The following is a 57,671-nucleotide window of genomic DNA, read 5'->3' as shown; positions in this document are numbered from 1 at the left end:
TCGCCAGGACGGCGCTCCGCGTGCCATTAACGTCCTTGATGCGCAGGAACGTGAACGCGACGGTGAGGGCACGATCGTGGCCGATTCGGGAGACGGCGGTCACCAACTGGCTCGCTACCTGATGGAGGAGTGCTGATTATGGCAGAAACACTTGACCAGCCGTTGCTGGTGATGACCGACCACACGGGTGACGACGCGCAGGGATACACGCTGACCCCGGCATCGCACCAGCTCCTCACACTGGCACGCTCACTGACCACCGGGCCGATTACAGCGATCGCTCTGAACAGTGCGCCGGACATGGAGGCGTTGGGAGCGCAGGGCGTGGCGCACGTCCTGAGCCCGGACCTTGCCGGCCATTCGCCGCGCATCAGTGCTGTTGTGGCGGACGCGGTTCGAGCCTGCTTCGACCGCGTTCCAGATGCTGCCGCCATTTTGTGTGTGGCGAATTACCGAGGGCGAGAGGTTGCCGCTCGGCTGGCTGTCCAGCTCGACTCGGGTGCGGCTGTTGACGTGTCAGATGTGCATATCAGCGGCGGCGTTCTCCACGCAGCCAAGACAGTTCTGGCCGGAACATGGGAAACGACAATGGAAATCACTCGCGGCACGCCGATTATCGGTCTGCGGCCCTCGTCTGTTCAGGCCAAGGACGCAGAGACGGCGACCACGCCTGACGTGACCACCGTGCCCGTGAAGTTCAGTGCAGAAGCCGACGCCGTTCTGGTCCCACAATCCGTTCACGCCGCGGGTGACGGACGCGTGTCACTGACCGACGCAGACGTCGTCGTGGTCGGCGGGCGCGGCACCGGCGGAGACTTCTCACTGGTCGAACAGCTGGCTGACGAACTTGGAGGTGCGGTGGGTGCAACCCGCGTTGCCTCAGATGAAGGGTGGGTACCGCGTTCCATCCAGATCGGCCAGACCGGCGTGTCAGTGGCACCGTCGGTGTACATCGGCCTGGGCGTGTCCGGCGCAATCCACCACACTGTTGGTATGCAAGCCTCCGACACGATCATTGCCGTGTGCGATGACCCGGATGCTCCGATCTTTGAGATCGCTGACTTTGGCATCGTTGGCGACATCTTTGAGGTCGTTCCGCAGGCTCTGGAGGATCTGCGGGCGCGAAAGGACCAATGACCACGCCCACGCACTATCTGGATTTTGCGGCGACCACGCCGCTTCGGCCCGTTGCCCGGGAAGCGTGGCTGAAAGCCCAACATGACTTGACGGCCACCCCCGGCAACCCGTCCTCCCTGCATGCGGGTGGGCGTGCTGCCCGCCGGATGCTGGACGATGCGCGCGAACAGATCGCAGACCTGCTGGGTGTGAACCTGCACGAAGTGCTCTTCACGTCCGGCGCCACTGAATCTGACGCCCTCGCCGTGGCGGGGACAGCTCGGGCGGTGCGGGCTGTCAACCCTGCACGCAGCGTTGTGGCAGTGTCCGCCCTCGAACATGACGCAGTGGCACATCAGCGCGAGGTCCTTGAACCTGCCGGATTCACGTGGCAGGTACTGCCTTCCAGCGCTCAGGGCATCACATTCATTGGCGAGCTCGACGCTGCACACCTCAGTGAGCACTTGGCGGTGGTGTCGGTGTGCACGGTGTGCTCGGAAGTGGGAACCATTCAGCCGGTTGCCCAGCTTGCCGACATGTTCGGCGCTGCCGGTAATGATCCGGTAAGAGCTGCGCGTGGTCAGCGCCCCATCATTCACACGGATGCGGCTCAGGCCTTTTCATGCCTGCCGATCAGCATGGACACCCTCGGCGCTGACCTGCTGAGCATCGGGGGACATAAAGTGGGTGCGCCTGTGGGGACGGGCATCCTGGTTGCGCGGCGCGGCATCCCGTTGACAACGGACCGACCCGGTGGGGGGCATGAGCGCGGAATCCGTTCGGGAACACCGGACGTGGCGGGCGCGGTTGCCCTGGCTGCCGCGATGGTCGAATGTGTTTCCGAGCGGGATCAGATGCATCGGCACTGCTCGCAGATGCGTCGCGAGATCCTTGACCACCTGCCTGAGGGTGTGTCAGCGACGGTGGGGGATGCGCCCACCGTTCCCTCGATCATTCACCTGTCGATGCCGACCGCACATCCCGAAGTGGTGCTCATGGCGATGGACCGAGCCGGTGTGATGGTGTCAGCAGGCTCTGCTTGCCATGCTGGTGTGACACGCCCGTCTGAGGTGGTCACGGCAATGGGCAGATCGGAACGTGAAGCACTGGGCGTGCTACGTGTGTGCGTCTCCACATCAACAACCCTCGACGATGTGCGCGCACTGTGTCAGGCTCTACCTGACGCGCTTTCGCAGGCGCAGGCAATGGACGGATTCGATGAACGGGGACATGTTGTGAAGGAGGACAGATGAGGGTACTGGCTGCACTATCAGGGGGAGTGGACTCTGCTGTGGCGTGTGCGCTCGCTGTCGAAGCAGGCCACGATGTGGTTGCCGTTCACATGGCGCTGACCAGCCAGCCTCAGGAATGCCGCATCGGTTCACGCGGATGCTGCTCGGTGGAGGACGCAGGGGACGCCGCCCGCGCGGCGCAGACACTGGGCGTGCCGTTCTACGTGTGGGACCTGGCAGAGGAGTTTGAACGAACTGTCGTCACCGACTTTGTCGATCAATATCGCCAGGGGCATACTCCCAACCCGTGTGTGCGATGCAACGAATTCGTGAAATTCCGTGAACTGGCCGATCGCGCCCGCACCCTCGGTTTCGATGCCGTGTGCACCGGGCACTACGCGCGCGTTATCGACGGTCCGGATGGTCCCGAGCTGCATCGCGCCCGCGACGAAGCAAAAGACCAGTCTTATGTGCTGGCCATCATGGGGCGCGAGGAGCTTTCTCGTGTTATCACACCGCTAGGCGATGCGCCCGATAAAGCGTGGGTGCGTGCCGAGGCGGATCGGCGCGGACTGGGCGTGTCCAACAAACCCGATTCCTACGACATCTGCTTTATCCCTGACGGCGATACGCAGGGCTTCCTGCAGCGCGCCCTTGGCAAGGACATGGGTGAGATCGTGGATGCCGACGGCAACATCGTGGGTGAACACGGTGGATACTGGAACTTCACGGTGGGGCAGCGCCGCGGACTGCGTTTGGAACGACCGGCCGCTGACGGCAAGCCGCGCTACGTTCTGCGCACCAACCCGCAATCCAATCAGGTGATCGTCGGGCCTGCTGAATTGCTGAGCGTGGATCACATTTCGACCACCGACGTGGTGTGGATGGCGCCGCGCTCCCTCGCCACTGTTGATCAGGAGGCGACCGTCGCGTTCGGGCCTGCGTTGGCCGGACGGATGCTGGCAGATGTCCCCGAGGATGTCCTGACCGTGCAGGTGCGCGCTCACGGAACGCCCTCCGTTGTCGCCGGGGTTCATATTGACGAGGGCGACGCTGCGCCTGCACTGAGTGTGGATCTGGCTGATCCGATCCGCGGCGTGGCTCCGGGCCAGTCGCTGGTGCTGTACCGAGGCACGCAGGTGATCGCTGAAGCAACGATCGAGTCGACCGCTCGAGTGGGGAGTGTGTCCGGTGTCTCGCGAGGCGTGAGCCATGAGGGAGCCCGTGCCAGCTAGAAACCGTTAGAATAGATGCCGCGTAAGATAAAAGGCGCGCGCGAGTGGCGGAATTGGCAGACGCGCTGGATTTAGGTTCCAGTGTCTTTGACGTGGGGGTTCAAGTCCCCCCTCGCGCACTCTTGTGATGTATCGGGACTTCGTGGACATTGTATTGGCGGTGTCCCGGCTTTTTTGTGTGTGGCGGTGGCCCGATCCGGGGTTAATGCCCGAAATATGTGTATGGGGTGGGCGTGTCCGGTCCTTCATAAACTTCCTAATGCACTGACGCTACTGCTCTGCCAGTGCCCGGTGTGCACAAGCCCCTAAAAAGTAGCGTGAAAGTGCACATTCCCCTAGATTTAATCGGTCGGCATGCACATACCCCTAAATCTTCGGCCTTCCCGTGCACATACCCCTAAAAAGTAGCGCGAAAGTGCACATTCCCCTAAATCTTCGTGATCCGGTTTCCGCGCTATTTCTATAACCGCTGGTCAGAGCCTTGTTCCTTGTTGGCCTACCCGGCAGCACGGAGTTTAGCTAGGGGAATGTGCAAAATTCGCTTTAAATCTAGGGGTATGTGCACCGTTGCGCGGCAGTTTTAGGGGTATGTGCACAATTTGTCTTGAATCTAGGGGAATGTGCACTGAACGATCGCGCCGCCTCGGCCGGCCCCTCTGTACGAAAGGTCGCGGGCGGAGGTTTTCGGAATGCTGTCATACTTGATCATGCTACATAAGAAGTCGGCTATGCTGTGAGTGCAGTGATACGCGCGAATCGTGTGAGTGGCGTTCGTGTGTGTCATGTGGAGTGTTCTCGTCCCACAACTCGGGTGAATCCGTAAAACACCCGAGTAAAAGAAAGGTCACGTGAGGGCAATGAGTACGAGTGGTGGAGTTCAAGAAAACGGCGTGTTTTCGTGGTTTGTGAAGAATCGCAAGGCTATGGTCGTGGCGGTGTGTGTCGCGGTTGTCGTCGCACTGGTAGTGGCGATTATTGGCGTGAGCGCCTACCGCTCTCATGCGGCACACCAGGCGCGCAGCGAGTTTGACGCGGCGCAGTCTGCTGCCACTGGCGCGTACACGTCCCTGTCGGACGCGATCAGTGAGGGCGAGCAGCTGTATGCCGACTCGGAGGGCAAGGTGGGTGACGATGATTCGAGCCGGGCTGACCTTCGCGCTGCACTGGACGAGGCGAACGCTCTGACCATGCCTGCCGCCCAGTCGGGCACCACGAGCGACATGCGTGATGGTGCGCAGTCATTGAACGATTCGGCTGGAGTGTTCACCAGTGCCGCCCAGAAAATTGACACTGCCAGCACTCAGGTTCGCTCCGCGATGACCTCCCATTCGAAAGACCTGATGGTGGCTGCGCGCGACACTCTCAAGGCGGAAGTAGACAAGGCAATCAAGGTTCTGTCCGACACGACCGGCAAAGTGAGTGACGACGCGACACGCACCACGGCTCAAAAGACTGTGGACGAGGCGACAGCCCTGATCGGTCAAGCTGACGCTCTCAGTGGCGAGTCGGCTGACCCGTTCGACGAGATGAGCGCGAAACTGACTGAGGTGACCGACCAGGTGAAGGCTGCTGCCCAGAAGGTGTCGGATTCTCACGCCGCGTGGAAGAAGGCCGAGGAAGCCAAGGCTGCCGCCAGTGAACCTGCCGCCCCGCAGCCCGACTACTCGCAGGGCTACAGTGAGCCGTCATATTCGGGTGGCGTGTCCGAGCCGTCATATTCGAGTGGCGGATCTGCACCCGCCCCGAGCGCGCCCGCGCCCAGCGGCGGGGACGAATACACGTGGGAGTTGGACGTGAACACTGACGGCGATTTCTGCGGTGAAATGGACACTAAAGGAAACGCGACCGGACGGTATTGCTAACCGTTCGATCTATTCGGGGGTCTGCTGGCTGGAATGCTGGCAGGCCCCTTTTGTGTTACTCGACTCACACAGCGCGGCGTGGGTTTTTTGGTTTGTCGCATTAGCGATAAGTGACGGGGGTTTGACGCTTCCGCCACTCTAGCTAGATGAAGGAGTACCACGATGCAGTCAAGGCTTGGTGAACGCCTGACGACACCCCTGCGTCGCGTGATGGCAGTATGTGTTGCCTTCACGTTAGCTTTCGCAGGAGTAGTCCTGGCGCAAAAGCCGTCCCTTGCGGGCTACCAGCTCGACAAGGGAATGAAGATCCCCACCAGCGTGGGGGCAACCGATTTTGAAGGAGGGGGATTCTGGTTCGGCCCCTACGACTCCCCTAATGGCGTGCCTGGAGAAAACGTCTGGTGCGTCCAGATGTGGAAGTACAACCCTCAACCAGGCCAGAACGCTACGCTATCGAAGATGAGCGGCCCACGCTCTTTCGCCCCAGCCGATCTGAAAGTCACCAACTCTCAGGCAGCTTGGCTGCTCGACAAGTATCAGCCGACCCTGGATAAACGACACGGCGCGGCACTCGGCTTCCTCATCCACCAGAATTTCGATCAGGACAACCCTGGACACAACACCGCCCAGGACGTGAAAACCATGTACAACGATGTCAAGCGCCTCCAGCCTGACATCCTCTCCCTCGCGCAGGCAATGGCCACAGAAGCCCGCAATTTCGGTGGCTTCAACGCGAAAGACGCAACAGTGACCGGTGAAGGTACCCGTGAGGGCGCGATCCTGAACACCGCCATGCAGATCGTGGACGACGACGGTATCGACGCACTGACCATGCGACGGCTCGGACGCGACCTCGGCGTCGATCCGATGATGATTTACCGGCATTTTTCCAACAAAGCGGCGGTGCTTGACGGCCTGATGGAGGTCATGTGGCGCGACGTCACCGTACCGGCAGCCGCCCAGGCAACACCTTCGTGGCGCGAGCACCTGGTCGCTGTGATGCACACTTTGAGGCGCGCATTGCTCAGACACCCTCGTGCCATCTCAATCGTCGGCACACGCCCCGCGACCGGCCCGGAACTATTCGCCCTTATGGAACGCCTGCTGACGTCTCTCGCGGAGGCAGGAATGCCTGTGAACTCCCAGGCCGCCGACCAGTTGAACGCTCTGGTGAACTACACGGTGGGTCATGTCCTCGCAGAGGCGGGGGAGCCAATGGGCGGCGAGGCCGACCAGATGAGCCACCAAACGGTACTTCCAGCCTCGTTTCCGCTCCTGGCGGCCGTCTTCAACAGCGGGTGGCGCTACGATGCAGACCGCCAATACGACTATGCGCTGCGAGCGATGGTGTACGGCTGGAGCGAAGCTACGAGGGAGGCCGACGGCGCACTGACCGAGGGAAAGAGCACGAACGCAAAGGCCGGCGCCGCTTCGCCCTGATCTGGCTGGCGCAGCTGATTGCCAAGACTGGCAACGGCTTGACACCGTTCGCTCTGACCATCTATGCCTACCAGCACATCGGCCTGAGCACGTCGGTCGCGCTGATCACGCTGGCAGGGTTCCTGCCCGCCGTCCTGTTGGCACCGCCCGACGGAGTGCTTGCCGATCGATTTGACCGCACACGCCTGATGGCGATCGGCAATATTATCTGCGCCGTTGCACTTGGTCTGGTGTGGGCAACAATGCGCATGGCCGCAGACAACATGGAAGCGCGCGAACCTGCAGATCACACACAGCAGGCGGGGCGGACGCTGCTGCGCGTGAAGGACCTGACGAAGACCTTCTCGACGACGGAGCCGCCCACGCAGGTGCTGCGAGGCATCGACCTGGAGGTGCCGCGCGGACAGTTCGTGGCCGTGATGGGGGCGTCAGGTTCGGGGAAGTCCACATTGTTGTATTGCATGAGCGGAATGGATCGACCCACCGGCGGTTCCGTCGAACTGGCAGGGCATGAGCTCACCGAGCTGAGCGACTCGCAGATGAGCCACGTGCGCCTGCACGAGATGGGTTTCGTTTTCCAACAGGCGCACTTCCTGAAGAACTTCACGATTCGCGACAACATTGCGCTGCCCGCCTTGAAAGCTGCCGGACGGTCAGGGACGAGGGCGGCCGAGGAACGCGTCGACGCACTGATGGAGCGATTCGACATTGGCGCAGTAGCTGATCATGAGATCACCCAGGTATCCGGGGGACAGCTCCAGCGCGCCACCATCTGTCGCGCACTCGCCACCCAACCATCGATCGTGTTCGCTGACGAGCCAACCGGTGCGCTGAACACCTCCATGACCGGTGAAGTGCTGGAGGCGCTTGAGGAAGCACATCAGGATCGCACGACCATTGTCATGGTGACACATGACCCGGTGTGCGTTGCGCGCGCGGACGGGATCGTCTATCTGCGTGACGGGGTGATCGTGGGTGCCATTGACAGCAGGAAACTCGATAGGAGGCACGAGAGCGACGCGGCTGACCGGGATGATTATCAGGCGGCCAGGACAAGTGAATTGATGAGATGGCTGCAGTCCAAAGGATTCTAGCGTTGCCGTGATGCGGCAGGATGGTTCCTTCATGAGCGCTCGCAGCGGGCGTGACCTACAGTGGTGGATGACGACGGACAAATACGGCGGACACATGAGGAGGCTGCCATGGCTGAACTGAAGGTGGGGGACAAGGCTCCTGAATTCACTTTGGATTCCACGCACGGCACTGTGTCACTGACTGACATGCTGGCTCGTGCTGCACGCGGCGTGGTGGTGTACTTCTACCCGCGTGCGTCCACGCCCGGATGCACCACCGAGGCGTGCGATTTTCGTGACTCGCTGGCCTCGCTGCAGGGCGCAGGATATGAGGTTGTCGGCATCAGCAAGGATGACATGGCGGCGCTGGAAAAGTTCGAGGCAAACCAGTTACTGACATTTCCGCTGCTGTCAGATCCGGAAGGCACCGTGATCGACGCCTATGGGGCCTTTGGCGAAAAAATGAGTTTCGGCCGCAAAATTCTGGGACCAAAACGTTGCACATTTGTCGTCAACCCTGACGGCACAATTGCCCTTGCACAATATGGCGTCAGGGCTTCAGGCCACGTCAAGCGTCTGCGCAGGGAACTCGCCATCGACTGAGTCGTACAGCGACGGTCTGCGCCTGCAGGTTTGGAGGGCAGGTGCCCGTGTCCCAAACGAGGCGCGACAGTTCTATGCGCGTGTCGGCTGAAGGTGTGACGTGTGTTTCATGGACGGGATGCCGTGCAAACTCGTATATACGTTGTGTGGATGAATTTGATGGGGCGCATGATGCGGTTGACTGTCAGGTGGCGGGCGCTGAGCGTCATGCCCAAGCGGCGGTGAATTTTTCAGCGCCAGGCTGAGGATGCGTGTGGGAGTGGTTCGAGCCGTGATCGTATTGTCACGGTGCATGTGGATCACAGTGGTCATCTTGACAGGATTGAGTTCGCCGCCCAGGTGTCGACCTTGTCGAAAAGCCAGTTGACGTCCAGCGTGATGGAGGCGTACAGGGCAGCGTTGAGCGATGTGCGCACCCAGATGGTTGCTGTGGCCTCAGAGATCTTTGGTGCTGATTCGCCGACTGTGCGAAAGCTTGCGGACCAGTGACGGACGATCTGCGTATTAACACTGACCAGCTTGATGAGCACCGGTGTCATGTCGCTCACGTGGGGCAGGGAATTCAGATGGCCCGTGATGCGTCCGTTCAGGTCGGTGTGGGTGATGGCGCGTTCGGCGTGTTGTGTTCGCCTTTTTTGGTCCCGCCCCTGTCGCTCGTGGAAGGTCAGGCGCGTGACGCGCTGTCAAGCGCGTCGAGCGCGTTGGACCGGTTGTGCAGTCAGCTGGGTATTGCTGTGGAGGATTTTACTGCTCACGAAGACGAGCTGACACGCTCCTTCAACAATGAGGTGAGCGTGTGGGGGAAGCGAGGTCGGCGTGGCTAATCCTTTGGTGGCGCAGCGTCAGGACTCGACCAGCCCGCTTGCCGGCACGTTTCTTCTTGAAGACGGCGAGCAGTTGGTTGGCGCGTTCAATTCAGGCAGCTGGGTCAGTGGCGGTATGGCTGCGTTCGCTGCTGTGGGTGATGCGGCCAGTATGATTGCTGACCCGATCGGTTCGCTGATCGCGATGGGTGCCGGATGGGTGCTTGAGCATGTTCACCCTTTGGATCAGTGGCTCGATGAGTTCACTGGCGATGCGGACCAGGTTGCGGCCTATGCTCAGACGTGGGGCAACATTAACACTCAGCTGTCCGCGTGCTCCCAGCAGCTGGCCGGGTATACGCGCTCTGACCTGTCATCTATGAGCGGGCAAACCATCAGCGCGATCACCGCCCTAGAAGTTGACCTGGGCAAGCTGATTGAGCAGGCTGGCAAGTGGGCCAGCGCGATGGGGCAGGCTCTTAACGTTGCTGCCACGCTTGTTCAGATTGTTCACGACCTGGTGCGTGATGCTCTATCTGAAATCATCGGCAAGTTCGCGTCCGCCATTATCGAAGCGGTTGCCACCGCTGGGCTGGGTATTCCCGCAATCGCGGCGCAAATATCCACCAGTGTTGCCACGATGACATCCAGGATCAGCACAACTGTTCACAAGGTCATTGATTCAGTCAAGAATCTCAAGGGGCTGCTCGGCAAGCTCACCGAGTTGTTCAGGAAGTTCTCTGACACCCTCAACAGGCTCCTCCGCAAAGGCGCAGACACACCCTCGACACGCATCAACGCTTCTGCCCCTCACGTAGACCCAGCTCAATATACCGAGTTTTCCTTGCATCGCTCCGACGCAACCCCCCATTGGGACACAAGCCCCGCACCATTTGGGAAGAACGCGCACGGAGAGCCGTATCCGACCTACGACGCGTGGGCTTCAAAGAATTTAAACTCGAGAGGTGTTCCGAATTATAGATTTCAAGATACAAACGGCGCCTTGCCTGACTCAGTTGTGCGCCATAGCAGCCTTCAACAAATCAAGGAAAAGTATGGACGATTCGTCGACCGGATCGGTCATCCAGGGGGACAATTCGTCGCATCGGCACCTGAAGGCCGTCATATTCCATTTGAAAAGCGATCAATGCCGCCTCCGAAAGCTCATGACCGTCTCTACGGTTATCAGCTGGGTGAACTGCCTCGTGGCTACTCTGTTGAAGAGGGTACAATCGCCCCCGCATTAGGATTTGAAGGCGGAGGTAAGCAATTCATCTTCTTAAATGAACGAGGTGAAATGGTGTCAATTGCAGAGTGCATAGAGAAAGGAATTCTCCTCGAATGGGTACACTGAGTTTCGATGAGTTACGGCCTTTAGCTGAATGCCGATGGGCCCGATTTGCACTCAACGAGGTAGCACATGAATCTGTCACGCTGAGCTACGACTATGGCGACCCCGCCCTCCACGTGGTACACCACAACGACGGATCTTTCGCATTCGGTTCAAGCGGTCGAGGTGGTCCTATTTCCTTCTCACTTGTCACTATGGACGCACAGATTGCCCTACGCTGGCTTATCTTAAACGCCAGCTTCCCCTATCGATACGCTCGCGCCTACCTGCAGTTCTCCATTCCTCACCGAACTAGTCAGATACGGGAAGGATATGCTCTCCACCGCTTGACGCGCACACTTTCGACTCTGCGAGCTCCAGATGGCGAACTTCTGCCGATGAAGATGAGCGACGACCTTGTACATGACGTCTCCCAATGCGTGCGCTACTCTCACATTCATGACATAGAGGTACACGACCTGGTCGATTCAGTGACCAACGCAAACGGAGAACCTTCGCTTTCCCAATTCCTCGCCCCTTAGAGCCAACGCAAGAAAACTCTGAGAGCGGAGGTTCCACCCGGAGCTGGATGGCTCTCATATGTTCAGACCGTATAATGAAGGATAAGACTCCGTCACATGTCTTAAGAATAAGGGATGATGCAATATTGACGCTCACGAGTCTTGATGAGCCGTTTTTCGAGGAGCTGAGGCTGCTGGCGGAATGTCGTAATGCTCTTTTTATGCGCAATATTCACTATCCTCGTTCGATCAGTATCAGTCATGCTGGTGACCCGATCTACCACTTGGCTCAACTTGAGGACGGGCAGTTCGCATATGGAGGGAGCTCGCGAAACGGGGATATTCAATTTACGTTTTTTCCCCGGATCTTGACCTGGTGACGCGCTGGTTCATCTACCAGGCGGGCGAATCATTCCGCTGGGCGCAGCGCGGCTACGCGTCCTTGTACTTTCCGTGTTACACCTATGAACAGCGGCCCGGATACGAACTGGTTGAGGTAGAAAAGTACACGTACGCTCTTAAGACGCCAGCTGGCCAAGTCCTGCCTTTCCATATGCATGACTATATCGTCAACGACTATTCAGAGACTGTGCTGTTTTCTTATATCTGTGATATTCCGGTTCGGGATCTTCTTGACTCTTTTCTGGATCCTGATGGTCATCCAGCCCTCGAAGCATTCGTTGTCGAGGAATAGCGTGTGTGCGGGTCGTGTGAGGCTGTGTCGTTGATGAGTCTTGACGAGCCGTTTTTCGAAGAGCTGAGGCCGCTGGCGGAAAGTTCAGACGCTCTTTTCATGCGCAATGTGTTTCATCCGCACTCGATCCAGCGTCAGCCACTCGAATGGGGATCACGACAATCGCCTCGCCGACCTCGATGACGGGGATGCGCATTGAGACGCCAACCATGGCCGACCCTCGGCTCACTCTGCGCAATATCTGTGCAGGCTTTGGTGTCGACCGCCAAGACGTGCACGTGACCGAAGAAGCATGAAGAGGTGACAAATTCTCTCGGAGGAGTGGAGGCATAAAAAGTGCGCCGTGAGGGAATCGAACCCCCAACCCGCTGGTTAAGAGCCAGCTGCTCTGCCAATTGAGCTAACGGCGCATGAGTTACAGGTGGTGCGCCGTGAGGGAATCGAACCCCCAACCCGCTGGTTAAGAGCCAGCTGCTCTGCCAATTGAGCTAACGGCGCTACGTCTCGTAACGAAGTAATACTGTACTCGTGTCAAGGGGCTTCAGACAACTTGAAAAGTAGGCGATAGGACACATCTGCAGGACGCATGCACAGGCGCGCATGGGCATCTACAGTAAGAACCGGAGCGCCAACGCGTCTTTGACACTGACAAACCTGGAGGGCTGATGGAACACCACGACGATCTGCGTGACGTGCCCATCACGCAGATGACGCAGGACTACTTGAAGACCATTTACTCCGCAGGGGAGTGGAGTGGTGCCGGAGTATCGGTGAACGATCTTGCCGCCAGGATGGGCGTTGTTGCATCGACCGCATCTGAAAACGTCAAGCGCCTGACAGAGCAGGGACTGGTTGAGCACGAGCCCTACCATAAGGTTCACCTGACCGAAAAGGGCCGCGCAATAGCAGTAGGTGTGGTGCGTCGCCACCGCCTCCTCGAAACATACCTGTACGAAAAGCTCGACTTTGAGTGGGACGAAGTTCACCGAGAAGCAGAAATCCTTGAACATGCGGTCTCCGAGACGCTGCTTGAGCACCTCGACCGTGCACTTGGTTTCCCGATGCGCGACCCACATGGCGACCCGATTCCGGCTCCTGACGGCACTCGCCTGGCTCCCGGTATGATGCCGCTGTCTGACGTTGTCGAAGGAACTGACACGGTCATCGTGCGAATCTCAGATGGCCATCCGCAGATGCTGCGCGATCTGGCCAGCAGGGGGATCGCCCTGGATGCCCGTATCACGGTGGTGCGCCGCTCACCTGCGCTGGGAACACTCACACTTGACGTGCGCGAATCTGGTGAAGAGCGCGCGCATACCGTCGAAATCGGTGACGTGGCCGCAGATGCCATTTTCGTGGCCACCGACCCGGATGATCTTCACGTTGAACAGTAACCGTCGCAACCGTGCGCCAACCGTCGCAGCCGCACACCCGAGCTAGCTCAGGGAAGCTGACCCCATCGACGGCGGCACGTTCGCCTCGTACCCCAGGCCCACTAGTGCCTCACGCACCCTCGTCGTAGCATCGTCGAGGGCATCATCACTGGCCTGAGCAGCATTGGCGAATGCAATATCTGCTTCCGACTTCATGGGGACTACATGCAGATGGGTGTGAGGTACCTCAAAACCGGCAATGATCAGGCCGGCGCGCTCCACGTCGAAGGCTTCGATCTGTGCTCGCCCAATGATGTGAGCCACGTGCATCAGGTGCTCGGCAACCTCCATCGGCGCGTCCGTCCACGACGGGTAAGGGTGGCGCGGCACCACCAGCATGTGACCAGCGCGGATCGGCTCAATGGTGGCAAAAACAACACAAACGTCGTCAGCCCATGCGAAGCGTCCCGACCATGTTCCATCAATGATGTTCTCAAATGCTGTACTCATGGCTCTATTGTCACCCATCTTGCGCCCGCATGGGCCACCCTCGTCGCGATACCCCTCCGCACCTGCGCCCGATCGTACGCTGAACGAATCCGGTAGCCAGTGGCGCGATGAGATACCCTTAAGTGGTTGGCAACAGGCCAATTTGACGAGCATGACCGAAGAATTCGAGAGGGATCCATCAATGAGCCAGAATCAAGGTTCGGAGCCGGAATTCCGCTACACCGCACAGATGGCCAACGCCATCGAAGACAAGTGGCACAAGCAGTGGGATGACCGTGGCACATTCAATGCCGATAACCCAACCGGAGACCTTGAAGGGCCACTGGCGCAACTGACCCCTTACTTCCTGCTCGACATGTTCCCCTACCCGTCAGGCAAAGGCCTGCACGTTGGACACCCGCTGGGCTATATCGCCACTGACACGATCGCACGTTTCCAGCGCATGCGCGGCTTTAACGTGCTGTACACGATGGGATTCGACGCATTCGGTCTTCCCGCTGAACAGTACGCCATCCAGACCGGCCAACATCCGCGCATCACGACATACGACAACATTGCGAATATGCGTCGCCAACTGGCGCGCCTGGGACTGTCGCACGACAAGCGCCGCTCATTTGCTACAACCGATGACCTGTTTGTGCGTTGGACGCAGTGGATCTTCCTGAAGATCTTCAACGCGTGGTATGACACTGAAGCGACGAACCCGGCCGGCACGAAAGGCTGCGCCCGTCCGATCAGCGAACTGGAAGACGAATTCCGCTCCGGCGCGCGCCCGATCGCCACATCTGAGGGCGAGGAAACATTCGACAAGGCGTGGGACGATCTGACAGCGGTCGAACAGGCCCGCGTGCTCGATTCCTACCGCCTGGCCTATATCAACGAGGCGCCCGTGAACTGGGCTCCCGGCCTGGGCACCGTGCTCGCCAACGAGGAAGTCACCGCCGAGGGACGCTCCGAGCGCGGCAATTTCCCAGTCTTTACCAAGCGCATGCGCCAGTGGATGATGCGAATCACCGCCTACGCTGACCGCCTGGACGCTGACCTGGACACAGTGAACTGGCCGGACAAGGTGCGCTCAATGCAGCATCACTGGATTGGCCGCTCCACCGGCGCGCGCGTCACATTTGACGCTGACGGCACGCGGCTCGATGTGTTCACCACCCGCCCTGACACGCTTTTTGGCGCAACATTCATGGTCGTTGCCCCCGAACACCCCCTGCTCGGGGACGAGGGCGACGCTGCTGACCTGAACGTGCCTGCTGAGTGGCCCGAGGGAACACGCGAAGCGTGGACAGGTGGATACGCTACGCCAGCTACGGCTGTGAAAGCCTACCGTGAACGCGCTGCACGCATGACGGATGCGGAGCGAACCGCCGAAGCAGGGGAGAAGACAGGCGTGTTCTCCGGGCGTTTCGCCACCAACCCTGTTAACGGCACGAGCATCCCGATTTTTGTGGCCGACTATGTCCTGATGGGATACGGCACCGGCGCGATTATGGCTGTGCCCGCGCACGACCAGCGTGACTTTGACTTCGCACGTCGTTTCGACCTGGACATCATCACCACGATCACCCCACCCGAAGACTTCGACCGCGACGAAGCCGCGTGGGTCGGTGACGGTGTCATCACCAACTCGGCCAATGAGGAAGTGGACCTCAACGGTCTGGGCAAGGAAGCGGCCATTGAGCGCATCACACAGTGGCTGGAAGAACGCGGCCTGGGCAAGAAAACCGTGACGTACCGCCTGCGTGACTGGCTGTTCTCACGTCAGCGCTACTGGGGTGAACCGTTCCCCGTGGTGTATTCGGCTGATGGCCGCGTGCACGCGCTGCCTGATGAGATGCTCCCCGTCACCCTGCCGGAAATTGATGACTTTTCGCCGCGCACATTCGATGAGAACGATGCTGCGTCTGAGCCGGAAGCACCGCTGGGTCGGGCAACGGACTGGTTGGACGTTGAACTGGATCTGGGTGAAGGCAAGCAGACGTATCGTCGTGACACGAACACCATGCCGAACTGGGCTGGCTCGTGCGCTTACGAAATCCGTTACGGCGACCCGAATAACACCGAACATTTCGCTGATCCGGTCAATGAGCAGTACTGGATGGGGCCGCGCAACCCGGGCGAATCCGGCGGTGCGGACCTGTATGTCGGTGGCGTCGAACACGCCGTTTTGCACCTGCTGTATGCGCGTTTCTGGCAGAAGATCCTCTTCGACCTGGGATACGTCAGCGCATCTGAGCCGTTCCACCGGCTGTTCAACCAGGGCTACATCCAGGCCTACGCCTACACGGATTCACGCGGCGCATACGTGCCGGCCGATGAAGTGACGGGCGACGAGGAAAGCGGATTCACCTGGAAGGGCGAGCCCGTCACACAGGAATACGGCAAGATGGGCAAGTCCCTGAAGAACGTTGTCACACCTGACGAATTCGCTCAGGACTATGGCGCGGACACGCTGCGAGTGTATGAGATGTCGATGGGACCGCTGGATATTTCCCGCCCGTGGGAGACGCGAGCCGTCGTTGGATCTCAGCGCTTCCTGCAGCGCCTGTGGCGCAATGTCCTCGATGAAGAAACTGGTGAGGTCACTGTCAGTGACGAACCGGCCGACCTGGCCACGCGCAAACTGCTGGCCCGCACGATCGCGGATGTGACGGTTGAGTTCGAGAACCTGCGCATTAACACCGCCATTGCCCGCATGATTGTGTTGAATAACCACATCACGTCGATGGATGCGGTACCGCGCGAAATCATCGAACCCCTGGTGCTGATGGTCAGCCCTGTTGCGCCGCACATCGCTGAAGAACTGTGGCACAAACTGGGGCACGATGAGTCGCTCGCACGTGAACCGTTCCCGGTCGTTGAGGACGAATCACTGCTCGAAGAAGATGCGATTACTGCGATCGTGCAGGTCAACGGCAAGGTTCGTGCCCGCCTCGATGTATCGCCCTCGATTGACGAGGACGATCTGCGCACCCGCGCGCTCGACCTGGAGCCGATCCGCGCCATCCTCGATGGACGTGAGCCGCTGAAAGTTATTGTGCGCGCACCTAAACTGGTGAACCTGGTTCTGCCGAAGAACTAGCCGCGCGCTGTCAAATTGGTAGCGGCGAGAACCTATGCCTGAAGGCGACGTTATTCATGCTCTGGCCCGCACGTTCGACACGCTGTTTGTCGGACGTGCGGTCCGGGTGTCATCGCCGCAGGGACGCTTCGCCGGCGGAGCACGCCTGATCAACGGCAGGATAGTGACGTCGGTTCGTGCGCACGGCAAGCATTTCTTCATGCAGTTGAGCGCGCCCGGACCGGTACGCGAGGGACACCCCGACGGTACGCAGGTGGCATATACCGACGACCTGTGGCTGCATGTCCACCTGGGTCTGTATGGGTCGTGGCGTTTATATGGCAGCGAATCGGTGGAGGTTCCCGTATCGATCGGAGCTCCGCGGCTGGCTGGCGACAGCGGCACAACGCACGAGGACGGCCGATGGACTCCACCCGAGCCGGTTGGCCAGGTCAGGGTCCGCATCGAAACAGATGACGCGGTCGCCGACCTGTCAGGTCCTAATCGCTGCGAAGTCATCACACCTGATGAACAGCGCCAGGCACAGCAGCGTCTGGGTCCCGATCCGCTGTCACCCCACGCGCTGACTCGTCCCGACCTGGAGCGCGCCTTCATCGATGCGATCCGCTCACGATCGCGCACCATCGGCGAACTGGTTATGGATCAGTCTGTGATTGCCGGCGTCGGGAACATTTACCGCGCAGAATCGCTCTTCATTACGGGGATTCATCCCAGACGCCGAGGCAACCGAGTGGCCGAGGCGCGCCTGAGCCTGCTATGGAAAACGATCTGCCCACTCATGACACACGGCCTTGAAGTGGGCAGAATCGAAACAGTGAGCGACGAGGATGCTCCGGAACCACCCCTTGAGGGTGATCCTGAAGCATCACGCTGGTATGTCTATCACCGCACCGGCAGGCCGTGCCTGCGTTGCGGCACTCCCGTTGCGGAGGATCTGATGGCTACGAGACGTCTCTTCTGGTGTCCGGGCTGTCAGCGCTAGGCAAAAGCCCGACGCTGACAGGAAGGCTATGACACTAGGCCAGGTCAGTGGCCGGAGCTGCTCCCAGGTGGACCTCCATGGAATCGTAGGTCGGCGCCTCGGGACGGTTCGTGACCGGACGATCCAGGTAGAACATGGCGGTCGAGGCGATGTCGTCATGCAGCGGCAGGTAGCGGCCACCTGAACGCCAGCCCAAAGCCTGAATGTCGACGCGCGGCAGTCCCTTGGAGAAGTGGATTGCGTCCTGAATATGGAAGCGGTACATTCCGAAACGCTGATTGGCGATATACAGGCCATCGGGGCGGATGACCTGCGGCATTCCCAGGTACGGCGTGGAGAACGTCGTGTATCCGCGGCCGGGGACATCGAAGTTCCAGGCACCACCGAAATAATCCTCAGTGCCGGTGCCACAGATCGTGGGATAGTCAGTGTCGTCGTCCATGTAGAACTTGATTTCGCCTTCGCCCCACCAGCCGTTGTCATTGACTGACCATGCGATGTAGGTGCCCACGTAGTGCCCCAGGCCCTCGATGTTTTCCAGAATCGGGTGTGTGGTGAGCGTCGGCAGGGGGTTGGAGCGGCGCCACTGCGCATGGAAGTAGGCGATATCATCCTTGGCGGCTGCGCCGTCAGCGGCGGATGAGTCACCCTCGTCAATGTCGTAGGTGATCTGGTAGTAGACGCGGGCATCCTCGTCGGAGGTGTTCTCCAGTGTCAGGCGAGCGCCGGACTTGAACGGCATGGGCCAGTAGGAGTTGAAACCACCGTGCGGGTTGGCGGCGATCGGAACAGAATTAACCTGCGAGAACACGGACCAGCCATTGCAGAAGAAGTCGCCGTAGGGCACCTCAACGGCAGGTTCGTCACTGCCGTCCCAGTAGCAGCGGAAGACCAGGCGACGCCACAGTGAGGTGTGAGCGGTCATCCAGATATGAGTGATGCATCCGGTACCTGAGATGTTGGCCAGCTCGAATGTGCCGCGAGCCGGAACGTCAATACTGGGAGAGATCTTCCACGTGGGTCCCAGGTCGCGTGCACATTCCGCACCGGTTCCCTCGGTCGCGCGGCCGCCACCCCCAGGTGTGCCGTCGAAGTTTTCCGGAGAGATGGAGCGAGTGGCTACGTTGCGAATCGTGGTCAGACCTGTCAAGGGGGAGAGCATCGTTGGCCGCCTTTCCTGAGAAAATATCAAAATGTGCGTCGGAATTTCACGATTTGTAATCGATTACTGTATAGTGTAGAGCACCAGGTAGTCAGGGTCAATTAACCATTGGCTTCCAGGTGCCATAATCAGCGAGTTTTCCACTGGTGGAATGCTCAAAGATCATCACAACGCGAGATAGGGCTAACGGACTCAACGTTGAGTCATATCGAAGAGGAGACACCATGAATTCAGGAAAGAGCAGGTGGGCGTGGGCAGGGATTGCGTCGTTCACCTTGGCATCTGTTCTCGTAGGAGGATGTGGCTCGGGAACGCCAGGTGAACCCGCAGGTTCAGAAAGCGGCGCAGCAGCCTCGGGGTCATCATCCGAGGGCGGCACGACCATTGAATTCTGGCACCGCACATTCACCCCCGTGGAAAATGAGTGGTACAAGAACATCGTTCAGAAGTTCAACGAGGCGCAGGACGAGATCACCGTAGTCGACACAGAAGTACCGGCCGACGCGTGGGATCAGAAGATGAAGTCGGCGCAGGCAGCAAACAAGAGTCCCGACATTTACACCTTCGCCGGACCGCTCAATGACGGCGTGAATGCCGCTCAGTTCCACGATCTGGATTCGATCGTGTCCAAGGAAGGCCTGGACAAGATGACCGACCTGGCACGTTCGGTTTCCCAGATTGATGGCACTTACTACGCATACCCGCTGGTTCTGGAGCCGCAGACAGTGCTGTTCTGGAACAAGGAAATGGTCTCCGCTGCCGGCCTTGACGCTGAGCAGGCACCGAAGACGTGGCAGGATCTGCTCGACAACTGCGCGAAGATTCAGCCAACCCTGTCGGATGGTCAGTACTGCATTTCCCCGGCATCTGATGCCGGCACATTCGCCTGGGCATCTGTGGGCCAGCAGTTCAATGCTTCCGGACACAACGCACTGACCGATGACTGGAGCGCACCGAACATCAACGACCAGGGCTACCGTGACCTCATGCAGTTCTACAAGGATCTGTGGGACAACGGCTACATGGCCAAGCAGCCTCTGGGCAGCTACCTGGAAGCCAAGGAATTCGGTGAAAAGAAGGTGGCCTACAAGGTGTCCGGTTCCTGGATGATGTCCGAGGTTGGCTCCGACTACCAGGACATGCTGACGAACACGGGTCTGGGCCTGTTCCCGAGCTCACCGAACGGAGAGGGACGAACCACCACCACACTGGGTGACTTCAAGTGGGTTGTTGACGCAAAGGCCAAGCACCCTGAAGAAGCAGGCAAGTTCCTCGAATGGGTTCTGGCCGGAGACGTTGAGAACCTCGTTCCGTTCTATGTTGCCACCCAGTTCACCAAGATTCCTCCGCGCGACGACGTTCAGGAAGGCGTGGCCGCCACTGAAGAGGCCAAGTCCGCTCCGTGGTCAGACGTCATCATGACTGAGATTGCTCCCGATGCCATTCCAAGCGTTGCCTACCCGTGGGATGTCTCGATGGCAGTCGGCACGGCGATGGAGACCGTGATGAAGGGTGCCGCGACCGCTGACCAGGCGATCGACACTGCTGAGAAGGCGATCCAGACCGTGATCGATCGTGAGAGCCTTCCCGAGAAAGCATCTGCTCCCGGCGATAAGTAATTCAGCCCTGTCATAGGACTGTTCCCAGGCTGAAGAAAGGAATCCCGATGTCCAGTACAAAGGTGCGGAAGGACTCAAAGAAGTTCCGTTTCCGTGATGGACGACTCGCATACCTCTTGATCCTTCCCGCCTTTGTGCTGCTCGGGATCTTCGTGGTGTGGCCAGCAATTTACGCAGCGTACCTGTCATTCCAGGACTGGAGCTTTTACAAGCCCGCAGTATTCGTTGCGTTCAAGAACTACACGGACGTCCTCAAGGACCCGCTGTTTATCGCCGCCATTAAACGCGGTTTCATGTTCGTTCTGTTCACCGTGCCCACCACGTTGGTTCTCGCATTCCTCTTTTCCAGTCTTGTCGTATCTGTGTCGCGCAGATTTGCTGACACGTTGAAGGTCAGCATCTATCTGCCGACCATTATTTCCGGCGTTATTACCTCGATCATCTTCGTGTTGATCTATGACTACTCCGGCGGCATTTTGAACTGGTTCCTCGGGTTCTTCGGAGTTGAACCAATCGCATGGCTGGGTGACCCCCAGTGGGCGCTTCTGGCCATCGCAGTCCCGGCAATCTGGCTGGGAATGGGCCTCACATCCCTGATCATGGTGGCAGCCATGATTGACATCCCCAGCGAGTTCTACGAAGCCGCCTCGCTCGAGGGAGCGAACTGGTGGCAAAAGACCTTCTACATCACATTGCCGCAGATGAAGAATGTGGGGTTGTATCTGCTGGTAACAGGCATTATCGGCGCGATCCAACAGTACGAGCTCCCGCTGGTCATGACCGGCGGCGGGCCGTTGGATTCGACAACCACACCGAACCTGTTCATCTTCAATCACTTCCGCGGAGACATGAACGTGGGCTACTCGATTGCAGCAGCCCTGCTGATGTTCCTGGTTCTGGGAACCCTCTCCGCACTGATCTTCAAATTCGTGAACTCCGAGAAGCTGGTGGATTAATCATGTCAGTAATGTCAACGTCGACGGGTGTCAGCACCGCAATGGAGACATCGGACTCCACGAAGAAAGAACAGGCAGCAGCACCGCAGTTCCACCGGAAACAATGGTGGCCGGTCATCCTGATCAAAGGCCTGTTCGGTGCGATCTTCATCTTCGCTGCACTGTTCCCCCTGCTGTGGATGGTCATCGCAGGATTCAAGGCAAAGACCGAAGTTGTTCAGACTCCCTTCCAGTTCTTCCCCGAAGTGTGGCACTGGGAAAACTACGCGCGCATCGCGCAGGATCCCACGTTCATCCGCGCATTGCTGTGGACGCTTCTGGGTGCGCTGCTCTTCATGACTGCCAGCCTGACCGTCAACTCACTTGCTGCCTATGCGTTCGCACGCCTGGAGTTCCGCTTCAAGAAAATCCTGTGGGTCGTCATGATCACGACGATGTTCATTCCGGGTATGACGATTCTGCTGACCAGCTTCATCGTTGTGACGAAGTTACGCATGCTGGATACTCTGGCCGTTCTGGTTATTCCCGGTGTCGCGAACGCGGGAATGATCTTCTTTATCCGACAGTTCTACCTGTCGATCCCCTCATCCCTCGAAGAGGCAGCCATGCTGGATGGGTGCGGGCGTTTCCAGATTTTCGTGCGTCTGTTCCTGCCCCTGTCGAAGCCTCCGTTCGTCGTCATGGGCATCACGTCCTTCCTGGGATACTGGAATGCATACGTGTGGCCGATTCTGACCATCACGTCCCCGGAGAAGTACCAGCTCCAGCAATACCTTGCGACGTTCCGCTCGGAACGTACCTCTGAACTGGGTCTACTCATGGCGGGCTCTGTCCTGTCAGCGGCGCCAGTGATCATCATCTTCCTTATTTTCCAGCGCCAGATCATTGGCAACATCAAAATGTCCGGTCTGAAGTAGGAGCGTCCTCATCGATGAGGACGACGGTCACGGCCGACACACCCATCCAAGGAAAGGACACGCTATGCGTGAGTCTATCTCACCACCAGGGCGCTGCTTATTCACTCGACGAGGAGCAATCATTGCTGCCTGCGCATGCGCCGGCGCGCTGTGTCTGGCAGGAACAGCGTGCGCTGCCGATCCAGCCGCACCCGAGGCGGAGAAGCCATACGCTCATCCTTCGGCTGCACGCGTTGTCGCTCAGCTGACAGGTGCTAAAGGTTTTACAAACACCGCCCAGACCATGAAAATCCAGGGAACCGACCTTGGAATCATGTGGGATGACGGAGACGGTCATGTGTTATTCGCTGTTGGTGACACCTTCGGCGAATGGAGCGGCAATGGTGGCGGCGGAGAAGACTGGCGTTCGAATGCACTGCTGCGTTCGTCCACCAGGAACTTCGCTGAAGACGGAATCCTGTTCGATTCTGCCGTGGTCGATGAGAACGGAAAAGCGCGGGAGATCATTCCCTCGCTCAAGATCCCTGAAACCGAGCACACCACTATTCCCACCGGCGGCATCGCGGTGGGCGGCCGGCAGTATTTGGCGTTCATGTCCGTCAATAAGTGGGGCGTCCCCGGAGAATGGTTCACGAACTATTCCCGTATCGCGTACTCCGATGACGGGGGAGAAACCTGGAATACGACCGACGGCCCGCAGTGGACCAACGATGACAAGTGGTCCAATAACTTTCAGATGGTGGGCTTTGCTCACGGTCAAGGCGATGGCTTCGTCTACATGATGGGCACGCCGAATGGTCGCTTCGGTGCCATCCGCATCGCCAGGGTTGATGAGAACAAGATCCTCGAAAAGGATGCTTACCAGTACTGGAACGGCAGCGAGTGGGGTGACGACGAGGGTACCGCGGCCGACATCATTGAAGCTCCAACGACGGAACTGTCTTTGCAGTACAACTCATACCTGAACAAGTGGATGCTGATGTACACCACTGATTCAGACGAAGCGGGAATCTTTGACGTGGTGTACCGCCTGGCAGATCGTCCGGAAGGTCCGTGGTCAGACAAGACAGTAGTGGCAACCTCACTGGATTATCCCGGAATGTATGCACCGTACATGCACCCGTGGAATTCAGGTTCAGAAGTGCATTTCGCCATGTCAATCTGGGGCTCCTACAACATTTTCCAGATGGCATTCGAGGTAGATAAGGATGGCAATGTGATCCACCCGAACCTCGTTAAGGACCCCGGTTTTGAGCGCGTAGAGAATGGCGGTATGAGTCCCCATTGGCAATGCCACGGACCTTGCGGTCTTGATGGCAAGCCGGATTGGGCATATGGGTCAGAACACCAGGCATGGATGCGGAACAACCAAGGCACGTTGGAGCTTTCCCAGACAGTAACCGTCACACCCAACACTCACTACAAGATGACAGCGTTCGTGACGACTGGTCCTGACAACCCGCAGCGCACTGACAAGGGAACGGTGGGTGCGCGTCAAACCGGTCCAGGCGGACAGGTTCTTGCCTCTCAGGAATTCACACACTTGGCCGGATACACGCGCTTTGTTGTGGAATTCGACTCGGGAAGCAACAGCCAGATCGATATTTTCGTAGACGCTGCCCCTACTGCTGACCAGTGGGTGCAGATGGATAGCTTGTCTCTGAAGGCCACTGGACCGAGTAAGTCCGACACCAAGCCTGCAGATGGTGATGCAAACGCCGATGCCGATGCGGGTAAAGACGAGGGCGGGAACGCCGATGCCGGTAGTGGAAAGGGCGAGGGCAATCTTGGTGGCGACGTGAACCGGCCAGAAAACGGCAACGGGGGTAAGGCAGGAGCGGCATCCGCTCAAGCCGGCTACAAGGCAACGGTTGCGCGTACCGGCTCCACAGTCGGAAGCCTCGTGCCCGCACTTGTTGGAATCAGCCTGATTGGTGGGCTCTCCTTGGTTGCAGCAAGGCGCCGACAGGCTAGGTAATGTTCAGCTGAATACGACATTGACGAGGGCGACTCACGCACTGGTGGTGTACACCGAACATCGGATGGGTCGCCCTCGTCAATCGTGTTAGGGCGCCTAGGTGCGGTGACCCGCAGTGGTCATGGATGCAAGCCGGAGCTAGCTCGGGCGTACAGGCCCATGCAAAATAGAAGACGGACGAAAGCCGGTAGAGAAACGAAGCAGACAGGCGTCTGCAGCGAGCAGGGGAGGACCTAGGACGCGGAATCGTCCGATTCGGCGTTGACCTCCACAAAACCGAGTGCGTCGTAGAACTTCTGCGCGTCGGGCGCGGATTTCAGATCAAGGCGCAAGGACAAGTCATTTTCACCCCACGACGCGCAACGGCGGGCAAGCTCGGCAATGAGCACCGTTGCAATGCCTTCACGACGACATTCAGGATCAACAATCAAGTCAATGACGAACGGACCGCGCGGAGCATCATCCCACACAACATCGGTGACGCACAGGATCGCTCCCACTAGGCTTCCGTCACGCCACGCGCCGATGAACGAGTCGTCACGAGGCTGACCAAACGCACCTTCAAAATACAGACGCATTTCATCCGTTGATTCCCACAGGTTCTCCGCAGTGGAGGGCGCTCCATAGGCGATGACATGGAGCGATGCCAACGCTGGGATGTCGTACCTCGTGAGGGTGGCAAGCTGGACGCCCTGGGGCTGATCGACATCGGCCAACGTATTCAAAGAAGCTTGCAACGTTCGCTTCGTCATGCCCTTAGCCTACGTGACCTGGCGCACGTTTGTGGGTATTTTGGCAGGTGACGTCACCTCCGGTGTCACACACATTGGCGTGAGCACGTGCAACATGCGGTGTGGGCCGAGGGGGAAGCGCAGCGCAGAGGCCGAGAAACCTTGGTTAAATCAGCAGGGATGGATCCACGTAGGAGTTCGGATCCACAATCAGCTCATCATCGGGCTCTTCCACCGATTCGGGGGAAGGATGCGACCTAGCTGGAACCCCCAAGGCCACCGAACATTCCGGAACATCGCGGGTCACCACGGCGTTCGCCCCCACCTTTGAATTGTCACCGATGGTGATCGGGCCCAGAACTTTTGCGCCCGCACCGATCATGACATGGTGCCCCACTGTGGGGTGACGCTTCCCCGGACTCATCGACACACCGCCCAGCGTGACACCATGGAAGATCACGACGTCGTCGCCCACTTCAGTCGTCTGGCCGATCACGACACCGGTCGCATGGTCAATGAAAACCTGATGGCCGATCTGCGCGGCCGGATGGATATCAACTCCAGTCATGACACGGGCGAAAGAGGAAATCAGGCGAGCCGGTATACGCACATTGCGCTGCCACAGTGCGTGCGCAACACGGTGACTCCACAGGGCGTGCACACCAGGGTAGGTCAACGCCACTTCAGTGCGCGATCGTGCAGCTGGGTCACGTTTGAGCGCAGTGTCGAGGTCCTCTCGCAGAAGCTTAAGCGCACGTGAGGGAGAAAGTGCCATGATGCCTCTTATTCAATCAGTGGCCGAGATCCCCAGTGTGGGTGACAGGAGCACACCGCTCATGCCACCCACACGTGAGACCGATCAGTATCAGTATTACTCGTTGTCGTCGCGCAGATCTTCAAACAGCGCAGTTGACAGGTATCGCTCGCCCGTATCAGGCAACACGACCACGATGTTCTTACCGGCGTTTTCAGCACGCTCAGCAACCTGGGCTGCCGCAGCCAGGGCAGCACCCGAGGAAATGCCGACAAGCAGGCCTTCTTCAGCAGCGGCGCGGCGGGCAAAGGTGAGAGCAGTGGGGGTGTCGATATCTATCACCTCATCGACGACTTGCGCGTTATATGTGTCGGCCACGAAGTTCGGTCCAATTCCCTGGATGCCGTGGGGGCCACTTGCGCCACCGGTCAGCATAGGGGATTCAGCGGGCTGCACGGCGATGATCTGGATATCAGGGTTCTTCTGTTTGAGCGCGTCGCCCACACCTGAGATCGTGCCGCCAGTTCCAACTCCGGCAACGACGATATTCACCGTGCCGTCGGTATCCGCCCAGATTTCTTCCGCGGTTGTGACGCGGTGTATTTGCGGGTTGGCAGGGTTGGTGAACTGTGAGGCGATGATTGAGCCTTCACGTTCGTCACGAATCTTCTCGGCTGCGGCCACGGCACCGTAGATGCCGTCCTTCGGGTCGGTCAGCACCAGTTCAGCGCCGAAGGCTTTCATCAGCAGGCGGCGCTCAATGCTCATCGACGAGGGCATCGCGATGACCACGTGGTAACCACGCGAGGCGCCCACCATTGCCAGTGCGACACCCGTGTTGCCTGAGGTGGCCTCGATGATAGTTCCGCCTTCCTTGAGGGCGCCCGATTCCTCGGCAGCGTCGATGATGGCGGCAGCAATACGGTCCTTGACAGATGACGCAGGGTTGAACGCCTCTACTTTTGCGATGACGTGGGCGTTGTCGCCCGCGAGGCGATTGATAGCGACGAGGGGGGTGCGGCCAATGAGTTCAGTGACGTTTGCGGCGATAGCGGTCATGAAAAATCACTCCATAGAGAAAAAGTCAAGAAGGAAAGAAAAAGAAAAATGGGCTGGTTCAATCACCATGCGGGCGAACAGCAGTACGCATAGACGTACGGAGAAGGCTATTCGCCCTAGAGACACTCCGCCGTGCAGATACAGAAAAAGCACGCAGAAACTGCGTGCACGCAACGCCGCGCGACCTGTGTCGCGTTCATCTGGTTCGTTGCTGTGTGAATCACATGCGACACTGTACGGGTTTTTGTCTCATGCGTCCACTTCTATTCGAGTTCGTCCCGTTATGTGAACGCTGGCCTGCCCGTGGGTCAGAACCATTGCGCGGTCTACCCACTGCTCGATGTCGTCGTCAGTGGCGGCGATGTCGAGGTGGACACGCGCATCCCACGTGCTGCCCACAATCGGCACATTCGCGCTGTGCAGCTCCGACTGGAACTTACCGGCATCATTGGAATCGACAGTGATGCGAGCAATGTTGAGAGTCTTGATGACCACGTGAGGTGCGCGGGCCAGTGCCTCGCTCACCGCTGACGAATACGCGCGGATGAGGCCTCCCGCACCCAGCAGCACTCCGCCGAAATAACGGGTGACGACAGCCGTCACATTCCACGTGTCAGACATTTTGAGGGCTTCAAGCATAGGCGTGCCGGCTGTGCCCGATGGTTCCCCGTCGTCAGAGGAATGCTGGATTGCGTTTCGGCCATCCGCACTGATGAGGTAGGCCGAACAGTTATGTCGTGCCTGTGGGTGCTCCGAACGGACCATGTCGATGAGTGCGCGCGCTTCATCTTCGGTGTCGGCGCGGGCCACAGTGGCGATGAAGCGTGAGCGTTTGATCTCGATTTCATGGGTGATCAGCGTTCCCGCACGAAGCGTTCGGATATCGTTCACGGAATCTGTGTCACCCCTCCGCTTGCTCGTGGTTCCATTGATGATGCTGTCACTCTATCGTGTCGGCACGCAGCTGCGGCGCATGGTCGCCCTCGTCAATTACGAGGGGAGTGAGAGGGCACAAATGTGGGCAAAGTCCTACAAAGAGGGAAGAAAGTCACGCCCCTGGCGTGCTAGAGTTTTTGGGTTGCCGGTACGCGAGTGAAATCACAGCGAAACTGGAGTCAGCAGCTGGCATTTTGTCAGCAGGCATGGCACAGTTATTGCCGGTAGTGATGTCCACGAATGTAGAAAGAGGAGCGGTAGGGCCATGGCAGTTCCCAAACGCAAGATGTCCCGAGCGAACACCCGCACTCGCCGGTCAGCATGGAAGGCTGATCTCACCCAGCTCGACAATCTGAAGGTTGCCGGTCGTGAGATTCGCGTGCCCCGTCGCCTGGCGAAGGCGTACAAGAAGGGCTTGCTCAGCGTCGACGATCTCGACTGAGACATTTTTCTTACGCGTCATTCGATGACGTGAGGACCCGGACACCCGCGAGGTGTTCGGGTCTTTTGTTGTGTGTACGATCGCTGCCGCCGTGGATGATGCAACGCTGCTGATCCATGCGCTGTGCGTGCCCAGAAGGATCAGCCGAACACTCAGACAGGACGTGTCTTTCCGTTAACATAAGAACAGCACGGCAATCCGGTGCCTGTGGCCGCACATCACAGCGGCGGCATGAAGAATCTGAGAGGTGAGGGATGACTCGAGAGCGCTTTATTGTGGGCACGTCAGGCACATATCATCCGGGACGGCGGTGCGACGTTGAATATGGTCCTCTTGCCGCATACGCAGTGGAGCTGGCAGGCGTGGAAGGGCGGGCACCGAAGATCGGCTACCTCGCCACGGCGTGCGGTGACCAGAAAGCGCGAATCGCTGAACGCATGGAGGCGGCACGGTTGCGCGGATGGCAGCTTAACCCGTTGACCTGTTTCATGATGCCGAATGTCGACGACCCACGCGAATACCTCCTGGACCAGGACGTCATCTGGGTTGACGGGGGATCGGTGGTGAACCTGCTGGCAGTGTGGCGCGCACACGGACTGGACGAGGTCATGCGCGAAGCGTGGGAGAAAGGCATTGTTCTGGCTGGCGTGTCCGCCGGATCAATGTGCTGGCACATCGGCGGAGCCACGGATTCATTCGGGCCGGACCTGCGTCCCGTCACTGATGGCCTCGGCTTCCTTCCCTACGGCAACGGCGTGCACTACGGAGTGAACCCGCAGCGTCGTGAACTCCTGCAGCGCATGGTGGCCGAGGGTGACTTCACTGATGCCTACTCGTCAGAAAACGGGATCGGCCTGGTCTACCGCGATAGGGAACTTGTCGAAGTGGTGTCGGATCGGGACGAGGTCTACGGCTGGCACACGTTCAAGGACGGGGATGAGGTTGTCGAAGAACAACTCACGCCTCGCCGTCTTGCTGATTAATTACATCATCATCACAGTTTTGGGTCTGTCCACTGATACAGTGCGACTCGTCCCCACGGCGGCACCGCACGGGTGATGCCGCTTTGGCATGTGAAACATTTCAAAGAAAGGGTCCGCATGATTACTTTCCTCGTGATTGTTATTGCTCTGGCGGGCATTGCTGCGGTCGGATACCTGGTGATCAAGAAGGTACATCCGGCTGCGTCAATTTTCACCGTCGGCATCGTGCTCATGATGATCGCTGCAGCGATGGGCAAGATCGATAACGCAACACGCGAAATTGAAGCCACTGGCAATGCGTTCTACGACGAGCTGCAGATAGTCGAATCGATCTTCGCCAATCGCTTCACCGGAATCGGTATGGCGATCATGGTGCTGTTCGGCTTCGTATCCTACATGCGGTACATCGGCGCAGATGCCAAAGCCGTCGTCATCTTGTCGAAACCCCTCAGGGCTTTGCACGGCTCATATTGGCTGATCCCCATCGGTTTCATCCTGGGCAACATCTTGTCTCTGGTGGTGCCGTCGGCCGCATCCCTGTCGCTGCTGCTCATCGCCACGCTGTTGCCGGCGCTGGTGGCATCAGGATTGACGCCGCTGACGGTGGGCGCAATTGTGGTGACGTCGTCGACCATTGTCCCGACGCCGCTGGAAGCGGGCCTGATCCAGGGCGCTGACCTGGTTGGTATGCCTGTCACGCAGTACGTGTTTGGCCATGTGGCGTTAGCGACGATTCCGACACTGCTGATCACGGCTTTCATTCATATGTGGTGGCAGCGTCGATGCGATCTGGTTGATGCACGCAAACGTGCTGACGTGGCTGCTGGCATTGTCGCAGCGACCGGTGCGACCGGAGCTGAAATGAAGGCTGCGAAGAAGGGTGAGAAATTTGCGTCGGGCGCATCGAACAGTGCCTCAGAAGCAACGATCCAGGATGCCCTCAAGCGTGCAGCCAACTTGCCGTGGTTCTACGCATTGTTGCCGTTGCTGCCACTGCTGCTCATCATCATTTCAGCGGCTCTGAATCGTCTGGGTGTCATCCCGTTTGAGGCTGGCATCCTGCCTGTCACCGTTGTCTCCCTGTTCATTGCGATGATTGTCGAGGCTATCCGCCTGCGTTCACTGAACAAGGCGATCGATGCGGGTAAGAACTTTTTCACCGGTATGGGTGAGGCAGCGGGCGGCGTGGTTGCGCTGCTGGTCGCCGCCGCAATTCTGGTGGAAGGTATCACGCAGCTTGGTGTCATCAAGATGCTGACTGATGCGACGGAAGGTTCAAGCGGCGCTGCGGCATTGATCATCTTGATCTTTGTCGTGTCGGTCGCGCTGCTGTCTACCCTGACGGGGTCTGGTACCGCTCCGTACTTCGCTTTCTCCGAGGTTGTCCCTCACTTGGCCGAAAGCGGTGGTGTGCTGCCCATTCGTATGTTGAACTCGATGTGGGCAACGTCAAACCTGATGCGTCAGGTGTCGCCTGTGTGCGCTGCAGTCCTGATCGTGTCGGGCGCCATTAACGTCAATCCAATTGAACTGGTCAAGCGCACAGCGGTTCCGATGATCGCCGCAACGGTTCTGAACGTGATTTTCTCGTTCCTGTTCATTCACGCATAAGCGGTGAGACTGGCTCACTCAGGGGGCTTGCTCCACGCGGCGGGATTTTGGTAATCCGGCCGCAGAGAGTAGGCCCCCTGTTCGTGTGCTGTCCACGAGCATTGAGCACGCTTTCCGGTACTGCGTGGCTCGTGCCTACTATCGACGTGCTGTCCACGAGCATTGAGCACGCTTAGCGCATGTATGAGAACGCGGCTTATCAAACTGATTGTGGCAGGACTCAACAGGTCGAGGTAGACATCATCGGATCGAGGTAGCAGCGCCCTGGTTACGGTCAGTGAAGCGAGTGCCAGTCAACCGGTCAAGGTAGGAATCAACGGGTCAAGGTCATCGCGCTGTCTGGAATCAACCAGTCAAGGTATGAGCGGACGATTCGGACTGAACACTTATCAGCGACAGTGACTTTCCCGCACTATTATGCGGATCTTGAATAGTGAGACGTGGCAGTAGTGGTCTCTTGCCTTGACCGGTTGACGAAAAGCCCCTTCGTTTACCTTGACCGGTTGACGCACATTGTCTGTTGTGCAACACGCCAGCTGAACTGGTGTCGGCACTACCAGTCGCTTCACGAAATGCGCCCCCGACAGGACTCGAACCTGCAACCTAAGGATTAGAAGGCCTTTGCTCTATCCATTGAGCTACGGGGGCTACTCGCATAAGGATAGCGTGCCTGCACCCTCGGGTGTGAATACAGGCAGGTGAAGTGGTCTCACTTCACACCAGCAGACGGAAAATCTCCGAATCCGGAGCAACTTCTTCGACATGCAGGGGAGAGGCTTCCATCCGTGTGCGCAACCGTTCAATGTCTGCCGGATCGCTCAGATCGATCCCCACCAACGCAGGCCCGGTCTCGCGATTGTTCTTCTTCGTGTACTCGAAATGCACCACGTCATCACCTGGACCCAACACTTCTGACAGGAACAGGCGCAACGCACCCGGCTGCTGCGGGAAGGTCACAACAAAATAGTGCCGCAGCCCCTCATGACGCAGCGAGCGTTCCACCACTTCCGCATAACGGCTCAAGTCATTGTTGCCACCGGACACGACACAGACAATGGATCCCTCATCGCTGCCCGTGAGCTCAGCGCGCCGTTTCGGATCGGTCAGCAACGTGCGAGCAGCCGTGCTGGCCAGCGCCCCCGCAGGCTCAGCAATGATGCCGTCAGTTTGATACAGAGACACCATCTCCGTGCACACGGCCCCTTCGGGCACCGACACAAGAGAGGACACGTTTTCCTGCGCCAGCTGGAACGGCAAGGTTCCCACTGTCCCGACAGCGGTCCCGTCAACAAAGGAATCAACACGATCCAGCGCGGTAGGGCCACCCTCGTCAAAGGCGCGCTGCATCGAGGCAGCGCCGTCCGGCTCCACACCAATGACACGCACGTCAGGACGCAGATGGCTGAGCGCTGTCGCAATCCCCGCGATGAGGCCACCGCCCCCGACAGGCACCAGCACGCAGGACGTGTCAGCAGGGATCTGCTCGGCCAGTTCGACACCGATGGTGCCTCCGCCCGCGATTGTTCCTGGATCATCGTAGGGGTGGACATATTCGCGTCCCGTGACGCGCGCAGCCTCCGTCGCCAAAGCGTTCGCACGGTCAAAACCGCCATCCACGATGACCTGTTCCACCCATTCGCCTCCGATGGCGGCGATACGTTCACGTTTCTGACGCGGCGTGGTCGACGGTAGATAGATGGTGCCGCGTACGTTCAGGTGCGCGCATGCGAACGCCACACCCTGAGCATGGTTACCGGCCGAAGCGCACACCACACCCTGTTGACGCGACTGCGCGCTCAGTGCACTCATCTTCGCGTACGCGCCGCGCACTTTGAATGAGCGGCACACCTGCTGATCCTCACGCTTGAGCAAGACGGGCACGCCCAGTTCCTGCGTCAACCGTTCCGACACATCCAGCGGCGTGTGCTTGACGACGTCTTTCAGGGACAGGCTGGCACGCATAATGTCATTGAGCGTCACTGTCAATGTGTCGTTGAGTTCTGAATGTGGCGGTACGTGCTGAGATGATGCCACGGCAACGCTCCTTCCATCTGCGTGTACAAGTTGTTTGTGGGTTCAGTGTATTCACCTGTGTGCCGATTCGGAGAGGCTGTCCACGTGTACGACACTCCGCAGCAGGTCGCGGCAGTCGCCCTTGTTTGCCTCGACAATCCGGACGGTCCCTGTGGCCCTGAGCGTCCGCTTGACCATCCGCACACCCGAGCTAGTCACCCGCATTCCCGCGCGGGTCACTACACTGGGAGACATGACGAAGCAACTGAAGAATCCACTGGTGTGGATCGACTGCGAAATGACCGGTCTTGACGTGGCGCATGACGCCCTGATCGAAGTGGCGGTCGTGATCACCGACGCGAGCCTGACCGTCGTGGACCCCGGAATCGACATTCTGATCCAGCCCTCTGAGGAGGCGCTGAATCACATGGACGACTATGTGCGCAACATGCACACACAATCCGGCCTGCTTGACGAGCTCAAGGACGGCATCGCGTCGATGGAGGAAGCCGAGAGCATCGTCCTGGACTACATCAAGAAATTCGTCCCTGTGTCGGGTCGCGCCCTGCTGGCCGGGAACACGGTCGGAATGGATCGCCTGTTCCTGAGCGCGAACATGCCACGCGTCATCGACCACCTGCACTACCGCATTATCGACGTGTCCTCCATCAAGGAACTCGCCAAGCGCTGGTACCCGTGCGTTTACGAGTGCTCACCTGAGAAGCATGGGGGCCACCGCGCACTGGCCGACATTCGTGAATCCATCCAGGAACTTGAGTACTACCGTCGCGCACTTTTCCCTTCTGACCAGGGACCCAGTCGTGAAGACGCCCAGAAGATTGCCGGCGAGGTTGCCGCTTTGGGCATTGTCGAGGGTGCCACCCAGCAGAATTGACGAGGGGAACACCCTATCCACAGTTCACTGCCAGCCCGCCGTTGTCCACAGGGATGCGGCGGGCTGAGTGCGTGTCCACAGATTGCCCGCGAAGCCTTTGGACAAGGGCCTGGCGCGGTGAGGATTGTCCTACGGCACAGGGCCGATAACACGAAAGGACAATTCATGAGCGCGAATATGACAGTGACATTACGCGGACGCATCGGAACGGACGTGAAGGAAATCAGGACTGCGACGGGGCGAACGACCACACGTTTCCGGCTTGCCACACCGCGTTGGCGCATCAACGATCGGGGAGAATTCGATGAGCAGGAACCCCAGTGGTACACGATCCGCGCATGGGACAAGCTCGCACACAATATGTCGACCTCATTTGCCAAGGGGCATCCCATCGTGCTGACTGGACGGCCCAGCGTTAATGCGTGGAAAGATGCGGCGGGTGAGGTTAAGAGCGAACTGGTTATTGTGGCGCACAGCGCCGGGCACGACCTGAACTACGGGTGGTCGCACTTCGATAGGCCAAAGGAATCACGGCCAGAGGGAGAAGCAGAACGTGACGACGGAGGCACGGGAAACCTTCAGATCCGGACCTCGCGCGATGATGGCGGCGATGCGGTCACAGCAGATGCTCCAGCGCCCCAGATGGTAACGGCAGCGGTGTAAGGGAGGCGGTGCGAACGGAGCACTGTATGTAGGGAGCTGCGTCAATGCGGCGAATCGGCGGGCAGTGCGCTTGTGGTGAAAATCAGCCATTTCGGGTTATCTCACGTTGACCGTGGGTGGGCTTCGTGCCGTAGCATGGAGTGACACGAAGTTGACGAGTCCCTTCTTGAAATGGAGAACTGTGGCTGAGTACATATACCAAATGATCAAAGCGCGCAAAGCTCATGGCGACAAGATCATTCTTGATGACGTATCCATGTCGTTCTTCCCCGGAGCGAAAATCGGCATGGTTGGTCCTAACGGTGCTGGAAAGTCATCGATCCTCAAGATCATGGCGGGTCTGGATGAGCCAAGCAACGGCGAAGCACGTCTGACACCCGGTTACACAGTGGGCATCCTCGAGCAGGAACCCCAACTCGACGACACGAAAACCGTGTTGGAAAACGTGCAGATGGGTGCCAGGGAAACGTTCGACAAGCTCGCGCGTTTCAACAAGATCTCTGAGGAGATGGCTGACCCGGACGCCGACTTTGATGCGCTCATGGAAGAAATGGGCAAGCTGCAAAGTGAGATCGACGCTGCAAACGCGTGGGATATCGACTCCCAGCTGGAGCAGGCCATGGACGCACTGCGCTGCCCGCCTGCCGATCAGGATGTGAAGGTTCTTTCCGGTGGGGAACGTCGTCGCGTGGCGCTGTGCCGTCTGCTGATCGAAGCTCCTGACCTGCTGCTGCTGGATGAGCCAACGAACCACTTGGATGCCGAGTCCGTGCAGTGGCTGGAAAAGCACCTGTCCACGTATGCCGGCGCGGTGATCGCAGTGACCCACGACCGCTACTTCCTTGACCACGTAGCCGAATGGATCGCTGAAGTGGACCGCGGTCACCTCTACCCCTATGAGGGCAACTACTCCACCTACCTGGAAACGAAGGAAAAACGCCTGAAAGTCCAGGGACAGAAGGATGCGAAACTGGCCAAGCGGCTGCGTGAAGAGCTCGACTGGGTTCGTTCCAATCCCAAGGGACGCCAAGCCAAGTCACGAGCCCGTCTGGAACGCTACGAAGAGATGGCTGCCGAAGCGGAGCGCACACGCAAGCTTGACTTTGAGGAAATTCAGATCCCGCCAGGGCCTCGTTTGGGCTCTATCGTGATCGAGGCAAACAATCTGCACAAGGGCTTCGGTGACCGTGTCCTCATCAATGACCTGTCGTTCTCACTGCCGCGCAACGGAATCGTCGGTGTGATCGGTCCGAACGGTGTGGGCAAGACAACTCTGTTCAAGACCATTGTTGGGCTTGAACCGCTGGACGGGGGAGACCTCAGGATCGGTGAGACCGTCAAGATCTCATACGTCGACCAGAACCGTGCGGGCATCGATCCGGACAAATCAGTGTGGGAGGTTGTCTCAGATGGCCTCGACTTCCTGGAAGTCGGCAACGTTGAAATGCCGTCGCGAGCCTACGTGTCCGCATTCGGATTCAAGGGACCGGACCAGCAGAAGCCGTCAGGCGTGCTTTCCGGTGGTGAACGCAACCGCCTGAACCTGGCGCTCACGCTCAAACAGGGCGGCAACCTGCTCCTGTTGGATGAGCCGACCAACGACCTCGATGTGGAAACACTTGGATCACTGGAAAACGCGCTGCTCGAATTCCCCGGGTGCGCGGTGGTTGTCACCCACGACCGTTGGTTCCTCGACCGCGTTGCCACGCACATCCTCGCGTGGGAAGGCACGGAAGAAAACCCTGCGAAGTGGTACTGGTTCGAAGGAAACTTCGAATCCTACGAGAACAACAAGGTGGAGCGTCTTGGTCTTGACGCAGCCCGCCCGCACCGCGTCACGCACCGTCGTCTCACGCGCGACTGAGGAGAGCGTCAAACTGACACACCTCGTCCCACCTTGTGCACATCGCATGCCAACACGCTTAGGGTAATTCCATGACTACAACGTGGACTGTGAGCGATGTCGTTACTGTGATGGATCGGTGGTATCCACCCGAAACGGCACAAGAGTGGGACAAGGTAGGCCTCATTGTGGGAGATCCCTCACGCGAGGTGCGCCGCATTCTCATTGCCGTTGATCCCGTGGCAGCGGTAATCGACGAAGCTGTGAGCAATGAGGTCGACATGATCATCACACATCATCCGCTGTATCTGCGAGGCGTGTCGTTCCTACCTGAAAGCGACCCGAAAGGGCGCGTCGTCTCCACACTCGTACGTGGCGAGTGCGCACTGTTCAACGCCCACACCAATGCCGACATCGCCTATCGGGGAGTCGCGCATGCTTTGGCAGACCTGCTGGGACTGGAACGCACGCAGCCGCTGGACCCCTCGGGACGTGACCGCGACGGCCGCTCAGTGGGACTGGGGCGCGTCGGAACCATAGAGCCGGTGACCCTACGTGACTTTGCGCAGCGAGTGGCATCTGCATTGCCTGCCGGTCCGCACGGCCTGTTCGTGGGCGGAGACCTGGAATCAACCGTCGCGCGTGTGGCGGTGTCAGGCGGTGCAGGTGATTCCCTGCTTGAGCAGGCACGCGCATCCGGTGCCGACGTGTTCGTCACCGCTGATCTGCGCCACCACCCCTCGTCCGAACACCTCGAAGGCGGAGCGCCTGCACTGATCTCAGGATCCCATTGGGCGACCGAATGGCCGTGGGTTCCGGTGCTCGCGCAACGACTCAGCGAGCAAGCCGAGGCGGACAACGTCTCCGTCGACATTACAGCGTCTACCATAGTGACAGAACCATGGACGGCTCACATGCAGACAACCGGAGGAACTCAGTGAAGGCATCACCTGAAGATCAACGCTCGCTACTCGAGTTGCAGTCATTGGATCGCGCCATCATGAAGATGCGACACCAGCGTGACACACACCCGGCGCACGCCAAGCTGCGTGAACTTGCCGGACGGGCAGAGGACCTCAAGCGTGCTGCGATCAACCAGAGTGCAGTGATAGCCGACACGAAACGTGACGTGGCGCGCATCGAAGCGGACATTGAGCGAGTCAACACACGCAAGAGTGCCCAGGAAGGACGCATCGAACGCAATGAAGTTCCCCTGCGCGACATTAACGCAATGGAACACGAAATCGCCCAGATGCGCACCCGGCTCAACAGCCTCGAAGAAGACCAACTTGAAGTTGAAGAACGCCTCGAAGCTGCCCAAAAAGCACAAGACGACATGATCCGCGAAGCACAGGCGTTGACGCAGGACGTGGAAGCAACCAAGAAACAGTTCGAAGATGATAACGCGCAGTCTGACCTCGAACTGGCTGACCTGGAGTGCAAGAGAGCTGACCTGAATGACTCGCTGCCCTCTGACCTCATCGCCGAATACGACTCGGTCTGGCAGCGGCACAGCCCCTTCGCCATCGTGGAGGTGCGAGGCGGCGTCGTCACAGGAGCCACCGGCGAAATTTCGCCCGCCGAGTTGCAGCAGATAAATGCATTGCCCGCAGACGAGGTGTACTGGTGCGTCGACACCGGCCAGATAGTGGTGCGAACCGACGCCTAAACGTCGCCCCGGCCACGCGCGGTTCTTGCCTGACCGCACGCTATTCCACCCCGCCCCCGCACGATATCACCCGACAGTGCGCCGTCCCCTGAAAATCACACCGATCGAAGTAGGCCCTGGCGCCGCGCGCGTCGTAGACTCGAGGATGCAGATGAGTCGGCCGGGCGGCCGCGGCACCGCGTGATGCGGTGACGAGGAACGTCCGGGCTCCACAGGGCAGGGTGATGGCTAACAGCCACCCGGGGAAACCCGCGGGAAAGTGCCACAGAAACAAGACCGCCGCTGGCGCGAAGAACACTTCGCACCAGCGGTCAGGGTGAAAAGGTGGGGTAAGAGCCCACCAGTAGGCCAGGTGACTGGTCTAGCTAGGTAAACCCCACCCGGAGCAAAACCGAGCAGCAAGTACGAGCGGCCCGCTCCACGCTTGCGGGTAGGTTGCTTGAGGCCAGTGGCAACACTGGTCCTAGAGGAATGGTCGCCGCTGCCGACTTCGGTCAGCAGGACAGAACCCGGCGTACAGGCCGGCTCATCTGCACTCTCACGCGTCCGACGGCAGCGTCAAGATGTCGGCGCCATCTTCGGTCACCACGATCGTGTGCTCGAACTGCGCGGTGCGGGAACGATCGGCCGTGACAACAGTCCAGTCATCATCCCACTGCTCCCATTCGACAGTGCCCAGCGTCAGCATCGGCTCAATGGTGAACACCATGCCCGGCTCCATCACCGTGTCATACAGTGGTGCAGCATCATAGTGCGGAATGATCAAACCCGAGTGAAAGGCTTCACCCACGCCGTGTCCGGTGTAATCGCGCACCACGCCGTAGTCAAAACGCTTCGCATACACCGAAATGACACGTCCGATCACGTTGATCTCACGGCCAGGTTTGACCGCCCGGATCCCACGCATCATCGCTTCGCGTGTCCTCTCACTGAGCAGACGCGACTCCTGATCAACATTTCCCACCTCAAACATGGCGCAGGTGTCACCGTGGACACCCTCGTAAAACGCCGTGATATCGACGTTGACAATGTCGCCATCTTCGAGGGGGCGATCATCAGGAATGCCGTGGCAGATGACCTCGTTGATGGAAGTACACAGCGACTTCGGATACCCCATGTAACCCAGGCATGACGGGTAGGCGCCAGCACCGACAATAAAATCATGTCCGATGCGGTCGAGCTCATCGGTTGTCACACCGGGGCGAACCGCCTCACCCACGACACGAAGCGCATCGGCGGCAATGCGGCCAGCGTGGCGGATCCGTTCCACAGTGTCCGCATCCTTAATATCCGAGGCAGTGACGTTTTCAGGGCCATCGTGGAACATGTACTCGGGGCGTTCAATCGACTCAGGCACCGAGCGCATGGGGGAGATACGTCCGGCAGTCAGATTGCCCAGCGGCGCGCGACGCGCATTGGCAGATGCCGGAATACGACCAGAATTGTCAGAACTACTCATAGCCCTAGCCTAGATCTTTTGCCGACCAGTGCTGGGATGTCACTGCTGGTGATAATTCTCCGGAGCAGGAAATGTGCCATCTTCCACACTTTCCACATACTCGGCAGCAGCCGCCGTGATCTCACGCCCGATCTGCGCGAAACGATGGACGAACGAGGGAACCCATTCCTGCATCCCCACCATGTCCGACCACACCAGTACCTGCCCATCGGTGTGCGGGCCAGCACCGATACCAATAGTGGGAATCTCCAGCGCAGCAGTGACGTCAGTGGCCACGTTGTCAGGCACCATCTCCAACACAACGGCAATCGCACCGGCATCCTGCAAAGCCAGCGCGTCAGCAATCATCGCATCGCGCTGATCGCCACGGCCACGCATACGCGGACCGCCGATCGTGTTCTCTGATTGCGGCGTGTACCCCAGGTGCCCGACGACGGGAATACCGGACTGGCTCAGTAGTCGGACAGCTTCCACACGCGGTCGGCCTCCCTCGAGTTTGACCGCATGGGCACCAGCGCGCATCAATTGGGAAGCCGATTCAAACGCCTGCTGTGCACTGGCCTCGTACGTTGCGAACGGAAGGTCTGCCACAACCAGGGCGCGGCGTGTGGAACGTGCCACTGCTGCGGTCGCTCGAACCATGTCGTCCAACGTGACGCGCAACGTGGAGTCATACCCCAACATCACGTTGCCGTAGGAATCACCCACCAGCAGCATGTCAACACCTGCCGCATCCAGTAGCGGGGCAATAAGCGCATCATAAGCTGTCAACATCGTGAGTTTTCGGCCCTGTTGCTTAGCTTGAGCAAGGTGATGGACGCGAACTTTTTTCGGTTTCGTCGGCGCGGGGACCGTGTCAGCGGCCGCAGCGTCGGAGGGCGCAAGTGAACTCATATCTGTAGCCTAGACGCTTTCGTCAGTGCACCGGGCTTACACGCGATCGCGCTCAGTGAACTGTCCAGCCAATGGCGACGAATGGGCGGACTCGCTTCGACGGCTAATATGGGGGAAGAGGAAACGTGGAGTTTTCCCATATGACCGATTGTCAATTTCGACCGAGGAAGCAGGATATGGCTGACTGTGCTCCTGAGCTCAATCCGCTTGACGGTGAAGCGGTGAGCGCCCTCGTCACTGATGCGCTGGCGCGTATCGGTGAGGCGAGTTCGCTGGCCCAACTCAAGACCGTTCGCACCCAGGTGATGGGTGATCAGGCACCCCTGATCCAGGCTAACCGCACGATCGGGTCACTGGACCCCGCTGACCGTGCGCAGGCAGGCAAGACACTGGGCGGTGCCCGCAAGCAACTCGCCACTGCGCTGTCCGAACGTGAATCAGTGCTGCGCGACGAAGAGGAAGCCCGCGCGCTGGAGACGGAAGCCGTGGACGTAACGGTGCCGACCGGGCGCCAGAGTCTGGGCGCGCGTCACCCTCTGGAAACCTTGATGGAGGAAGTGGCCGACCTGTTTGTGTCGATGGGATGGGACATCGCAGAAGGCCCGGAAATCGAGCACGAATGGTTCAACTTCGATGCGCTGAACTTCGACATTGACCACCCGGCTCGCCAGATGCAGGACACCCTCTATGTCGATGGCCGCTCCGTCGGTGGCGACCACGAGGATGACGGTCACCTGGTGATGCGCACGCACACCTCGCCAGTTCAGGCCCGCTCCATGCTCGCTCGCGGTGTTCCGCTCTACGTCGCATGCCCCGGTAAGGTATTCCGCTCCGACGCGCTCGACGCGACACATACACCTGTTTTCCACCAGGTTGAGGGTCTGGCAGTTGATCGCCACCTGACGATGGCGCACCTGAAGGGAACGCTGGATCACTTTGCGCGCCAGATGTTCGGCCCTGACGCGCGCACGCGGTTGCGCCCCAGCTTCTTCCCTTTCACTGAACCGAGCGCCGAGATGGATCTGTGGTTCCCGCAGAAGAAGGGCGGCCCCGGCTGGATTGAATGGGGTGGCTGCGGCATGGTCAACCCAAACGTGCTGCGCGCCTGCGGCGTCGACCCTGACGAGTATTCCGGTTTCGCATTCGGCATGGGTATTGAACGCACGCTCATGCTGCGTCACGGCATCGCTGACATGCACGACATCGTCGAGGGAGACGTGCGCTTCTCCCAGCAGTTCGGACTCAACGGAAGGGGACACTGAACATGCCTATGGTTCCATTGTCGTGGCTTCGTGACCACGTAGAAATTCCCGCCTCCGTGACGGTTCCGCAACTGGCCGCAGCGCTGGTGAAAGTGGGCCTGGAGGAAGAAACAATTCATCCCGCCCGCGTGACGGGCCCGCTTGTCGTAGGCAAAGTGCTCACACGCGAGCCGAAAGAACAATCCAACGGCAAAGTCATCAACTACTGCCGAGTCGATGTCGGCCAGCACAACGACGAGCCGGGAACTGGGAAAGAGCCATCTGACCTGCCCAGTCGCGGCATCATCTGCGGTGCTCACAATTTTGATGTGGGCGACCTGGTGGTCGTCAGCCTGCCGGGCGCAGTTCTGCCCGGCCCCTTCGAGATCTCTGCCCGCAAAACCTACGGTCACATCTCTGACGGCATGATCTGTTCGGAGCGCGAACTGGGCCTCGGGGAGGACCACAACGGCATCCTCGTTCTGACCGACAAGTTCGATGCCGACCAGATCCCCGCTCCCGGATCAGATGTGATTCCACTGCTGGGACTGGGGGAAGAAGTCCTCGAAATCAATGTCACTCCGGACCGCGGCTACTGCTTCTCCATGCGTGGCGTGGCGCGCGAATACTCCCACTCAACGGGAGCAACCCTGACTGATCCCGGTCTGCCCGATGGCCTTGACCTGCCCGAACACTCCGACTCAGCTTTGAGCGTGGAAGTTGAGGACAAGCGCCCGATCCGCGACCACGTCGGGTGCGACCGCTTCGTTACACGCATCGTGCGCGGCGTCGACACGCACGCTCAGACGCCCAAATGGATGGTGGAGCGCCTGGAGATGGCAGGCATGCGCTCAATCAGCCTGCCCGTCGACGTCACCAACTACATCATGTTGGATCTGGGCCAGCCGATGCACGCTTACGACCTTGGTTCTGTGGCAGCACCCATCGTGGTGCGCAGAGCTGAAAAAGGTGAGCATCTCGTCACCCTCGATGGTGAAGATCGCGCACTGAACGACGAAGACCTGCTTATCACGGATTCTCCGCAAGGCCAGCATGGATCGCGAATTATAGGACTTGCCGGAGTGATGGGTGGCCTCGACTCTGAAATCACTGAGGGGACAACAGACCTGGTCCTCGAAGCTGCGCACTTTGATTCCATTTCAATTGCGCGCACGTCCCGACGCCACTTCCTGGCCTCTGAAGCCTCGAAGCGTTTCGAACGCGGTTCGGACCCGGCGATTCCGCCCGTCGCGATTGCCCAGGCATGCGCGCTGCTTGAAGAATACGGCGGGGGACAGGCTGACCCCTACGTGTTCGAGGTCAATACCGTGCCCGAAGCTCGACCGATCGACATGAAAGTGAGTGAGACGCAGCGCCTGACCGGACTCGAATTGCCTCCGGCACGCATTCGCGAACTGCTGGAAACAATCGGCTGCCAGGTTCATGGCGAGGACAGCGAGGCCCAATGGCAGGTGACACCTCCGAGCTGGCGACCTGACCTGACCGGGCCTGCCGACCTGGTCGAAGAGGTCGCGCGCTTGCACGGATACGATGAGATCCCGTCAATCCTGCCGCAAGCCCCTGCTGGACACGGCTTGACCACGGCGCAGAAGGCTCGCCGTGACGTCGCACGCGTCCTGGCCAATGCTGGACTGACCGAGGTAGAGTCCTACCCCTTCATGTCCACTGCTGCCCATGACCGCCAGCAGCTGGCTGCCGATGACCCGAACCGTCAGGCAGTGCGCCTGCGCAATCCGCTGGCCGACGATGCGCCGCTGCTGCGTACACGCATCCTGGACACGCTGCTCGATGTTGCCGGACGCAACATGTCACGTGGTATGAACCACATCGCGGTCTTTGAGATTGCGAAGGTTGTGCGCCCGGCAGGAACGGTTCCATCCGATCTGCCGTCCGCTGAGCAGCGTCCCTCTGCCGAGGTGGAAGCTCAGCTCCAGGCCGGCGTTCCCTCGCAGCCGTGGCATGTGGGAGCAATCTTGTGCGGAAATGCCACAGGTAACGGGGTGTTCGAGCAGCCCCGCGTCTACGACTGGGCCGATGCCATCGACCTCGTCTGGCGCGTCGCACAGTCACTGGGCGTCAAGGTGGAAACAGCACGCGGCTGGCTTCCTGAATCTACCCCTGTGCACAAGGGGCCGCCGATGCCTCAAGCGAGTAGTGACCCGCACGCAGTGGCACCGTGGCATCCAGGCAGGATGGCGCAGGTTTTCGTCCGCAACGGCAAGATACTGACTGTTGTGGCGCGAGCCGGCGAACTTCACCCGCGTGTATGTGAGGCATTCGGTTTACCCAAGCGCTCATGCGCGCTGGAGCTGGACGTCGACGCGCTGGTGGCGCATATGGCGGAAGAACCAATCCAAGTGAGCGGCGTGTCAACGTTCCCGGTGGCAAAAGAAGACTTCGCACTGGTTGTCGCCAATGATATTCCCGTTGCTCGCGTTGCTCAGGTGATTCGCCAGGCGGCAGGTGCCCTGGCCGAAGAGGTATCCCTCTTTGACATTTACGAGGGCGACCAGGTTCCCGACGGTCACCGCTCGCTGGCCTTCACTGTGAAATTGCGTGCCGATGATCGCACTCTGAGTGCAGATGAGGTTACGCGCACACGCAACGACATCATTTCTCGCACAGGTAAGACGCTCGGGGCGCAACTTCGCGCATAACAAATGCGCGAATCGTGATCAGTGCGGCCGGTGCGTGAAGCGCTGGCCGCACTTGCGCATACGCGTGTGCTCGGGCGTTAGTCCTGCTCAGAGTCTGAAACGTATGCGCAGCAGGGCAGAATTTGCGACTTCTTGAACGATTCGGCTCACATTGGCGCGCCAAAGCGTCCATACTGGGATTATGAAAATCCTCGTCACTGCTTCGTCAAAACATGGTGCAACCCGTGAGGTTGCCGAACGTATCTCTGACCGTCTGCGCTCGCACGACCTCGATGTCGAGATGATCAATCCGGAGGACGTGAAATCTCTGGAGTCCTACGACGCTGTTGTGTGCGGCTCAGCCGTGTACATGACGCAGTGGATGGCGCAGGCGAACGATTTCATGGAGCGTTTTCGCCCGAACCTGCTGTCGATGCCAGTGTGGGCTTTTTCAGTGGGCCTGTCCGGGGTGCCGAAGCATTCGCTGCAGGACCCCTCGCGCATTGGCCCGGTGCTGATGAAGGTGCCGATAGTCCACCACCAGAAGTTCCCGGGTCGCTACGACCCCTCGCGCCTGTCACTGCGTGAGCGCACTATCGCGCGCCTTGCCGGTGCGGTCGAGGGCGATTTTCGGCCGTGGGACGAAGTGGATCAGTGGGCAGATGAGATAGCACAGGATCTGAAGTCGGGTAATACGGCACCGCAGGAGTCGGACGCTCAGTAGCCTTGGTGTCCATATAGAGGACACCCGTTATGCAAATTATGCATGACTGTGTATAGTCATGCATATGAATTTTCGGGCAGCTATTGCAGGAGTATCGGGATACGCAGGAGGCGAAATCGCACGCCTCCTTACCGCGCATCCTGACATCACGCTCAGCATAGTTACGGGAGCATCTTCCGCCGGCAACACCCTGGCACAGATGCATCCGAACATCACCGGGCCCCAAGGTGCGCTGGTGATCCAGGAAACAACAGCCCAGGCTCTCGGCGGCGTTGATGTGATTTTCCTGGCCCTGCCACACGGACACTCCGCCCGACTTTCCGATGAACTCGCACGCGCTGGCACGTCAGCACTGATCATCGACTGCGCTGCCGACCATCGACTGACCGATGCAGACGAATGGCATCGCTACTACGGCACCGACGCAGCCGAACCGTGGACCTATGGAATGCCAGAATTGCTGCACAGCGGCGAAACACAGATGACACGTCAACGCGACGCCCTCGCACACGCCTGTCAGATCGCCGTGCCCGGCTGTAATGCGACAGCAGTCACCCTGGCAATACAGCCAGCCATCGCCGCGCACATCGTCGAACCGACCCTATGCGCCACCTTGTCAGTGGGTTATTCAGGTGCCGGCCGATCACCCAAACAGCATCTGCTGGCCTCCGAGGCACTCGGCGCGATCGTGCCTTACGGCGTGGGAGGAACCCACCGGCACATCCCCGAAATCATCCAGAACCTGCGCATCAGCGGGGCGGACGACGTTCGCCTGACATTCACGCCCGTTCTGGTCCCCACAGCTCGCGGCATCGTGGCGACAGTGGTGGCACCGCTGCACGCATCCGTCAGTGCAGATGACGTGGCCCACGCCTACAGCATCTACGATAATGAGCCGCTGATCGGTGTCAGCCACGAGGCACCCTGGCCGTCCACTGCGCCCGTCAACGCGACCGGCTGTGCCCTCGTCAATGCAGTGATTGACGAACGTGCCCACAGTCTTGTCACTATCTGCGCACTTGACAACCTCGGTAAAGGAACTGCGAGTGCAGCCATCCAGAGCGCAAACCTTGCGCTCGGCCTGCCTGAACTGACCGGAATCCCCACCATTGGAGTGACACCATGAACCAGACAGCACCATTGACCGGCGTGACAGCACCTCAGGGATTTCTCGCATCAGGGGTTCACGCAGGGATCAAAGCCAGCAGTAACCGTGACGTCGCCCTCGTCGTCAACACCGGACCGACCGAGCTTCGCGCCTCGGCAGCAGTCTTTACCTCCAACCGTGTCGCCGCTGCTCCCGTCCATCTTTCCCGCGCACACTTCGCCGCGGGCACTGTCAGTGCCGTCGTGTTGAACTCCGGGGGAGCGAACGCCTGCACGGGTGAGCAGGGCGCACGTGACGCCCAACAGATGGCCGACCACGTCGCGCAGGCACTCAGCCTGGCCGACAGCATGCAGGTCGGTGTGTGCTCCACCGGTTTGATCGGTGAGCTGCTGCCGATGGAGGCAGTAATCAGCGGAATTGATATGGCGGTGGGCGAACTTGCTGATACGCCTGAAGCGGGAGCCAACGCTGCCGATGCCATCCGAACCACCGATACCGTGAACAAGACGATCGAGATTCATGCAGACGGCTACACGGTCGGAGGAATGGCGAAAGGTGCAGGTATGCTCGCGCCGGCACTGGCGACCATGCTGTGCGTCCTCACTACCGATGCAGTCGTTGACCAGCGTGAACTTGACGCCGCCTTGCGTGAAGCGGTCCGCACGACGTTTAACCGCGTGGACTCAGATGGATGCCGCTCCACCAATGACACCGTCATTGCACTGGCTTCTGGAGCATCCGGTCACCGCGCCGATGCACAGGAACTGACCGCACATCTGCGCAGCGCCTGCGCCACGCTGGCACGCCAGCTCATTGCGGACGCCGAGGGCGCCACTCATGACATCGACATCACCGTGCGCGGTGCGCACAGTGAAGAAGCCGCCGAGATTATCGCCCGGGCCGTCGCGCGATCGAACCTGCTCAAGGCCGCAATTTTCGGCAATGACCCGAACTGGGGGCGTGTCCTGTCAGAAATCGGCACAATCCCTGAAGAGGTCGCACCATTTGACCCGGACGCCATTGACGTGAGCTTCAACGGTGTGCAGGTCTGCCAGGCAGGAGGAGTGGGGCAGTCGCGAGACCTCGTCGACATGACGGATCGGCAGGTCAATATTGAGGTCGATCTGCACAATGGTTCAGCCAGTGCCACCATCATCACCTCCGACCTGACCTACGACTACGTCCACGAGAACAGCGCGTACTCATCATGACCACACTGACCGCGCGGGATAAGACCGCTATTTTGCTGGAAACAATGCCGTGGCTGCGTCACCACCGCGGCAAGTATGTCGTGATCAAGTATGGCGGCAATGCGATGGTGGACGACTCACTCATGCACGCATTTGCCCAGGATGTCCTTTTCTTGCACCAGTGGGGTGTCAAGCCGGTCGTCGTTCACGGCGGTGGTCCTCAGATCAACCAGATGCTGTCCCGGGTGGGCCTCGATGCGCCCTTCACCAAAGGGCTGCGGGTCACCACCGAGGACGTCATGGAGATTGTGCGCATGGTGCTGATTGGAAAAGTACAGCGCGAACTGGTCAGCCTGCTTAACGTTCAGGGTTACCAGGCCATCGGACTGGCAGGAGAAGACGCGGGTCTGTTCCAGGCTCAACGCACACCCGCATGGGTCGATGGTGAAGCCGTTGATATTGGATTGGTGGGAACTATTACCCACGTCAACGCCCAGCCACTGATGGCGCTGGTGGATTCGGGTTTCATCCCGGTAGTCTCCTCCGTGGCACCCAACCAGGATGCGCCATCTGGAGTGCTCAACATTAACGCCGATTCTGCTGCAGCAGCACTGGCTGGCGCGATCGGTGCTGAAAAGCTCATCATGTTGACCGACGTGGAAGGACTCTACGCAGACTATCCGGATCCAAACTCTCTGATCAGTCGCCTCTCGCGCAGTGAACTGGCCGCCCTCGTTCCCACCCTTGATTCGGGGATGGCGCCGAAGATGACTGCTGCGCTGGCCGCCCTCGAACAGGGTGTGCCGCGTGTCCACGTCATCGACGGCCGCCAGCCGCACTCCATGCTGCTGGAAGTCTTTACTGACGAGGGCGTCGGAACGATGATCACCGCTGACGGAAATGAAGGGGAGGATCAATGACCTGGGAAAATCGCTACCATGAGGCGCTCATGGACACATTTGGACCTCCTCAGCGTATCCTCACGCGTGCACAGGGCTGCACGGTTGTGGACGACACCGGAGCAGAGTACCTGGACCTGCTGGGCGGAATTGCCGTCAACGTGCTGGGACATTGCCACCCGGCCATTGAGCGCGCAGTGAGTACGCAACTGGCAACACTGGATCACGTCTCCAATTTCTTTGCCACACCGCCGCAGATTGAACTGGCCGAACGTGTTCTCGGCATCGTGTGCGCGGACGCCGTTCCAGACGGATCACGTGTCTTTTTCACCAATTCGGGTACGGAGTCCAACGAGTGCGCCATCAAAATGATCCGCACCTGGGGCAACAGGAAGATCGACGAGGGTACCAAGGGCTTTTCTGCCGACACGACACCTCGCATCATTGCGTTGACTGGCGCATTCCACGGACGCTCAGCGGGCGCACTCTCAGTGACTTGGAAAGAGGCTTACCGCACGCCATTTGCACCGTTGCTCGAAGGAATCGAATTCATTGAGCCGAACAATATGGACGCACTCGACCGCCACCTGACCCAAGGCGTGGCAGGCATCATCGTTGAGCCCATCCAGGGAGAAGCAGGCGTCTACCCGCTCAGTGATGAGTACCTTCAGGCCGTGCGTCGGCGCTGCAATGAGATCGGCGCACTGATGGTCGTTGACGAAGTACAAAGCGGCATGGGACGCACCGGACAGTGGATGGCGCACCACCACGCAGGAATCACGCCCGACGTCGTCACTCTCGCCAAAGGACTAGGTGGAGGCATGCCGATTGGAGCCTGCGTCGGTATCGGCCAGGCTGGATCGATCCTCACCCAGGGAATGCACGGCACGACTTTTGGCGGCAACCCGGTGTGCGCCGCCGCAGGCCTGGCCGTCATCGACACCATCGAAAACGATGCGTTGCTGGCAAACGCCCTCACACTGGGTAAACAGTGGCGCGCCGAACTGCGTGAGGCAGGCGGAGCGGCGGTGCGCGAGGTGCGCGGACGCGGCCTGCTTATTGCGGTCGAATTTAATGAACCGTGCGCCAGTGCGCTTGTGCGCCATGCAGCTGACGAAGGATTTATCATTAATGCGCCAAACGCCCATACAATCCGTCTGGCACCACCGTTAACGCTGTCAGACCAGCAGGCTCAGTCCTTCACTGAGACTCTGCCTGCATTGGTTCACAGCGCCCGGCAGACACTCGGCCACGCACACAAGGAGGACTGATGACAGACCACGCCGGCCCTGACACGCAAGGCATCCCGTCGTCACGCACCGCTCGACGCGGAGCCATTGTGGACATCCTTGCCGATCAGCAGATCTCCTCTCAGAAGGAACTGCGTGAAGCACTGGCCGTGCTGGGTATCGAAACGACGCAGGCCACTTTGTCACGTGACCTCGTGGAGATGCACGCCACGAAGATTCGCACGGCCTCAGGTAAACAGATCTATTCAGTGCCGGACCTGGACGGGGAACAGACGCGTCGTGGAGAAGAATCACTGGCGCGCCTGGAGCGATGGGCTCAGGACCTGCTCGTTGCAGTAGACACCGCCGGCACATTCCTGGTTGTGCGCACACCAGTGGGCGCAGCCAACCTGCTCGGATCAGCCATCGACACCGCGCGGCTCGAGGGAGTCGTTGGCACCGTGGCAGGAGATGACACTATTTTCGTCGCATGTCGCAGCACTGAGGACGCCGTGGAACTTCAGTCAACACTGATCGCACTGGTCGAGCCTCGCCAATAAGCGTGAATCATTCGAGTACGACAATCAAAGGGTAGAAACGAAATGAGTGAACACAAGGACCGCGTTGTACTGGCCTACTCCGGTGGGCTTGACACCTCTGTTGCAATCGGCTGGATCGAACAGCAGACAGGTATGGAAGTGGTTGCCGTTGCCGTTGACGTGGGGCAGGGCGGCGAAGACCTGGAGGTGATCCGCCAACGCGCCCTCGACTGCGGTGCCGTGGAAGCATACGTCGCAGATGCGAAGGAAGAGTTTGCTTCCGACTACTGCATGCCCGCGCTGAAAGCCAACGGACTGTACCAGGGGCGCTACCCCCTCGTATCTGCGCTGTCACGCCCGCTGATCGTTAAGCACCTGGTGCGCGCCGCACGGCAATTCGGCGCCACCACCGTGGCACACGGCTGCACCGGCAAAGGCAACGACCAGGTCCGCTTCGAAGTATCCCTCACATCGATGGCTCCTGACCTGAAAACGATCGCTCCCGTGCGCGACCTCGCGTTGACCCGCGACGTGGCCATCGACTACGCCAACAAGCACAATCTGCCCATTGAGACGACGAAACACAATCCCTTCTCGATCGACCAGAACGTGTGGGGTCGTGCCATCGAAACAGGGTTCCTTGAAGACATCTGGAACGCGCCGACCAAGGACGTGTACAACTACACCGACGACCCGACCTACCCGCCACTTCCTGACGAGGTAGTCATCACCTTCGAGCAGGGTGTCCCCGTCGCCATCGATGGGCGTGCCGTGACTCCTCTGGAAGCCGTTCAGGAAATGAACCGCCGCGCTGGCGCGCAGGGCATCGGCCGTATCGACATTGTCGAGGACCGCCTGGTGGGCATCAAGTCGCGTGAAATCTATGAAGCACCAGGAGCCGTGGCCCTGATCGCCGCTCACCAGGAGCTTGAAAACGTCACCGTCGAGCGCGAACTGGCACGCTACAAGCGCCGCGTGGACGAACGCTGGTCCGAACTCGTCTACGACGCGCAGTGGTACTCACCGCTCAAGAATGCGCTGGACGCTTTCATCGAGAACACGCAGACCTACGTCAGTGGTGACATTCGCATGACGCTGCACGGTGGGCGAGCAACGGTGACAGGTCGACGCTCCGACTCCTCCCTGTACGACTTCAACCTTGCGACCTACGAGACGGGCGATACCTTCGACCAGTCCCACTCGCGCGGCTTCATTGAAATCTACGGAATGAGCGCCAAACTGGCAGCAGCCCGCGACGTGCGTTTCGGACGCGGCGTGAACTTCGACGAGGACGCGCACTAGTCGGCGCTTCCTCTCGTGATCGAACCGTAACCGGATCGTTTCTAAAGAGCGTCCGACTCCTCATCGAACCGATTAGGACTTACCCCCGGTTTTTCGTACCCTCGTATTCTGAGGCATCGAAGCCGGGGGTTGTCCCTGCCCACGGCACGAACCTCCGCTTCTTCATTTCACCACCAGGTTTTCGAGGGGACACATGGCGCACCACCTTGCGATCGCATCCTCCTCGTCACGGCGTCTTCTTGACCGGACAGTGACGAGGGAGGCTTCCTCGGATGTGCGCCATCGTGAGCTGCGCGTCACCATGTCGTCTCCGCTGCGAAACGCCGGCTGGGCGCTCAGCACCTTGACGTGGTCAATTCGCAGAGCACGCCTGAATGCAACACTTCGGTGGGGTGCTCACGCCAACGAATACCTCGAACCCATGATTGCCTGGGTCTTTTTCCTGACATTCAGCGGAACGGGATTTCGCGCGCTGATCGGATGGGTCGGATACGGCATCATCGTCGTGCTGTCCGCAGCAGTATTCATCGCGATGTTTGTCATTGCGGGGCGGCGCGTGACGATCCGCCGTGTCCCGTGGACGATCGCGGCATTCCTACTGGTGTGCTGGATGTCAGCCCTGTGGGCCGAGTATCCGGGGATCTCAGCGTTAGCATCACTGGGCAGCACACTGAGCGCTCTCATTGGAATCATGATCGCCATCGCGGTGCCGCTGGAGCGCCTCATCGACGCGTTCGCCGCAGCGATGCGATGGTCGGTGGGAATCAGCCTGGTGATGGAGCTATGGTGCGCCATCTTTGTCGGCCATCCGATCGTTCCTGTGTGGCTGCGCGGCCAGAGTAATGTAGGCGCCACGCAGCTGTGGACTGAATCCGCGCTGTTCAGAGGTGGCCCCATCCAGGGGTTTGTCGGCAACCGCAACCCACTGGCCGCAATCGCACTGTTCGGCATCATCTGCACGGTGATTCAGCTCCGCGCGCGACGCATGAGCTCCAGGCGTGCCCTCACATGGTTCGCCCTGTACGCGGCGACACTGGCGCTGACACGGTCAGCTACCGTTTTCGTGGCGCTGCTGGCATGCGCCGGAGTTTTCCTGGTTGGAACCGTTCTACGGCGCGTGCGCGCGCACAGGCGGCAGCGCGTCCTGCGAATTTCGGCGATGGCTCTGCTGATCGTCAGCGTCGTCGGAGCGCTCCTGTACGCCCCGATCGCTGAGTTTATCGGTCGCGACGCAGACCTGACGGGACGCTCTGACATCTGGCGTGCAGTGTTTGAGCTGTGGAAACAACGGCCCATCGGCGGGTGGGGATGGGTCATGCTGTGGCCACCGTGGATCCCGATGTATCGCGATCTGGTAATCCGTCAGGACGGCGCGCCCACGCCTCACGCCCACAACGCATTCGTGGACGTGTCATTCCAGACCGGACTCATTGGCCTGGCCGTCTTCGTCATTGCCATCTGCGTCATCGGTATTCGCGTCTTGCGCGTCGCCATTCGCCGTATCGACGGTGACGTGTACTCGCTGGCACCGGCACTGATGATGACGGCCATTTTGGTGCAGTCCCTCACTGAATCGCGCCTCCTATTCGAAGGCACATGGATTCTGTTCGTCGCCCTGGCCACATGGCTGGTCGTCAGGGTCGAACAGGAAGACAGTGAAGTGGGCGTGGGGGTATTGTCCCTGCCGGTCCCGCCTAGTCCTGGTCAACGGGGTCGCGCACCACAGGACACGACATACAGCGCGGACCGCCGCGGCCGCGTCCCAGCTCAGCCCCCTGAATCTCGATGACATCGATGCCTGCGCGGCGCAACGCAGCATTACACAGCGGGGAACGATCATAGGTAATCACCTTGCCAGGTGCAATCGCTAGCGCATTGAAACCGTCATTCCACTGCTCGCGATCCACGTCGGAGAAGGTGCCATCCGGACTGATGAAACGCAACGAGCGGCCCATCAGCACTTCCAGTGCGCGTCGAAGATCGTAATGCATATCCTCGACGATCGGAGCGCCCCCATCGGGGCCGGGTCGCAACGTCATCGTGCGCACGTCACCCAAGCGCGGATACAGCAAGAAAGCATCCCGGTCGACCTGCGTCAACACTGTGTCCAAGTGCATGAAGGTACGCACATGTGGCAATACGACAGCCAGGACCGTGTGGGCGTGACCGGCCTCGAACATTTTGACAGCCAAGCGCTCAACACCTTGCGGCGTGGTGCGTTCCGACACGCCAAACACACCGATCCCATCGCCCACCACCAGAGCGTCGCCGCCCTCGGCACTGCGAATAGCACCTGATGTGCCGCGCGACCACCAGTGGAAATCCCAGGGGGCAAAACGTGGATGGTACTGGTAGATAACCGAATAGTGCAGCGATTCGCGCTCGCGCGCCAGACGTGACATCGAATTGACGGCCACACCACCGTGAATCCACGCAGACGCATCCCTCGTGAACAGGTGGTTTGGCAGGGGACGAATCAGGAAATCTTCATCTTCGAGCGTGCGTGTCACCAGCGAGCGCACAGGCGACACACTCTTCCACTCATCGACCGTCAAACCGTCCACACACATGGCGGTCAGGCGATCTGCCGACAGATCCGCCGTCCATTCGCGCAGCGCAGGGGTGAGCACCGGTCCGAGCCGGCGTTCATTGAGCGTGCGATCCAGTACCGCCTGGCGGGCCTGCTCGTGGTGCAGTGTCTGCGACAACAATGTGCGCAGCTTGTGCACCTCGATGCCTTCGCCCTCCATGACTTCGACGAACTGATCGTGCTCAGCTCGTGCACGGCCCGGATCCATCAGATCATCGAAAAGAAGCTCAGCATGATTGAGGGGAGTGAGCCGTTCGACTTCCTGACCGGGGCGGTGCACGATCACCTCACGCAGCCGACCGATCTCGGAATCAACACGGGGATTGACGTCCACTGTTCCTCCTCACATTGCTGCCGTGCTGAGTATATGCATTTTGTCTGTGTCGATGTTGGCATCGCGGCGTGCGAACAGGCATCATGAAACTATGAGCGCAAAATCGAAATCTGATGCAGCACCACGCCAATCGTCTCTCGCCCGTCCCGTCGCATTGTGGGGTGGACGATTTTCAGGCGGCCCCTCTCAGGCGCTTGCCAGATTGTCCGTGTCAACTCACTTTGACTGGCGGCTGGCCCAGGCTGATCTGGCCGGCTCGAAAGCTCATGCACGCGCCCTAAACAGAGCAGGGCTGCTGACCGACGAAGAACTGGACGGCATGGAATCCACCCTCGACGAACTCAGCGCAGAAGTCGCATCGGACGCCCTCGTACCTGACCCTGATGACGAGGACGTGCACACTGCGCTCGAACGCGCATTGATCGATAAAGCGGGCGCTGAACTGGGTGGGAAGTTGCGCGCCGGCCGCTCACGCAACGATCAGATCGCTACGCTCATCCGCATGTATCTGCGCGACGAGGCGCGACACATTGGAGCGCTGACACTTGACGTTGTGGACGCGCTGCTCGAACAGGCTCGCCTGGCGGGGGATGCGATCATGCCCGGACGCACTCACATGCAGCACGCGCAGCCCGTTCTGGTCGCCCATCACCTCGGCGCACATGTGTGGCCCTTACTGCGCGATGTGGAACGTCTGCGTGACTGGGATCAACGAGCTGCCGTCAGCCCGTACGGATCGGGCGCACTGGCAGGAAACACGCTGGGAATGGACCCACAGACCATTGCCGAGGAACTGGGCTTTACCGACAGTGTCGCCAACTCTATCGACGGCACAGCTTCGCGCGACGTGGTTGCAGAGTTCGCCTTCGTCATGACGATGATCGGAATCGACCTATCGACCCTGTGCGAAGAAATCGTCATCTGGAATACCCGAGAATTCGACTATGTGACTCTGGATGATTCGTTCTCCACGGGCTCATCGATCATGCCGCAGAAGAAGAATCCCGACGTGGCCGAACTGGGACGAGGCAAGGCCGGGCGCATGATCGGTGACCTGACGGCGCTGCTGAGCGTCCTCAAGGGAATCCCGCTGGCTTACGATCGAGACCTGCAGGAAGATAAGGAACCTGTCTTTGATCAGATCGACACGCTTGACGTGCTGCTGCCGGCCATTGCCGGAATGGTCTCCACAATGCGCCTGAACTTCGAGCGAATGGCGCAGCTTGCACCACAGGGTTTCTCGCTGGCTACAGATATTGCCGAGTGGCTCGTCAAACAGGGAGTGCCCTTTAGAGTGGCGCACGAACTGTCCGGTGCGTGCGTGCGCCAGGCAGAGGCACGAGGCGTGGAATTGTGGGACCTGACCGATGACGAATTTGCTGCGATCAGTGAGCACCTGACACCTCACGTGCGCGACGTGCTCAGTGTTGAGGGATCGGTTGCTGCCCGCAATGCCCGAGGAGGAACGGCGCCGGACCGGGTGCGCGAGCAGTTGTCCGAGGCGACCCGTCTGGCCAGCACGCATCGCGCCTGGATTCAGGAGGGCGTGGCGTCGTCTCGTTCGTAGTGGACACGTGTGACGAGGGTGGCCCGACCCGACTAAGCTAACCGCAGTAGGTGAACGCCTGCCTGGCGCGCGCCTGAGAGAAGAAAGCCAAAACGACCGCGATCATAAGGAGAGCAGAGCGGTGACACAGGATTTAGTGGACGAACTACAGTGGCGTGGGCTGATTGCTCAGCACACGGATTTGGATGCGCTGCGTGCGCACCTGAACGCTGGTCCGGTCACCTTCTATTGCGGTTTTGATCCAACTGCCGCCTCTTTGCATCACGGTCACCTGGTGCAGGTGCTTCTCATGCGGCATCTGCAAAACGCTGGCCACAAGCCGTTGGCACTGGTTGGTGGCGCAACGGGCATGATCGGTGATCCGCGCCTGTCCGGTGAACGCCAGCTTCAGTCACGCGACGTGGTGGGACAGTGGGCGGACAGACTACGCGCCCAGCTTTCGCAGTTCCTTGAGTTCGACGGGCCGGCCGCGGCACGCCTCGTCAATAACCTTGACTGGACCAGCCAGCTGTCCGCGATCGACCTGCTGCGCGACGTGGGCCAGTACTTCCGAGTCGGCACCATGCTGTCGAAAGATATCGTCGCTCGCCGCCTGAATTCTGAAGAGGGAATCTCGTTTACCGAATTCAGCTACCAGATCCTCCAGGCGCATGACTACCTGCAACTGTTCCGGAACTACGGCTGCACCTTGGAAACCGGCGGAAACGACCAGTGGGGCAACATGATTGGCGGTGTGGAACTGATCCGCCGAGTCGAGGGCGCCACCACGCATGTGATGACCACACCGATCATCACGAAGTCTGACGGCACCAAGTTCGGCAAGTCCGAGGGCGGCGCGATCTGGCTGGATCCTCAGATGATGAGCCCGTACGCGTTCTACCAGTTCTGGCTGCAGGTCGCGGATGAGGATGTCGTGAAGTTGCTGAAGGTCTTCACCTTTGATTCCCGCGAACGCATCGAAGAGCTTGCCCAGTCGGTTGCCGAGCGTCCACATCTGCGCGAAGGACAGAAGGAGCTGGCCGAAAAGGTCACCACGCTGGTGCACGGTGCAGATGCAGTCGCTCGCGTGCAGGCTGCGACAGAAGCGCTGTGGGGCAGAGGAGATCTGCGTGAAGTTGACGAAGAGACGCTGGTTGCTGCGACTGGCGAACTACCATCCGGTAGCATTCGCGTTGGCCATGACACGATTGTGGATGCCTTGATTGCGTCGGGCCTGGAGAAAGGCCGCTCTGCTGCGCGCCGTACCGTCGCATCCGGTGGTGCGTATCTGAACAATGTCAAGGTCGAAGACGAAGACGCCCCGATTGAAGCATCAGACCTGCTCGCCGGCGGTCTGGCGCTCATTCGACGAGGGCGCCGCAACCTTGCTGTTGTGCATGCCAATCAGTGAACAAGTGCTGACTGAACCGAGGTGCGTGCAGGTGGCCGTGAACCGGCCTGAACGCGATGCTTGCCACTGACACGGCACGGCTTAGCGCACGTTGAGAATGTCGAGTGGCGAATCGACGATGCCAGCTGGCGTATTGAGAACATCGACCGGCGCGATGAGAACGTCAACGAGCGTGGTGAGAATGTCAATCGGTACGTGAGACCTGACGAAGGGCCGGGATCTGTGATGCAGATCCCGGCCCACTCATTTGACAGATCGCCCGATTGTTCGTAGAGTATTTTCTTGTCGCCCGGGCGGTGCTGATTGTTTGTGGTTGGTGTTGTTTGTGGTGGTTGTCCCGCGTTTGTGGCCTTTTGTTTGGGGTTGTGGGCGTGTGGGGGTGTTGTTTGTGAACTCGATAGTGTGTTTGTTTTGTTGATGCTTGTTTTTGTTTTTTGAGTTTTTTTGGTTGGGAT

The 57,671-nt window shown here is 59.4% G+C and carries 52 protein-coding genes, 4 tRNA genes and 1 other RNA gene (1 of these 57 running past the window's edge); 43 read left to right on the top strand and 14 right to left on the bottom strand.

Translation table 11 applies throughout. The features are described from left to right. The 15 genes from QP093_RS06130 to QP093_RS06065 all read left to right on the top strand — a co-directional run. Positions 1-136, top strand: partial view of an electron transfer flavoprotein subunit beta/FixA family protein gene (locus QP093_RS06130; RefSeq protein WP_058236966.1) — the end only. 665 nt of this gene lie to the left of the window's left edge; 136 of the gene's 801 nt are visible here — the last part of the coding sequence; its start codon lies off the left edge, out of view; it ends in the stop codon at positions 134-136. Positions 137-138: 2 nt separating this feature from the next. After that, positions 139-1,137 (top strand): electron transfer flavoprotein subunit alpha/FixB family protein, encoded by a 999-nt coding sequence (locus tag QP093_RS06125; protein WP_285015618.1) that lies wholly within the window; start codon positions 139-141, stop codon positions 1,135-1,137. Further along, the gene (locus QP093_RS06120; protein WP_285015616.1) at positions 1,134-2,369 is read left to right on the top strand and encodes a cysteine desulfurase family protein; all 1,236 of its coding nucleotides are present in this window, start codon (positions 1,134-1,136) and stop codon (positions 2,367-2,369) included. Before QP093_RS06125 ends, QP093_RS06120 begins: the two co-directional genes overlap by 4 nt. After that, complete coding sequence (mnmA, locus tag QP093_RS06115; protein ID WP_285015614.1) at positions 2,366-3,583, top strand: tRNA 2-thiouridine(34) synthase MnmA; 1,218 nt, start codon at positions 2,366-2,368, stop codon at positions 3,581-3,583. The genes QP093_RS06120 and mnmA overlap by 4 nt, the downstream gene beginning before the upstream one ends. Before the next feature lie 38 nt (positions 3,584-3,621). Then, positions 3,622-3,702 (top strand) — tRNA-Leu (locus QP093_RS06110). Between the two features lie 738 nt (positions 3,703-4,440). Next, entirely contained in the window at positions 4,441-5,445 is a 1,005-nt protein-coding gene (locus tag QP093_RS06105; protein WP_285015610.1) for a hypothetical protein, read from the top strand. 162 nt (positions 5,446-5,607) lie between these two features. After that, positions 5,608-6,885, top strand: a complete 1,278-nt coding sequence (locus QP093_RS06100; RefSeq protein WP_285015607.1) for a TetR/AcrR family transcriptional regulator — start codon at positions 5,608-5,610, stop codon at positions 6,883-6,885. Positions 6,886-6,923: 38 nt separating this feature from the next. Then, the gene (locus QP093_RS06095; protein WP_285015605.1) at positions 6,924-7,979 is read left to right on the top strand and encodes an ABC transporter ATP-binding protein; all 1,056 of its coding nucleotides are present in this window, start codon (positions 6,924-6,926) and stop codon (positions 7,977-7,979) included. Between the two features lie 108 nt (positions 7,980-8,087). Next, positions 8,088-8,561 carry a peroxiredoxin gene (locus tag QP093_RS06090; protein ID WP_285015602.1) on the top strand — a complete coding sequence of 158 codons (474 nt, stop codon included), beginning with the start codon at positions 8,088-8,090 and terminating at the stop codon, positions 8,559-8,561. Positions 8,562-8,849: 288 nt separating this feature from the next. Then, entirely contained in the window at positions 8,850-9,050 is a 201-nt protein-coding gene (locus QP093_RS10060; protein ID WP_350309971.1) for a hypothetical protein, read from the top strand. Next, complete coding sequence (locus QP093_RS06080) at positions 9,047-9,385, top strand: type VII secretion target (RefSeq protein WP_350309970.1); 339 nt, start codon at positions 9,047-9,049, stop codon at positions 9,383-9,385. The genes QP093_RS10060 and QP093_RS06080 overlap by 4 nt, the downstream gene beginning before the upstream one ends. After that, the gene (locus QP093_RS06075) at positions 9,378-10,718 is read left to right on the top strand and encodes a TNT domain-containing protein (protein WP_285015597.1); all 1,341 of its coding nucleotides are present in this window, start codon (positions 9,378-9,380) and stop codon (positions 10,716-10,718) included. Before QP093_RS06080 ends, QP093_RS06075 begins: the two co-directional genes overlap by 8 nt. Beyond that, positions 10,706-11,236 (top strand): Imm61 family immunity protein, encoded by a 531-nt coding sequence (locus QP093_RS10115; RefSeq protein WP_502929395.1) that lies wholly within the window; start codon positions 10,706-10,708, stop codon positions 11,234-11,236. Before QP093_RS06075 ends, QP093_RS10115 begins: the two co-directional genes overlap by 13 nt. A gap of 292 nt (positions 11,237-11,528) precedes the next feature. After that, positions 11,529-11,909, top strand: a complete 381-nt coding sequence (locus tag QP093_RS06070; protein ID WP_350309978.1) for an Imm61 family immunity protein — start codon at positions 11,529-11,531, stop codon at positions 11,907-11,909. 146 nt (positions 11,910-12,055) lie between these two features. Next, positions 12,056-12,205 carry a hypothetical protein gene (locus QP093_RS06065; protein WP_285015594.1) on the top strand — a complete coding sequence of 50 codons (150 nt, stop codon included), beginning with the start codon at positions 12,056-12,058 and terminating at the stop codon, positions 12,203-12,205. A gap of 41 nt (positions 12,206-12,246) precedes the next feature. Here the strand turns inward: QP093_RS06065 and QP093_RS06060 are convergent. After that, positions 12,247-12,319 (bottom strand) — tRNA-Lys (locus tag QP093_RS06060). Positions 12,320-12,331: 12 nt separating this feature from the next. Then, positions 12,332-12,407, bottom strand: a tRNA-Lys gene (locus QP093_RS06055). A 167-nt stretch (positions 12,408-12,574) separates the two neighbouring features. Between QP093_RS06055 and QP093_RS06050 the strand changes: the two genes are divergently transcribed. Beyond that, the gene (locus QP093_RS06050) at positions 12,575-13,303 is read left to right on the top strand and encodes a metal-dependent transcriptional regulator (RefSeq protein ID WP_285015591.1); all 729 of its coding nucleotides are present in this window, start codon (positions 12,575-12,577) and stop codon (positions 13,301-13,303) included. A gap of 42 nt (positions 13,304-13,345) precedes the next feature. Here the strand turns inward: QP093_RS06050 and QP093_RS06045 are convergent, their stop codons facing one another. Beyond that, positions 13,346-13,792, bottom strand: coding sequence for an HIT family protein (locus tag QP093_RS06045; protein WP_285015589.1), 447 nt, complete (start codon positions 13,790-13,792; stop codon positions 13,346-13,348). Positions 13,793-13,973: 181 nt separating this feature from the next. Between QP093_RS06045 and QP093_RS06040 the strand changes: the two genes are divergently transcribed. Further along, positions 13,974-16,880 carry a leucine--tRNA ligase gene (locus tag QP093_RS06040; RefSeq protein ID WP_285015587.1) on the top strand — a complete coding sequence of 969 codons (2,907 nt, stop codon included), beginning with the start codon at positions 13,974-13,976 and terminating at the stop codon, positions 16,878-16,880. Positions 16,881-16,914: 34 nt separating this feature from the next. Next, complete coding sequence (locus QP093_RS06035) at positions 16,915-17,862, top strand: Fpg/Nei family DNA glycosylase (RefSeq protein ID WP_285015584.1); 948 nt, start codon at positions 16,915-16,917, stop codon at positions 17,860-17,862. A 34-nt stretch (positions 17,863-17,896) separates the two neighbouring features. On the opposite strand, the gene QP093_RS06030 is transcribed toward QP093_RS06035, so the two are convergent. Further along, a complete protein-coding gene (locus QP093_RS06030) occupies positions 17,897-19,024 on the bottom strand; it encodes a glycoside hydrolase family 172 protein (protein ID WP_285015582.1) in 1,128 nt (375 codons plus the stop codon). Between the two features lie 224 nt (positions 19,025-19,248). Between QP093_RS06030 and QP093_RS06025 the strand changes: the two genes are divergently transcribed. The 4 genes from QP093_RS06025 (at position 19,249) to QP093_RS06010 (ending at position 24,494) form a co-directional block, all read left to right on the top strand. Continuing rightward, entirely contained in the window at positions 19,249-20,643 is a 1,395-nt protein-coding gene (locus QP093_RS06025; RefSeq protein WP_285015581.1) for an ABC transporter substrate-binding protein, read from the top strand. Between the two features lie 47 nt (positions 20,644-20,690). Further along, positions 20,691-21,599 (top strand): carbohydrate ABC transporter permease, encoded by a 909-nt coding sequence (locus QP093_RS06020; RefSeq protein ID WP_058236947.1) that lies wholly within the window; start codon positions 20,691-20,693, stop codon positions 21,597-21,599. Positions 21,600-21,601: 2 nt separating this feature from the next. After that, complete coding sequence (locus QP093_RS06015) at positions 21,602-22,516, top strand: carbohydrate ABC transporter permease (RefSeq protein WP_285015578.1); 915 nt, start codon at positions 21,602-21,604, stop codon at positions 22,514-22,516. A gap of 64 nt (positions 22,517-22,580) precedes the next feature. Continuing rightward, positions 22,581-24,494: a glycoside hydrolase family 183 protein gene (locus tag QP093_RS06010; RefSeq protein WP_285015576.1), complete on the top strand. Its 1,914-nt coding sequence runs from the start codon at positions 22,581-22,583 to the stop codon at positions 24,492-24,494. Positions 24,495-24,727: 233 nt separating this feature from the next. On the opposite strand, the gene QP093_RS06005 is transcribed toward QP093_RS06010, so the two are convergent. The 4 genes from QP093_RS06005 to QP093_RS05990 all read right to left on the bottom strand — a co-directional run bounded on the left by QP093_RS06005 (position 24,728) and on the right by QP093_RS05990 (position 27,929). Next, positions 24,728-25,246 (bottom strand): GNAT family N-acetyltransferase, encoded by a 519-nt coding sequence (locus QP093_RS06005; RefSeq protein ID WP_058236944.1) that lies wholly within the window; start codon positions 25,244-25,246, stop codon positions 24,728-24,730. A 145-nt stretch (positions 25,247-25,391) separates the two neighbouring features. Then, positions 25,392-26,000 carry a serine O-acetyltransferase gene (gene cysE, locus QP093_RS06000; RefSeq protein ID WP_058236943.1) on the bottom strand — a complete coding sequence of 203 codons (609 nt, stop codon included), beginning with the start codon at positions 25,998-26,000 and terminating at the stop codon, positions 25,392-25,394. A 96-nt stretch (positions 26,001-26,096) separates the two neighbouring features. Further along, complete coding sequence (gene cysK, locus QP093_RS05995; protein ID WP_285015572.1) at positions 26,097-27,038, bottom strand: cysteine synthase A; 942 nt, start codon at positions 27,036-27,038, stop codon at positions 26,097-26,099. A gap of 249 nt (positions 27,039-27,287) precedes the next feature. Then, positions 27,288-27,929 (bottom strand): YigZ family protein, encoded by a 642-nt coding sequence (locus QP093_RS05990; protein WP_285015569.1) that lies wholly within the window; start codon positions 27,927-27,929, stop codon positions 27,288-27,290. A gap of 310 nt (positions 27,930-28,239) precedes the next feature. Here QP093_RS05990 and rpmF point away from each other — a divergent pair, with 310 nt between their 5' ends. The 3 genes from rpmF to dcuC all read left to right on the top strand — a co-directional run bounded on the left by rpmF (position 28,240) and on the right by dcuC (position 31,010). Then, on the top strand, positions 28,240-28,416 hold the full coding sequence (rpmF, locus tag QP093_RS05985; protein WP_058236940.1) for a 50S ribosomal protein L32: 177 nt from the start codon (positions 28,240-28,242) through the stop codon (positions 28,414-28,416). 254 nt (positions 28,417-28,670) lie between these two features. Next, positions 28,671-29,399, top strand: a complete 729-nt coding sequence (locus QP093_RS05980) for a Type 1 glutamine amidotransferase-like domain-containing protein (protein WP_285015566.1) — start codon at positions 28,671-28,673, stop codon at positions 29,397-29,399. Positions 29,400-29,516: 117 nt separating this feature from the next. Continuing rightward, on the top strand, positions 29,517-31,010 hold the full coding sequence (gene dcuC / locus QP093_RS05975) for a C4-dicarboxylate transporter DcuC (protein WP_285015563.1): 1,494 nt from the start codon (positions 29,517-29,519) through the stop codon (positions 31,008-31,010). Positions 31,011-31,585: 575 nt separating this feature from the next. Here dcuC and QP093_RS05970 read toward each other — a convergent pair. Continuing rightward, positions 31,586-31,658: transfer RNA gene (locus QP093_RS05970), tRNA-Arg, on the bottom strand. A gap of 66 nt (positions 31,659-31,724) precedes the next feature. After that, complete coding sequence (gene ilvA, locus QP093_RS05965; RefSeq protein WP_502929393.1) at positions 31,725-33,044, bottom strand: threonine ammonia-lyase IlvA; 1,320 nt, start codon at positions 33,042-33,044, stop codon at positions 31,725-31,727. A gap of 232 nt (positions 33,045-33,276) precedes the next feature. Here ilvA and orn point away from each other — a divergent pair, with 232 nt between their 5' ends. From orn to rnpB, 6 genes are all read left to right on the top strand, one after another. Further along, positions 33,277-33,918: an oligoribonuclease gene (orn, locus tag QP093_RS05960; RefSeq protein WP_285015560.1), complete on the top strand. Its 642-nt coding sequence runs from the start codon at positions 33,277-33,279 to the stop codon at positions 33,916-33,918. A 165-nt stretch (positions 33,919-34,083) separates the two neighbouring features. Then, positions 34,084-34,581 carry a single-stranded DNA-binding protein gene (locus tag QP093_RS05955; protein WP_070725180.1) on the top strand — a complete coding sequence of 166 codons (498 nt, stop codon included), beginning with the start codon at positions 34,084-34,086 and terminating at the stop codon, positions 34,579-34,581. A gap of 181 nt (positions 34,582-34,762) precedes the next feature. After that, the gene (gene ettA / locus QP093_RS05950; protein WP_092648642.1) at positions 34,763-36,445 is read left to right on the top strand and encodes an energy-dependent translational throttle protein EttA; all 1,683 of its coding nucleotides are present in this window, start codon (positions 34,763-34,765) and stop codon (positions 36,443-36,445) included. 71 nt (positions 36,446-36,516) lie between these two features. Further along, the gene (locus QP093_RS05945) at positions 36,517-37,365 is read left to right on the top strand and encodes a Nif3-like dinuclear metal center hexameric protein (protein ID WP_285015553.1); all 849 of its coding nucleotides are present in this window, start codon (positions 36,517-36,519) and stop codon (positions 37,363-37,365) included. Beyond that, positions 37,362-38,093 (top strand): zinc ribbon domain-containing protein, encoded by a 732-nt coding sequence (locus QP093_RS05940; protein WP_058236933.1) that lies wholly within the window; start codon positions 37,362-37,364, stop codon positions 38,091-38,093. The genes QP093_RS05945 and QP093_RS05940 overlap by 4 nt, the downstream gene beginning before the upstream one ends. Before the next feature lie 152 nt (positions 38,094-38,245). Then, an RNA gene (gene rnpB, locus QP093_RS05935) (RNase P RNA component class A) lies at positions 38,246-38,626 on the top strand. A 5-nt stretch (positions 38,627-38,631) separates the two neighbouring features. On the opposite strand, the gene map is transcribed toward rnpB, so the two are convergent. Continuing rightward, positions 38,632-39,552, bottom strand: coding sequence for a type I methionyl aminopeptidase (gene map / locus QP093_RS05930; RefSeq protein ID WP_285015551.1), 921 nt, complete (start codon positions 39,550-39,552; stop codon positions 38,632-38,634). Between the two features lie 39 nt (positions 39,553-39,591). Beyond that, positions 39,592-40,446, bottom strand: a complete 855-nt coding sequence (gene panB, locus QP093_RS05925) for a 3-methyl-2-oxobutanoate hydroxymethyltransferase (RefSeq protein ID WP_285015549.1) — start codon at positions 40,444-40,446, stop codon at positions 39,592-39,594. A 176-nt stretch (positions 40,447-40,622) separates the two neighbouring features. Here panB and pheS point away from each other — a divergent pair, with 176 nt between their 5' ends. From pheS to QP093_RS05875, 10 genes are all read left to right on the top strand, one after another. Then, on the top strand, positions 40,623-41,708 hold the full coding sequence (gene pheS / locus QP093_RS05920; protein ID WP_285015546.1) for a phenylalanine--tRNA ligase subunit alpha: 1,086 nt from the start codon (positions 40,623-40,625) through the stop codon (positions 41,706-41,708). A gap of 2 nt (positions 41,709-41,710) precedes the next feature. After that, on the top strand, positions 41,711-44,365 hold the full coding sequence (gene pheT, locus QP093_RS05915; protein ID WP_285015544.1) for a phenylalanine--tRNA ligase subunit beta: 2,655 nt from the start codon (positions 41,711-41,713) through the stop codon (positions 44,363-44,365). A gap of 181 nt (positions 44,366-44,546) precedes the next feature. After that, positions 44,547-45,068: a flavodoxin domain-containing protein gene (locus tag QP093_RS05910; protein WP_092648639.1), complete on the top strand. Its 522-nt coding sequence runs from the start codon at positions 44,547-44,549 to the stop codon at positions 45,066-45,068. Positions 45,069-45,132: 64 nt separating this feature from the next. Continuing rightward, on the top strand, positions 45,133-46,194 hold the full coding sequence (gene argC / locus QP093_RS05905) for an N-acetyl-gamma-glutamyl-phosphate reductase (RefSeq protein ID WP_285015814.1): 1,062 nt from the start codon (positions 45,133-45,135) through the stop codon (positions 46,192-46,194). After that, positions 46,191-47,387: a bifunctional glutamate N-acetyltransferase/amino-acid acetyltransferase ArgJ gene (gene argJ / locus QP093_RS05900; protein ID WP_285015538.1), complete on the top strand. Its 1,197-nt coding sequence runs from the start codon at positions 46,191-46,193 to the stop codon at positions 47,385-47,387. The genes argC and argJ overlap by 4 nt, the downstream gene beginning before the upstream one ends. Continuing rightward, positions 47,384-48,286 (top strand): acetylglutamate kinase, encoded by a 903-nt coding sequence (gene argB / locus QP093_RS05895; protein ID WP_285015535.1) that lies wholly within the window; start codon positions 47,384-47,386, stop codon positions 48,284-48,286. Before argJ ends, argB begins: the two co-directional genes overlap by 4 nt. Then, positions 48,283-49,536 (top strand): acetylornithine transaminase, encoded by a 1,254-nt coding sequence (locus QP093_RS05890; protein WP_285015533.1) that lies wholly within the window; start codon positions 48,283-48,285, stop codon positions 49,534-49,536. The genes argB and QP093_RS05890 overlap by 4 nt, the downstream gene beginning before the upstream one ends. Next, positions 49,536-50,054: an arginine repressor gene (gene argR / locus QP093_RS05885; protein WP_058236925.1), complete on the top strand. Its 519-nt coding sequence runs from the start codon at positions 49,536-49,538 to the stop codon at positions 50,052-50,054. The genes QP093_RS05890 and argR overlap by 1 nt, the downstream gene beginning before the upstream one ends. A gap of 42 nt (positions 50,055-50,096) precedes the next feature. Beyond that, complete coding sequence (locus QP093_RS05880; protein ID WP_285015530.1) at positions 50,097-51,335, top strand: argininosuccinate synthase; 1,239 nt, start codon at positions 50,097-50,099, stop codon at positions 51,333-51,335. Between the two features lie 193 nt (positions 51,336-51,528). Next, positions 51,529-53,124, top strand: a complete 1,596-nt coding sequence (locus QP093_RS05875; protein ID WP_285015528.1) for an O-antigen ligase family protein — start codon at positions 51,529-51,531, stop codon at positions 53,122-53,124. Here the strand turns inward: QP093_RS05875 and QP093_RS05870 are convergent. Next, a complete protein-coding gene (locus tag QP093_RS05870) occupies positions 53,030-54,259 on the bottom strand; it encodes an arginine deiminase (RefSeq protein ID WP_058236922.1) in 1,230 nt (409 codons plus the stop codon). The two genes, QP093_RS05875 and QP093_RS05870, sit on opposite strands and share 95 nt — an antisense overlap. 91 nt (positions 54,260-54,350) lie before the next feature. Here QP093_RS05870 and argH point away from each other — a divergent pair, with 91 nt between their 5' ends. Next, the gene (gene argH / locus QP093_RS05865; protein ID WP_285015524.1) at positions 54,351-55,826 is read left to right on the top strand and encodes an argininosuccinate lyase; all 1,476 of its coding nucleotides are present in this window, start codon (positions 54,351-54,353) and stop codon (positions 55,824-55,826) included. A gap of 121 nt (positions 55,827-55,947) precedes the next feature. Continuing rightward, positions 55,948-57,216 (top strand): tyrosine--tRNA ligase, encoded by a 1,269-nt coding sequence (tyrS, locus tag QP093_RS05860; RefSeq protein WP_058236920.1) that lies wholly within the window; start codon positions 55,948-55,950, stop codon positions 57,214-57,216. Between the two features lie 243 nt (positions 57,217-57,459). Here tyrS and QP093_RS05855 read toward each other — a convergent pair. Then, positions 57,460-57,671: hypothetical protein (locus QP093_RS05855; protein ID WP_285015519.1), on the bottom strand; the 212-nt coding region annotated here is incomplete at its 5' end.

The sequence above is a fragment of the Pauljensenia sp. UMB10120 genome (assembly GCF_030212035.1).
GTDB lineage: Bacteria > Actinomycetota > Actinomycetes > Actinomycetales > Actinomycetaceae > Pauljensenia > Pauljensenia radingae_A.
Note: the sequence above shows the minus strand (reverse complement) of the source record. Positions and strands in the feature narration are given on the sequence as shown.

Excerpts from the sequence above, each read along its gene's own strand:
- QP093_RS06025 (WP_285015581.1), top strand. The coding sequence starts at position 19,249 with ATGAATTCAGGAAAGAGCAGGTGGGCGTGGGCAGGGATTGCGTCGTTC.
- QP093_RS06100 (WP_285015607.1), top strand. The coding sequence starts at position 5,608 with ATGCAGTCAAGGCTTGGTGAACGCCTGACGACACCCCTGCGTCGCGTG.
- QP093_RS06125 (WP_285015618.1), top strand. The coding sequence starts at position 139 with ATGGCAGAAACACTTGACCAGCCGTTGCTGGTGATGACCGACCACACG.
- QP093_RS06045 (WP_285015589.1), bottom strand. The coding sequence starts at position 13,792 with ATGAGTACAGCATTTGAGAACATCATTGATGGAACATGGTCGGGACGC.
- QP093_RS05945 (WP_285015553.1), top strand. The coding sequence starts at position 36,517 with ATGACTACAACGTGGACTGTGAGCGATGTCGTTACTGTGATGGATCGG.
- QP093_RS06015 (WP_285015578.1), top strand. The coding sequence starts at position 21,602 with ATGTCAGTAATGTCAACGTCGACGGGTGTCAGCACCGCAATGGAGACA.
- QP093_RS05890 (WP_285015533.1), top strand. The coding sequence starts at position 48,283 with ATGACCTGGGAAAATCGCTACCATGAGGCGCTCATGGACACATTTGGA.
- argB (WP_285015535.1), top strand. The coding sequence starts at position 47,384 with ATGACCACACTGACCGCGCGGGATAAGACCGCTATTTTGCTGGAAACA.
- QP093_RS06065 (WP_285015594.1), top strand. The coding sequence starts at position 12,056 with ATGGGGATCACGACAATCGCCTCGCCGACCTCGATGACGGGGATGCGC.
- argR (WP_058236925.1), top strand. The coding sequence starts at position 49,536 with ATGACAGACCACGCCGGCCCTGACACGCAAGGCATCCCGTCGTCACGC.
- QP093_RS06105 (WP_285015610.1), top strand. The coding sequence starts at position 4,441 with ATGAGTACGAGTGGTGGAGTTCAAGAAAACGGCGTGTTTTCGTGGTTT.
- QP093_RS06020 (WP_058236947.1), top strand. The coding sequence starts at position 20,691 with ATGTCCAGTACAAAGGTGCGGAAGGACTCAAAGAAGTTCCGTTTCCGT.
- QP093_RS05980 (WP_285015566.1), top strand. The coding sequence starts at position 28,671 with ATGACTCGAGAGCGCTTTATTGTGGGCACGTCAGGCACATATCATCCG.
- argH (WP_285015524.1), top strand. The coding sequence starts at position 54,351 with ATGAGCGCAAAATCGAAATCTGATGCAGCACCACGCCAATCGTCTCTC.
- dcuC (WP_285015563.1), top strand. The coding sequence starts at position 29,517 with ATGATTACTTTCCTCGTGATTGTTATTGCTCTGGCGGGCATTGCTGCG.
- QP093_RS05955 (WP_070725180.1), top strand. The coding sequence starts at position 34,084 with ATGAGCGCGAATATGACAGTGACATTACGCGGACGCATCGGAACGGAC.
- QP093_RS10115 (WP_502929395.1), top strand. The coding sequence starts at position 10,706 with ATGGGTACACTGAGTTTCGATGAGTTACGGCCTTTAGCTGAATGCCGA.
- QP093_RS06030 (WP_285015582.1), bottom strand. The coding sequence starts at position 19,024 with ATGCTCTCCCCCTTGACAGGTCTGACCACGATTCGCAACGTAGCCACT.
- QP093_RS06050 (WP_285015591.1), top strand. The coding sequence starts at position 12,575 with ATGGAACACCACGACGATCTGCGTGACGTGCCCATCACGCAGATGACG.
- pheT (WP_285015544.1), top strand. The coding sequence starts at position 41,711 with ATGCCTATGGTTCCATTGTCGTGGCTTCGTGACCACGTAGAAATTCCC.
- QP093_RS06040 (WP_285015587.1), top strand. The coding sequence starts at position 13,974 with ATGAGCCAGAATCAAGGTTCGGAGCCGGAATTCCGCTACACCGCACAG.
- argC (WP_285015814.1), top strand. The coding sequence starts at position 45,133 with ATGAATTTTCGGGCAGCTATTGCAGGAGTATCGGGATACGCAGGAGGC.
- mnmA (WP_285015614.1), top strand. The coding sequence starts at position 2,366 with ATGAGGGTACTGGCTGCACTATCAGGGGGAGTGGACTCTGCTGTGGCG.
- panB (WP_285015549.1), bottom strand. The coding sequence starts at position 40,446 with ATGAGTTCACTTGCGCCCTCCGACGCTGCGGCCGCTGACACGGTCCCC.
- cysE (WP_058236943.1), bottom strand. The coding sequence starts at position 26,000 with ATGGCACTTTCTCCCTCACGTGCGCTTAAGCTTCTGCGAGAGGACCTC.
- QP093_RS06090 (WP_285015602.1), top strand. The coding sequence starts at position 8,088 with ATGGCTGAACTGAAGGTGGGGGACAAGGCTCCTGAATTCACTTTGGAT.
- map (WP_285015551.1), bottom strand. The coding sequence starts at position 39,552 with ATGAGTAGTTCTGACAATTCTGGTCGTATTCCGGCATCTGCCAATGCG.
- cysK (WP_285015572.1), bottom strand. The coding sequence starts at position 27,038 with ATGACCGCTATCGCCGCAAACGTCACTGAACTCATTGGCCGCACCCCC.
- QP093_RS05880 (WP_285015530.1), top strand. The coding sequence starts at position 50,097 with ATGAGTGAACACAAGGACCGCGTTGTACTGGCCTACTCCGGTGGGCTT.
- orn (WP_285015560.1), top strand. The coding sequence starts at position 33,277 with ATGACGAAGCAACTGAAGAATCCACTGGTGTGGATCGACTGCGAAATG.
- QP093_RS05910 (WP_092648639.1), top strand. The coding sequence starts at position 44,547 with ATGAAAATCCTCGTCACTGCTTCGTCAAAACATGGTGCAACCCGTGAG.
- rpmF (WP_058236940.1), top strand. The coding sequence starts at position 28,240 with ATGGCAGTTCCCAAACGCAAGATGTCCCGAGCGAACACCCGCACTCGC.
- argJ (WP_285015538.1), top strand. The coding sequence starts at position 46,191 with ATGAACCAGACAGCACCATTGACCGGCGTGACAGCACCTCAGGGATTT.
- QP093_RS06035 (WP_285015584.1), top strand. The coding sequence starts at position 16,915 with ATGCCTGAAGGCGACGTTATTCATGCTCTGGCCCGCACGTTCGACACG.
- QP093_RS06010 (WP_285015576.1), top strand. The coding sequence starts at position 22,581 with ATGCGTGAGTCTATCTCACCACCAGGGCGCTGCTTATTCACTCGACGA.
- QP093_RS05875 (WP_285015528.1), top strand. The coding sequence starts at position 51,529 with ATGGCGCACCACCTTGCGATCGCATCCTCCTCGTCACGGCGTCTTCTT.
- pheS (WP_285015546.1), top strand. The coding sequence starts at position 40,623 with ATGGCTGACTGTGCTCCTGAGCTCAATCCGCTTGACGGTGAAGCGGTG.
- QP093_RS06120 (WP_285015616.1), top strand. The coding sequence starts at position 1,134 with ATGACCACGCCCACGCACTATCTGGATTTTGCGGCGACCACGCCGCTT.
- QP093_RS06005 (WP_058236944.1), bottom strand. The coding sequence starts at position 25,246 with ATGACGAAGCGAACGTTGCAAGCTTCTTTGAATACGTTGGCCGATGTC.